The sequence below is a fragment of the Arthrobacter sp. Hb9-2 genome (genome assembly GCF_059091165.1).
Genome location: NZ_JBNHGJ010000025.1, coordinates 1 through 56,881 on the forward strand (window position 1 = coordinate 1; position 56,881 = coordinate 56,881).

Sequence of the window (56,881 nt, forward strand, 5' to 3'; positions counted from 1 at the left end):
GCAGCAGCGGCAAAGGGCCAGGCGCCCCCGCCCCCGCCGCCGGTGCAGTCTTTTATGCCGCCCGTCGGATCGCCGTCGGCCTTTGGCCTGCGCCATCCCTTTGACGGAAGCGTGCCGATCACGTCCGGGTTCGGGTGGCGAGCCACCCCGCCAGGCACCATCGACTTCTACGGGCAGGGCGGCTACATGCACACGGGGCTGGACTTCGGAGCAGCCTGCGGCACACCTGTCTACGCTGCCGCGGCAGGGGAAGTCTTTAGCTCCGGCTGGAACTCTGCGGACGGAGGCGGCTGGCGCGTCAAGATCTCGCACGGCCTGATGCAGGGCAACACCCTTAACACCATCTACTATCACAACGCGAGCATTGTAGTGTCGAACGGCCAGCGCGTCTCGCAGGGCCAGCTGATCGCTTACTCCGGCAACACCGGCAACTCCACCGGCTGCCACGCCCACTTCGAAACCTGGCTCAATGGCAAGCCGATGGACCCGATGGGCCTGCTGTAGGGGCGCTTAGCGCTGCCGTACACTGGTATGACTCCACGCCGGCTGGCCTGGAGGACATCCGATCTTGAACTGAGGAGCTTTCCCTTGCCTAAAGAAAGTGGCCGTAAAGTGGTGGCCACCAACCGGAAGGCCCGGCACGACTACCACGTGCTGGATACCTACGAGGCTGGAATCGCGCTCATGGGCACCGAAGTTAAGTCCCTGCGCGAGGGCCACGCCTCCATGGTGGATGGATTCTGCACCTTCTACAACGACGAGCTGTGGATGGAAGCCATCCACATCCCCGAGTACAACCAGGGCAGCTGGACCAACCACGCGGCCCGGCGCCGCCGCAAGCTGCTGCTGCATCGCGAGGAACTGATCAAGATTTCGCACAAGGTGCGGGAATCAGGCTTCACTATTGTTCCGCTGCAGCTGTACTTCGTTGACGGCCGGGCCAAGGTTGAAATCGGCGTGGCCCGCGGTAAGCGCGAGTACGATAAGCGCCAAACCCTCCGCGAACAGCAGGACAACCGTGAAGCGCAGCGGGAAATGCGGGAGCGCAACCGCCGCCGCTAGGCTGGAATGAATTCCCTGAATGATGCGTTATGATGGGTAGTCCGGTGGGCTTGCCTGCCGGTTTTGATAAAAAAATATGGGGATGATCGGTTTCGACGATGTTAGTCGCGACAGGTGAAGCGGGCCGAGGATGCAGAATTATCTCGTAAACGCTTTCTGCAAACCAATAAGTGCCGAATCTAAGCGCACTGACTTCGCTCTTGCTGCTTAACCAGTAAGACAGTCCGTCAGCCCGAGGTTGCTATCGCCCCGGATCCTGGCGTCATTTAGATAGCCACTGCTGTTCACCTCTGTCATCGGGGTGAACGGGACTCTTAGATGACTGGGCCCGGATCAGCCAGCTGTTTGCAGCATGGCTGGGGCCGAGAAAATCCGACGCAAACTGCGCCCGGAGAAGCCCTGACAACACGACATCGGACGGGGGTTCAATTCCCCCCATCTCCACATTTGTGATGATGTGGAACTTCCTTGAGGGAAGGTTCACATCATCGGGATAGCACCCCGGTCCTCGGACCGGGGTGTTTTTCTTTGCCCCGGCCATCAGGGAGCCGCCCCGGGCCACGAAGCAGCCTGGCAACGAAGCAGCCGGGCCCCGTCCACCGACTGACCATGCCCTTGGGCTTTCGTTCACCCACGGCGTAGCGCAGCGGGGACTAGCGACCCGCCCCCGGTCGTTGTCTCCGTTAGGAGCCCGTACCGCCCTCGCCGCCGGGATCCGGTTACGCCAGGAGGTGCCCCATGAACCAGGGGAGCGAGCCAGTTTCACAGGCGTCCGACGCCGACGCCCTGGACTCGTATTCACAGACAGTGATGCGCGTGGCCGCCACGGTCACGCCGCATGTTGCCGCTTTGGAAATGTCCTCGGCGCGCCGCAACGGACGCGTCCGTGTCGGGGCAGGTTCGGCTGTGCTCTTCACCGAGGACGGCTACCTCCTGACGAACGCCCACGTCGTGGCTGGCACCCAACGGGGGCACGCAGTGTTAGCCGACGGCAACCGGATGGAGCTGGAACTTGTGGGGGCGGATCCGCTGTCCGACCTTGCCGTGGTCCACGGCAGGCCGCCGCGGGTGGCGCCGGCGCAGTTCGGTGCCGCGGAGTCCTTGCGCGTGGGCCAACTGGTGGTCGCCGTCGGGAACCCCCTGGGCCTGGCCGGCTCGGTAACGGCGGGTGTGGTCAGCGGCCTGGGACGAGCCATTCCGGTCTGGTCGGGAGGCAACCGGCGGGTCATCGAGGACGTGATCCAGACGGACGCCGCCCTCAACCCGGGCAATTCCGGCGGAGCGCTGGCGGATACACACAGCCGGATCGTCGGCATCAATACCGCCGTGGCAGGTGCCGGACTCGGCCTGGCGATCCCCATCAACGCCACCACCCAGCGGATCATCTCCGCCCTGCTGGCGGACGGACGGGTACGGCGGGCCTACCTCGGCCTGGTCAGCACGCCCACCCGGCTCAGCCCCAGCGCCGTTATTAGAACCGGCCAGCGGGACGCGCTGCGCGTGGTGGAAGTACTGGCCGGCTCTCCGGCAGACAAGGCCGGCCTGGCAGCGGGGGACATCCTCCTCGCCGCGGGCGGCCGTCCCGTCAGTGACGCCGAAAGCCTCCAGCGCCTGCTCTTCTCGGACGCCATCGGCGAACCTCTCCAGCTCGCGGTGCTGCGGGACGGTACGGAGATCCATCTCACGGCGGTCCCCGAGGAGATGGTCGGCAACGGAAAGTAGGCGGGAGGCGGCACATGCCGCCCTTACCCCAAAAGCAGGAGGAGGCTCAGCCCTGCCCCGGCACATCTGCGATGCCCACGAAACGCGTGCCGACGCCGTCGAACTCGCTGCGGACGTATCCCTCGCGCAAACGCGGAACGTCCTGCGGACTGTGATGGCCGCACACCACGTAGGTAAAGTCAGGCCACCACTTCTTGGGGCGCGCTGCTTCCTCGTACCCGCAGACGGCGCACTCGAGGTGGACCCAAACAGGCCGCTTTCCGGTGCGGTTGGCGCGGGACTGGACCAGCCAGGGCGGCGGGTTGTCCAGGATTTCACCCAGTTCAGCTTCGGTCATCCATTTTGGAAGGCCGTGGCGCTGGGCCATTTCCATCGGTACATCAAGGGCAATGGCCGCGTCGCGTCTGCTAATCATCACCATCCACGATACGCGAGCGGGCCAAATCGCCTGCAGCAGCGCTAGGAAGCGAGGGCAATCCCGGCCGCAGCAGCCGCAAAGCCGAGCACAAGGTTCGCCGCCACGTTCAACATGGCGGAGCCGAAGCGAGCCTCGGTCAACAACCGCACTGTTGCCGTTGTCCATGAACTGAAGGTGGTGAGCCCCCCGGCCAGCCCTGTTGCCAGTGCGGTCTGCCATTCCGGGGCGAGCTCCAGCTTTATGGTCATGGCGTGGGAGACGCCAATGATGAAGCACCCCGCCACGTTCACCAGCAAGGTGGCCCAGGGCCAGTGCAGCCGCGCCTTGTGCCACGGGACGTGCGCGGAATTCCCGGGGGAGCGGGCCGTACGGATGGACGCGTGATGCGCGAACCAGCTGTCCACACCGAAACGAAGAAGCGCTCCGGCGACGCCGAACAGGCCCACCAGGGCAGCAGCCATCACGCCCTGCGGCCCGGGCCGGCGTCATGGCGTACGGCCACCACCTTGCCGAACCGCCAACCCAGACCCGCCGCCGCCAGCCCCAGCAGCACTGACAACGCCAGGTAGGCTGCCCACGCCATGTGTTCGCCGGCGCGGGCCAACTGGTCCACAGAAAACACCAGGGCGGAGAAGGTGGTGAAGGACCCCAGCAAACCCGGCCCCAGCCCGGCCCGCAACCAGAAGGCCGTCTGCGGACGGGCTATCCAGACCGTGGTCAACGCTGCCAGGACGAAGCTGCCGCCAACGTTGATCACCAGCGTGGCCCAAGGGACCGCACCGGGAAGATCGGGAAAAGCCAGCCCAAGTCCATACCGCAGTTCAGTGCCGATGAGGCCTCCGGCGGCGACAGCGATCCAGGCGCGGCCCGCCGGCATGCCGGCAGGGTTCATTCAGCTGTCTCCCAGCAGGCAGCCCGGGTGGGGACGGTCGCTGTGCACCCACAGGGCGGACGTGATTTCGTCGGCCAGGTCGTAGTCCCTGGTCCTGCCCGAGTTCCTGATCCGCACCACCAGGGCGCCGCCGAACGGCTTGCGGCCCACAACCTCCACCTCGGCGTCGAGGTCTATCTCCTCGGCGGAAAGATAACGGAGCAAATCCGGGTTCTCATCGCTGATCCGGGTGATCCTGCCGGTGTGCCCCTGGTCCAGCGCACCCATCAGGTGGGCGCGCGGCATCAGCACTTTCCCGTCGGCAGTGGGAATGGGGTCACCGTGCGGATCCCGCTGCGGGTTCCCGAGTTTGGCCGCAACCCGCTCAATGAAGGTGTCCGAGACGGCGTGCTCCAGCAGCTCGGCTTCGTCATGGACCTCGTCCCAGCTGTAGCCCAGCTGCTGGACAAGGTAAGTCTCGATCAGGCGGTGGCGCCGCACCATGGAAAGGGCCAGCCGGACGCCGGCGTCCGTCAGCGTGATGGCGCTGTAGGGCTTATGGTCAACGAGGCCTTGGTCCTTCAGCTTGCGGACCATTTCCGAGACCGAGGAGTTGGCGACGCCAAGGCGCTGCGCAAGCTGGGAGGACGTGATGGCCTTGTCCTGCCATTCCGTGAAGGAGTAGATGACCTTGACGTAATCCTCAATGGAGGAGGAGGGCGCGCTGGTCTTCACAGCTCCAAGCCTACCCGTTGCCTGTTCTCCGTCATGCCTTGAAGGCCCGCCAGGTAAGCGTCAGGTACGGCAGTTCGAGCTCCTCTTCCAGGCTGTGGCCCAGGTGGTCGTGGAGGTACCAGTCCAGGTTGGCCAACACCTTGGCGCGGGTGCTTTCGCCGGCGCGCAGATAGTAGCTTCTGGACTTTGTGAGCTCCACCAGGTCCGTGGTGCTGACGCGGTCCTGCCAGTGGGTGACGTGGCCCTCAAGCCCCCGGAACTCTGGTCCCACGAGCGGCCGGAAGTCCGGCTTGTACACATCCCCTGCGTGCATGATCCGGGAGAGCCGGTGGACCCAGGGGACAGAGGTGTCCAACTGGTTCCAGATCAGGCCCAGCGTCCCGTGCGGGCGGAGGACGCGTGCCAGTTCGGTACTTGCGGCCAGGGCGTCGCACCAGTGCCATGCCTGGGCAACGCTTACGACGTCGAAAGCTGCGTCGGGCAGGCCCGTTGCCTCCGCGGTGGCGTGGATTGCCGTGGCAGCGGGATAGTGCGCCCGTAACTGCTCGAGCATGTCGGCAGAGGGGTCCACGGCCGTGACGGCCAGGGCCATGTCCAGCAGCAGTTCGGTGAACTTGCCGGTGCCGGCACCGGCATCGAGCGCCTCGCGGGCACCCGGGGGCACCAGCCAGCGGGCTGATTCTTCCGGGTAGCCCGGACGGACCTGCTGGTAGTCCCGGCCGCCGTCCTGGAAGCTTTGGCCGAGCTCCCGCCGCCGTCCGTGATCAAGCCTGGGGCCACCCCGTACCACGCGTGGCCTCCTTCGTCCGATGCCCTTGGGTATCCTTCGAATTTACCGCACCCGACGTTGAGGCAAGATCAATAAGCAGAGTCAGTGCCGGCAGCGGACGGCAACAGTGTTCAGTCGTCGATGCAGGGGGCGGCCCCGGCGGTCCCCGGAGTGTTCGGTGCCCAGTGCGGATACGTGCGCGCGTCGTTGGCGGGAACCCAGCGCCCCGCGTCGACGACGTAGTCCCACCCCAGGCCGTTTCGGCGCAGCGAGTCGATGCCGGCAAGGAGCCGTTCTGCATCCTCTAGGCGTGAGCCGACGCCGAAGCTGGCCCGGAGGGAACCGGAAGGAAGCCCGAGCCGCTTCAGCAGCGGGTGCGCGCAAAAGCGGCCGTCCCGCAGGCCTACGCCATGTTCCGCGGACAGGTAGGCGGCCACGAGACCGGCGTCGTAGCCTTCCACGGAGAAGTTGACCACGCCGATGGTGTCCGTATCCGGGTTGGTGTCCTTGAAGATCTGGTGCACGGTCACGCCGTCAATGTTCTGCAGGCCTTCCACCAGGAAGGAGCGGATGGCCGATTCGTGGGCGTGCCACTGTTCCTGGTCCAGGCCGGCGATCACCTGTGTGGCGCGGGCCAGCGTTGCTGCGCCAAGGACGTTGGGCGAGCCGCCCTCATGGCGGGCAGGGCCGGTGGCCCAGCTGACGCCGTCGAGCCTGGCTTCCTTGACGGCGCCGCCGCCTGCGAGGTGGGGCGTTCCGGCGTCCAGCCAGTCGGCGCGGCCCACCAGCACACCGGTACCGAACGGTGCGTAGAGCTTGTGGCCGGAGAAGGCGAGGTAGTCGACGCCGTCCGCGGCGATGTTTACGCGGCGGTGCGGCGCAAGCTGGGCCGCGTCAACCACAATCCGTGCGCCGTATTCGTGGGCGAGCGCGGCGAGGGCCCGAATGGGAAGAATTTCACCGGTGACGTTGGAGGCGCCGGTGACGGCGAGCAGGCTCACGCCGCCCTGCTCCAGCTCAGCGCGGACGGACTCGATGGTCCCGGCGATGGTGTCAGCGGCAACGATGCTCCGGTGGGGGACACCCTGCCACGGCAGCAGGTTCGCGTGGTGTTCGATGTCCAGGTACAGGACGTCGCCGTCCGGACGTCCGTCCGTCGCGGGCAGGCAACCGGCAAGCAGGTTGAGGGAATCGGTGGTGTTGCGGGTGAAAATCACCGAGTCGTCAGGGCGGCCGCCCACGAAGTCCCGAACAATGCTGCGTGCGTTCTCGTAAACGGACGTGCTGATCTGGGACGCGTAGCCGGCGCCGCGGTGGACGCTCGCGTAGAAGGGCAGGATCTCGTTGAGGTAGGCCGAGACTACGGAGAGGGCGGGAGCCGAGGCACCATAGTCGAGGTTTGCATAGCGGACGTGCCCGCCGGAGATGAGGGGCGCCTGGATTTCCGCACCTGTGACGGCAGCAAGGGGACGGCCGGCGACAGCGCGGCGGGCATCAAAGAGGGCAGCGGCTTCAGCCTGGATGGGCTGGGCGGCGGCGTTGGGGGAGACGGTGGCAGTTGTCACAGAGACCTCACTTCGAAAAGGACTCCCTGCTCCGGGAATCCGCGCTTGCCGCATCCGTTCCGGACCGGCCTGGTCGTCACCCGGGGCACCCCACCGCGGTTGGAGGGTTGCCGGCCAGCAAACCGGGGTTTCGCGCTGGCACTCGTGACCTGGTTAAGAGCGTAGGACATGGGGCAGGAAGGTTTGAAGCCGGCTCAAATGTTAAGCGCTTTGTTACGCCTGCCGAAAAGTGCTGCTTTGGCCGAAGAAACGACGGCGGGCGCCTCCTTTGGGAGCCGCCCGCCGCTGATTGTTCGGTGAAGGTGCCTAGAGGAGATCGTCCAGGTCAGGGTTCAACCTGCGGAGTACCTCGGAGTGCAGGATGGAGTTCGTGGCCAGCGCGTTGCCGCCAAACGGCCCGTCCTCCCCTTCCAGCGAGGTAAACCGGCCACCCGCTTCGACCACAATCGGCACGAGTGCCGCCATGTCGTAAAGGTTGAGTTCGGGTTCGCAAGCGATGTCCACCGCGCCCTCGGCCACCAGGCAGTAGGACCAGAAATCGCCGAAGGCCCGGGTCCGCCACACGTCCTCGGTGAGGCCCAGGAAGTTGTCCAGATTGCCACGCTCCTTCCACCCGCCCAGGCTGGAGTAGGACAACGAAGCGTCCGAAAGGTTGGCGACATTCGAGACGCGGAGCCGGGTGGCAGCAGCCAGCGACCGTCCCATGTAAGCGCCCATGCCCTTGGCCGCCCACCAGCGCTTGCCCAGGGCGGGAGCACTCACCACTCCAACAACGGGCTCGCCTTCATCCACCAGGGCGATCAGGGTGGCCCAGACGGGGACGCCGCGGACGAAGTTCTTGGTGCCGTCAATGGGGTCGATGATCCAGCGGCGGGACCCGTGGCCGGTGCTGCCGAACTCTTCACCGAGCACTGCATCACGCGGACGGGAGCGGGACAACTGGCCGCGGATGGCTTCTTCTGCCGCCTTGTCCGCGTCGGTGACCGGCGTCAGGTCAGGCTTGGTCTCCACCTGGAGGTCCTGGGCCTTGAAGCGGCTCATGGTCTGGTCATCCACGGAGTCTGCCAGGACGTGCGCCAGGCGCAGGTCATCGTTATAGCTTGAAGCGGGTTGGATCATGGTTCCAAACTACCGTCTGCGCGCGGTTCTGCTGGGAGATCGGCACCGTCAGTTGACGCTGCCCAGTTCCTTCGCCTCCTGCGCCTCCAGCCGCGGGTCGGTGCCCAGGAGGCGCCGCAGGGATGCCAGCCGGGCTTCTCCGGTGGCGCCGGCATGCCCGCCGCCCACCCAGGCGTCCAGCCCGCAGTTCACTGCCGTGGCGGTGTGTTTGCAGCCGCGTTCGCAGTCCTCGATGCCGGGGGAGAGGTCCGGGAAGGAGCGCAGGATCCGGTCCGGGTCCACGTGCGCCAGGCCGAAGGAACGGATGCCCGGGGTGTCGATGATCCAGCTGCCGGCGGGTGCGTCCGCCAGCCTCAGGGCCAGCGCCGACGACGACGTGTGGCGGCCCCGACCCGTCACCGCATTAACCCCGCCGGTGGCACGCTCCGCACCGGTCAGCGCGTTCACCATGGTCGACTTGCCAACGCCTGAATGCCCCAGCATGACTGTCACTTTTCCATCCAGATAGCCGCGGAGTTCCGCGACAGCCCCGCTGTCTAGGCGTGCGGACAGTCCGTCGTCCGAGCGGGCATCGATCCCAGATGCGGTGGAATCGGCCGTCCGGCTGATGATCACGGGGAAGTCGAGGTGGGTGTAATTGGACAACAGCTCCGCTGGATCCTTGACATCCGCCTTGGTGACCAACAGGATCGGCTCAATCCCGGCGTCGTACGCCGCCACCAGGGCGCGGTCGATGAAGCCCGTGCGGGGCTCGGGGTTGGCAGCCGCCACCACAACTACGAGCTGGTCCGCGTTGGCCACGACGGCGCGTTCCACGGGATCGGTGTCGTCCGCGCTGCGGCGCAGGAGGGTCTTGCGGTCCTGGATCTTGACCAACCGGGCCAGGGTGTCCGGTTCGCCGGAGACATCGCCTACGAGGGATACGAAATCACCCGCCACCACCGGGTTGCGGCGCAGCTCCCGCGCCCTCGCTGCAATGACTACGCGTTCGTTGCCGGAGTCCTCACCCACCACAGCCGTATACCTGCCGCGGTCAACGGTGATAATGCGTCCCGTGACGGCGTCGTCATGGCTGGGCCGGTCTTTGGTGCGAGGGCGCGAGCCCTTCTTGCTGGGGCGGATTCGGACATCCGATTCATCCCAGGAATCAGTGCTCCGCGCCACCGGTTGAACCTTCCGTGCCGGTGTTGGACGAGCCTGCCTGGGCAAGCATGCTTGCCCACAACCGGGGAAAGTCCGGCATAGTTTTGGCAGTCGTGGCGATGTCCTCCACCTGCACGCCCTCCACCGCCAGGCCCAGGATGGCTCCGGCAGTGGCCATGCGGTGGTCGGCGTAACTGTGGACGACGCCGGCGTGCAGCTTGGCGGGCCGGATCACCAGGCCGTCGCTGGTTTCCTCGGCATCTCCGCCAAGGCGGTTGATCTCGGTGACCAGTGCAGCCAGCCTGTCGGTTTCGTGCCCGCGCAGGTGGGCAATACCGCTGAGCCGGGAGGGGCCGCTGGCCAGGGCACATAACGCGGCGACCGTCGGCGCCAACTCACTTGTGTCCGCGAAATCCCCGCCCTTGATCTCCGCTCCGCCGGTTACGGTCAGGACGCCGTCGCGCAGGGTAACCTCTGCGCCCATCTCGGCAAGAATGCTCCGCCAGAGATCTCCCACCTGCTGTGTCTGTTCGGGCCAGCCGGGAATCCGCACCGTACCGCCGGAAGCCAGGGCCGCGGCAAGGAACGGGCCGGCGTTGGACAGGTCCTGCTCAATCCGCTGGTCGAAGGCTTGGATGGGCCCAGGGGCAACAAGCCAGTGGTTGGGAACCGAATCGTCAACAACAACCCCGGCCCCCCGCAGGACAGCGACGGTCATATTGATGTGGTCCAGGCTTGGTACAGGTTTACCTACATGCTCAAGGTGCAGGCCCTCGGTGAACCGTGCCCCCACGAGGAGAAGGGCAGAAACGAACTGTGAGGAGGCGCTGGCATCGATGACCAGGTGTCCGCCGCGAACTTCTCCGGTGCCCTCCACTGCAAACGGCAGCGACGACGGTGTGCCGCCGCCTTCCGCGGAAACGGCCACTCCCAGGGCCTTGAGCGCTTCGATGATGGTTCCCATGGGCCGCTTCCGGGCATGCGGGTCGCCGTCGAACAAGCTGGCACCGTTGCGCAGCGCCGCCAGCGGCGGAACGAACCGCATCACCGTCCCGGCAAGGCCGCAGTCGATCCTCGTGGAGGCCGATGCGGCATCGGCCGGCAGCGGCACCACCTCCAGATCCGGCCCGAACGCCCCGTCCCCCGGCACCTCGGTGATGGTGGCGCCCAACTGCCGGAGCGCGTCAACCATCAGTGCGGAATCCCTGGAGTGCAGCGGTGCGCGCAGGCGCGACGGGCCGTTGGCCAGGGCGGCAAGGACGAGGTACCGGTTGGTCAGCGACTTTGAACCGGGCACCGTGATGGTGGCATCCACCGGGCGGGAGGCGAAGGGTGCGGGCCAGTGGGGGAGGGACGTTCCGGAGTTGTCCTGGGCAGTGGAGGGCGCGGCGGTCATGTCCTGCTTATGCCCCCGTGGCCTGTTCAACGGCGCGGCGGACCACCTTATCGGCCTTGGAGAGCTTCTGGTTGGTGGTCTTCCTGGCATCCGCGGCAAGGTGGGCGGCACCCTTCCGCGCGTCGGCAGCAAGGTGCTCTGCGCGCCACACCAGTCCCGGTTTGCCTGCCGTGTCAACAGAAGCAAGCAGGGCCCCGCCGCTCAACGAAAGATTCTTGAGCAGCTGGTTGCGTCGGTTTCCGCGGCCTTCCTTGCTGCTGATGTCCGCGCTGCGCCACTCGACAAAGGTGTTGAGAAGGGAGATGACCGTAAGCACAGTGGCTGAAAGCCGGGAAAACTTCCCGAGCCCAAAGAGGACGCCCGCGCCCACCTGCGTGCCACCTATAACCCGTGCCAGCGTCTTCTCGTCAGTACGGAACGGCAGCGCCGCCGTTGCCTTGCTCAGCAGGGGTGACAACTGTTGGGCGGTGTCATCGGCGTTCTTGAGCTTATCCATTCCGGCAAGAACAAAACTGGAAGCCAGCATGGGCCGTGCGAGTGTGCGGACAAAGGACATGGATTTCCTCCTGGATGGACGAACCGCGTCGGGTGCGGCGAAGTCGGTTCTAGTCTTGCACTTTTGGGGAATATTTGCCCAAGGCCTGGGGTTATGGATGCTGGGTCCGCGAGAGCCGGGCCCGAACCACAAAGCACCGGACAACAGAGCGGAGTTGGTCCTTGAGGCGGGTGTTGGACGGAATTGAAGCGGCAGGCCCGGTGGCAATGGACTCGTTGGAGGGTGAACCCCCCGAGTACGGCCCGCCGCGTGCGCGGAGCCTGACAGTAGACTTGAAGGCAATGAGCACCTTGGATCCGGCCGTTTCGGCCATGTATGAGGCTTCCCAAAGTGAAGCCAAGAGCAGCGCTGACGTACGGCCCGAGCCGGCGGAGGCGACGGCACAATCCGTGCAGCCCAACGCGGGAACCACCGAAGAGGTGGTTGAACTTTCCACGGAGTCCGCGGAAGAGCGCCGCGTCCGCTTTGAGCGTGACGCGATGCAGTATGTCGACCAGCTGTACTCGGCCGCGATGCGGATGGCCCGGAACCCTGCTGACGCGGAGGACCTCGTCCAGGAGGCCTACACCAAGGCCTTTTCCGCGTTTCACCAGTACAAGCCCGGCACAAACCTCAAGGCCTGGCTCTACCGGATCCTGACGAACACCTATATCAATCTGTACCGCAAACGGCAGCGCGAGCCGCTCCAGTCCAACTCGGACACCATCGAGGACTGGCAGTTGGCGCGGGCTGAGTCACACACCTCCAGCGGGCTCCGCTCCGCTGAGGCAGAGGCGCTGGATCACCTGCCCGATTCGGACGTCAAGCGCGCGCTCCAGGACATCCCCGAAGAGTTCCGCCTCGCGGTCTACTTCGCGGACGTGGAGGGCTTCGCGTACAAGGAAATTTCAGACATCATGAACACGCCCATTGGCACGGTGATGTCCCGGCTCCACCGCGGCCGGAGAATGTTGCGGGACATGCTCGGGGAGTACGCCGCCGAGCGGGGATTCAAAACGGCCGCAGGTCCAAAGGACGCGGCGGAAAGCACACAACAGGAGAACAGGAAATGAGCGACTGCCAGGGATTGGGCGACTGCGACGACACCCGGATGCAACGCATCTATGAGTATCTGGACGGAGCCTTGACCCGTGAGGACATCACGGAAATAAAGACCCACCTTGATGACTGCCCCGAATGCACGGAGCAATACGACCTTGAGTGCGTCATCCGCAACATGGTCAAGCGTTCCTGCACTGAGGCTGCTCCCGAGAACCTCAAGAACGCCATCCTGGACCGGATCCATTCGATCCGCCCGGTGGACGCCTAGCCCAGGTCAGCTGTCCAGCAGCCGGGCAGGGCGACGATCCCGTCCATAAGTACAAAGGACCCCGGAAGCCGAATGGCTTCCGGGGTCCTTTGCTGTGAACCGTAGTACCTGGCATTGTGCCTAGGTGTTGGGGCGCTTCCCGTGGTTCGCGCCGCCACGCTTACGGTCACGACGCTTGCGTGCACGCTTGCTCATAGCTGGCCTCCTTACTGTTGGTACTCAAAAGAGCTGCCCTCAAGTCTCCCACATGATTTGGCGCCCCGCGAACCGGCAACCACCTCGTGACCTGCGGTTCGATGTGCGGCCCTGGCGCGGAGCTACTTTTCGAGGAGGGAATTCCGGACGGCTATGCGCGCCTGTTCCAGCACCGTCCTGAGCGTTTCCAGGACCACTGGGTTGAGTGGCTCCTTGCCGGCCTGAAGGCGAAGCTCGGTGCGGAGGTCATCACGGAACGCCTGGAGCATCATCTCAGCGTCCTTCAGGGAACGCCTGCTTTCGGGGGCGGGCCTGCCACTGGAGGCCGTGAAATCGACCGAACCGGCGGCGGCACGGGCGGCCTCCGCCGTCGCTGCAAGGTCAGCCCGCAGCCCGCGCATATTGCTCCGGATGTCCTCGCGGAGGTTGTCTGCCAGCCGCCGTACGGAAGCGGAAATCTCTTTTTCAACTGCTGCCAGTTCTTCGCGGCGCAGGTTCAGCTCCGCCAGTCCGGCAGGCGTGATGCGGTAGTTGGTGCGACGCCCGGCCGATTCCGTGGCTACCAACCCCTCCTCCTCGAGTTTGCCCAACCGCGGGTAGATGGTGCCCGCACTGGGGGAGTAGGTGCCGCCGAACCGTTCCTTGAGCGCCTTGATGAGCTCGTAGCCATGCTTCGGGCCGGACTCCAGCAGGGACAACAGGTAGAGGCGCAGGGCACCGTGGGCAAAGACGGCCGGCATCAGGGCCGTTCTTCCGCGTTCCCGGACGGTCCGCTGTGGAAGATGGATGTTGTGCCTGACACGGAATTGGTCCTGACGAGCATGAGCTTGGCATCCGGACCGGCGATCGTTTCCACTTTGCCGCCGGGCACGTGGTACTTCTGCTGGTCAATAACGACCGTTCCACTTGCCGATTTGGCCACGATATCCACTCCGACGTCGTGCGGAATCCGGATGGTGAGGTCTCCCGATACTGAATTTGCCCCGAAATCCTGGGTGTAACCCAGCAGGTCGAAACTCATGCCGCCGCTTACAGTGTTTGCCCGGATATGGCTGAAGTTGCCGGACGCCGTCACCTCGCCGGAGACGGTCTTGGCTGTGAGGACGCCGCTGTGATCGCGGGCGCTAACCTCGCCACTGACCGTGTTGACGTGCAGTTCACCGTCCGTGCCGTCGGACATCACAGAGCCGGAAACGGTGTTCAGGCGCGTGCGGCCCGCCATCCCTGAAACGAGGCCGTCACCGCTGACGGTGCCTGCCTCAACCTCAACCGTCGGCGGAACGGCAATGCTGATGACTGCGTAATTCTCACTGTTGTGGCTGACCGTTCCCATGAGGTTCTTGAACCAGCCCTGCGGCCCGTGCAGCTGGTGACGGACCTCAAGCCGGCCGTCCTCCAGCGACACCGCCACGGGGTCACCCTGGACTTCGGAAATCTCTATCCGGGTGACTGGCTCCTGATGCGCGACGACGTCGAAGCGGCCCCGCACCATGCCCAGCTTTAGGGACGTCACAGAGTCGACGTCGATGGTCTGGGCGCTCGTGACATCCCAGTTTTGCTCAGCCATTGGTCCTCCAAGACGATATATCGCGTGATGCAACCAACCTACTGCCGGGGTAGGCAGAGGTCAAGATATATCGCGAATTCGCCTACTCCGGGACGGCCATCCCCAGCCACTGGAACCAGCCACGGTGCAGTACCAACCAGGCCATGAGCCCGTATCCGGCCTGCCCAGGCGTGCCGCCGTTGGCGGCCAGGTCCTGGCGCCACTGTTCGTGATTCAGGAGGGGAGAAAAAGTATCAACATAAAGATGCTTGCGGCGCGTGGTGACGTCAGCGAAAGCCGTGTTCAGCTCGTCGAGCCGGCGGTTCTGGGCGGGGTCCAGGGTGGGTGGCGGTCCCACCACAAAGACCCCCAAGCGGTTCTGCGACGCCGAGTCCAGGATGTTGGCCAGGTTGAGCCGACTGCGGGCGGTTGAAAGTCCGAACTCAATATCCCGGCCGGACAGGCCTATCACCAGGCGGTTCTCGGCCTTGTCGCTGAACCGCCGGCCGGCCTCGTCCATCCAGCGCGCGGCCAGCCCTTCCGTTCCTTCCTGCGGACAGGGGAGGGCATAGCTTTCCAGGAGCATGCCATCCTGGGGAGTGCGGGCCAAGACGCGGCCCAGCCAGCCGAGCGCCCGGGGATCACCGAGTCCGGCCAGCAGTTCATCTCCTACAGCTGCGATACGCAGCTTCCTGTCTTCCACACGTTCCTCTTAACTTCGGTGCTGGCTGCCCGTCGCCACCCGGACCACTTAAGGGGATCGGGCCGGCGCTGTCCATCCCATTAAACAGAACTGCCCGGCCGGAGTCTGGTATTTCGACGTCCGGCCGGGCAGCCTTACTGGTTACTTCCGCGCGAATGCCTGCTTCAGCAGGGCATCCTGCTCCGCGGCGTGGCGCTTCATGGAGCCCGCAGCCGTGGAGGCAGAGGCCGGACGCGACACCAGGCGGATCCTGCGATCCAGGGCATCGGGCAGGTTCAGGCCAATGAACGGCCACGGTCCCTGGTTGGCGGGCTCGTCCTGCGCCCAGACAACCTCGGCATTCGGGTACTTGGCCAGCTCGGCCGCGATCTCCGCGTGTGGCAGCGGGTAAAGCTGCTCCACCCGGACAATCGCCGTCGTCTTGTCATCGGTCTTCTGCCTGGTGGACAGGAGATCGTAGTAGAGACGGCCAGAGACCAGCAGAACGCGTTCGACGGCGTCTGCGGCCAGCTGCTCATGCTCACCGATGACAGGCCGGAACCCGCCGTTGGTGAAGTCCTCCACGGACGACGCTGCGGCCTTGAGGCGCAGCAGCTGCTTCGGCGTGAAGATGATCAACGGCTTCCGCGGCCGGCTGTACGCCTGGCGGCGCAGCAGGTGGAAGTGCGAGGCCGCCGTCGTGGGGTTGGCCACGATCATGTTTTCTTCGGCGCACATCTGCAGGAACCGCTCAATCCTTGCGGAAGAGTGGTCCGGGCCCTGGCCCTCGTAGCCGTGCGGAAGCATCAGCACCAGCGAGGAGCGCTGGCCCCACTTCTGCTCGGCGGAGGAGATGAACTCGTCGATGATGGTCTGCGCACCGTTGACGAAGTCGCCGAACTGGGCTTCCCACAGGACGAGGGCATCGGGGCGTTCCACCGAGTAGCCGTACTCGAAGCCCATGGCCGCGTATTCGGAGAGCAGCGAATCGTAGATCCACAGCTTCGCCTGGTCATCGGAGAGGTTGCCCAGCGGCAGCCATTCCTTGCCGTTGGCGCGATCGTGGAAGACGGCGTGGCGCTGTACGAACGTGCCGCGGCGTGAGTCCTGGCCCGCCAGGCGAACCGGCACGCCTTCCATGATGAGGGAGCCAAAGGCTGCGATCTCGCCAAAGCCCCAGTCGATGCCGCCTTCGCGGGACATCTGTTCGCGCTTCTCCAGCAGCTGCTTCAGCTTCGCGTGGATGGTGAAGCCCTCCGGAGCCTCCAGGTGCGCCTTGCCGATCCGGGCCAGGGTTTCCGCGGAGATGGCAGTCAACACGGGGGAGCTCATGCTGGAGTCGGACTGCTGGGCGATGGGCCGCTCAATGTCCGACACGGCTGCCGAATCCGCGGTGATGATCGGAATCGGGGAAGTCTGCGCTGCGTGGGTCTCGGCGAAGACCCGCTCCAGCCGTTCCTGGTAGTCGCGGAGCAGCTGCTCGGCTTCTTCCTCGGTAATGTCACCACGTCCGATGAGCGATTCGGTGTAGAGCTTGCGGACTGAACGCTTGGCTTCGATCAGGTTGTACATCAGCGGCTGGGTCATCGAGGGGTCGTCGCCCTCGTTGTGCCCGCGCCGGCGGTAGCAGACCATGTCGATTACAACGTCCTTGTGGAACCGCTGGCGGAACTCGTAGGCGAGCTGGCCAATGCGGACCACAGCCTCCGGATCGTCGCCGTTCACGTGGAATACCGGTGCCTGGATCATCTTGGCGACGTCGGTGGAGTACGTGGAGGACCGGGACGATGAGGGGGCAGTAGTAAAGCCCACCTGGTTGTTGACCACGATGTGGATGGTTCCACCGGTGCGGTAGCCGCGGAGCTGGGACAGGTTGAGTGTTTCGGCAACAACGCCCTGGCCTGCGAACGCGGCGTCGCCGTGGACAACGATGGGCAGGACCGGGAACGACTCACCCTGGTCCAGGCGGTCCTGCTTGGCGCGGACGATGCCCTCGAGGACCGGATCGACTGCTTCCAGGTGGGACGGGTTGGCGGCCAGGTAAACCTTGGTCTCCTTGCCGTTGTCCGAGGTGAAGGTCCCCTCAGTGCCGAGGTGGTACTTGACGTCGCCGGAGCCCTGGACGGAGCGGGGATCCTGGGTGCCCTCGAATTCGCGGAAAACCTGTGCGTAGGTCTTGCCGGCGATGTTGGTGAGCACGTTCAGGCGGCCGCGGTGGGCCATGCCAATGGCTACTTCGTCCAGGCCGTCATCGGCAGCGTCGGACATGATGGCGTCAAGCAGCGGAATCAGGGACTCGCCGCCTTCGAGGGAGAACCGCTTCTGGCCTACGAACTTTGTCTGCAGGAAGGTTTCAAACGCCTCCGCTGCGTTCAGCTTGGAGACGATGCGCAGCTGCTCTTCACGGCTGGGCTTTGAGTATGGGTGCTCCAGCTGGTCCTGGAACCACTTGCGCTCGGCAGGCTCCTGGATGTGCATGTACTCGATGCCCGTGGTGCGGCAGTAGGCGTCACGCAGGACGCCCAGGATGTCGCGGAACTTGAGCATGGGCTTGCCGCCAAAGCCGCCGGTGGGCCATTCGCGGTCCAGGTCCCAGAGCGTCAGGCCGTACGTGAGGACGTCAAGGTCCGGGTGCTTGCGCTGGACGTATTCGAGGGGATCGGTGTCCGCCATCAGGTGTCCGCGGACGCGGTAGGAGTGGATCAGCTGCTGGATCCGGGCAACCTTGTTGATTTCGTCTGCCGGGTCCACCTGCTTGTCGGCGCTCCAGCGCACGGGCTCGTACGGAATGCGCAGGGACTCGAAGATCTCGTCGTAGAAGTTCTGTGCGCCGAGCAGGAGCTGGTGGACCAGCTTCAGGAACTCGCCGCTGCCGGCGCCCTGGATCACGCGGTGATCGTAGGTGGAGGTCAGCGTGAGGACCTTGCTGATGGCGTTCTGGGCGATGATCTTCTCGCTGGCACCCTGGAACTCGGCGGGGTAGTCGAGTGCGCCGACGCCGATGATGGCTGCCTGGCCCTTGGAAAGGCGCGGCACGGAGTGCACAGTGCCGATGCCGCCCGGGTTGGTCAGGGAGACCGTGGTGCCCTGGTGGTCCTCAGCGGTCAGCTTGCCGTTGCGGGCGCGCTTGATGAGGTCCTCGTAGGTGTGCCAGAACTCGGAGAAGTTGAGGGTCTCGGCCTTCTTGATATTCGGCACCATCAGCAGGCGGGTTCCGTCGGGCTTCGGCATGTCGATGGCGATGCCGAAATTGACGTGTGCCGGCTGGACGGCGACGGGCTTGCCGTCCACTTCGTCGTAGTACACGTTCATGGAAGGGAACTGGGAGAGCGCGCGGATGACCGCGTAGCCGATGAGGTGCGTGAAGGAGACCTTGCCGCCGCGCGCACGTGCGAGGTTGGAGTTGATGACAACGCGGTTGTCGATCAGCAGCTTGGCGGGGATGGCGCGGACGCTGGTGGCGGTGGGTACCTGGAGGCTGGTCACCATGTTGGTGGCAATGGCCTTTGCCGGTCCGCGAAGGACGGAAACAACGTCTTCTTCCGGAGCCGTGGGTGCCTTGACGTTCTTGGGCAGCTGCGCCGGGATGGGCTGCGAGCCCGTGCCGGACTCGGTCTTCTTCGAACCGTCGCGGGCCACGGTGGCAGGAGCCTTCTTGACCCGTGCCGGCGCAGGAGCAGCGGGTGCCGCAGAGGCAGGCTGTGCCGACGGGGCGGGAGGAGCTGCTGCCGGCTGCGCTGCCGGTGCCGCAGGAGCTGCATTCACGACCGGCATTTCCCTCGTTGCAGGGTGGGCAGCGGCATGCCCCGAATTTCCGTTGGAAGAAGAACTGCCGGCCGAGCCGAAGGATTCAAACAGCGGCCACCACTTGGCGTCGACAGCGTTCTTGTCCTTTTGGTACTGCTCGTACAGTTCGTCAACGAGCCACTCGTTTCCGCCAAATTCCTCTGGTAGACGGTGGCTAGGCTGCTCTGGCACTTGAAATACGCCTCTTCCATGAGTTTGATTTCTCTCCGGCCCACGGTGCTTCAGCACTACGTTTTAACCGGTCTCTGCGTCCTCTGAACCCAGACCATTGCCAGTCTAGTAAGCATCCTGTGGTAACTGCCAATAAGGGTGACCCAAATCATGAAGTGACGTGAAAAGGCCGAAATATGGCGGCCTGGAGCGAAGGGAAATGAGGGTTTTGCAGCGTGTGCGGGTCCGTCCGGGAGCCCGTGGCGGGAGTCGCGGCGGGGCAGTCCGGCTCCTGTAGACTGAAATTCTTATGGACAGTAAATCTAGGTGCCGGCCTGGGGGCTGTCAGCGGAGCGTAAACAGCGCCGCCCAGTCCACCCGCAGAGCCGGCAAACCCCGAACACGCGCCCATCACCATTCGCTGGCACAGCCGGCAGCAGCTGCAAAGGAAACTGCGTCGGCGTCGGCCGACCATCCTCCGCCGGACCGATGTTCCAGGCACTGCTTCCCGCCTTCAACGCCCTGCCTTGCAGCCACTGCTGCCCGGGCGGGATGCTGAATGGAATGGCTTCTCCTGGCAGCAGGTTTGCTGCTGATCGCCGGCACGGGCTTTTTTGTCGCCGTCGAGTTTTCACTTATTGCCCTTGACCAGGCCACCGTCCAAAGGGCCATCGACGACGGCGACGCCGGCGCCGTTCCATTGCTTGCGTGCCTGAAGTCCCTCTCAACCCAGCTCTCCAGCTGCCAGCTCGGCATCACGTTGACCACCTTGCTGACCGGTTACGTGATGGAGCCGTCAGTGGGCCGGCTTCTGGAAGGCCCGCTGGCCGCCGTCGGACTTCCCGACGTAGCCGTGGCCTCCATCTCGCTGGTCCTGGCGATGGTGATCGCCACGCTGCTGTCGATGCTCCTTGGCGAACTGGTTCCCAAGAACATGGCCATCGCCCTTTCCTTCCCCGTGGGCCGCGCGCTGGCACGGCCACAGCTGATGTTCACCGCCGTGTTCAAACCCGCCATCGTGGTGCTTAACGGCTTTTCCAACAAGGTCCTGAATGTTTTCGGGCTCGAGGCGAAGGAAGAGATTTCCGGCGCCAGGACACCTGCCGAACTCTCGTCGCTGGTGCGGCGATCGGCGGAGATGGGAACGCTCGACGCCGGCACGGCCAACTTCGTGGCACGCACCTTGAACTTTTCGACGCGGACGGCTGCCGACGTTATGACGCCGCGCATCCGGGTGGAAACCATCGAGGCGGACCAGCCGGTCTCTGACATCGTTGCTGCCGCACGCCGTACCGGATACTCACGTTTCCCGATCATCGGTGAGTCGGCGGACGACATCAGGGGGCTGGTCCACGTCAAGAAGGCGGTGGCCGTTCCCTGGGACCGCCGGCAAAACCTGGAAGCCGGGGCCATCATGACTGACGTTCTGCGGGTTCCGGAGACCATCCACCTTGACGCCCTGCTGGCGGAACTCCGTGAGGGCAACCTGCAGCTCGCGGTTGTCCTGGACGAATATGGCGGAACCGCCGGCATCGCCACCCTCGAGGACCTCGTGGAGGAAATTGTGGGCGAAGTGTCTGACGAACATGACAAGGTACGTCCCGGGCTGCTGCAGAGCGCGTCGGGCGACTGGTACTTCCCCGGACTGCTCCGCCCGGATGAACTGTCCGAACAGATTTCCGGCCTGACCGTTCCCGATGAGGCGGCCTACGAAACAGTGGGCGGCTACGTGATGAGCAAGCTGGGCCGGATCGCCGTGGTGGGCGACACCGTCCCCGTTGGCGGCGGAACCCTGAGTGTCACCAGGATGGACGGCCGGCGGATCGACCGGATCTGTTTCCGGCCGGCTGCACCCGAACCTGAGTCCGGGAACAACGACGACGGGACTGAACGATGAGCGACTGGGCCGGAATACTGTGGCTGGTTGTGCTCCTGTTCGGCAACGCGTTTTTTGTTGCCGCCGAGTTTGCGGTGATGTCAGCGCGGCGCAGCCAGATCGAACCGCTGGCCGAGGCCGGCTCCAAGCCGGCGCAAACCACGCTCCGGGCCATGGAGAATGTTTCGCTGATGCTCGCGTGCGCCCAGCTGGGCATCACGGTTTGTTCCCTCCTGATCCTGCTGGTGGCAGAACCGGCCATCCACCATCTGCTGGCTGTGCCACTGGAGATGTTGGGCCTGCCGATGGAAGTTGCCGATGTGGCTGCCTTCGCCGTGGCGCTGATGCTGGTGACGTTCCTGCACGTAACCTTCGGCGAGATGGTGCCGAAGAACATCTCGGTGAGCGTGGCCGACAAGGCAGCGCTCTTGCTCGCCCCGCCGCTGATGTTTGTTGCCCGGCTGGTCCATCCCGTCATCTCCGTTCTTAACTGGTCCGCGAACCACATCCTCAAGATGCTCCGCATTGAGCCCAAGGATGAGGTGAACTCCTCCTTCACCCTCGAAGAGGTGCAGTCGATCGTGCAGGAGTCCACGCGCCACGGCCTGGTGGACGACGATGCCGGGCTCATCACCGGCGCGCTCGAATTTTCAGAGTACACGGCGGCGGACATCATGGTTCCGCTGGAGAAGCTGGTCATGCTGAAGGCAGCCACCACCCCGGTGGAGTTTGAGAAGGCTGTGAGCCGCACCGGCTTCTCACGTTTCCCCATGTTTGACGATGACGAACTGTTGTACGGCTACCTCCATGTGAAGGACGTCCTGTCCATTCCGGAGGCCGCCTACGAGCACCCCATCGCCGAGAGCCGGATCAGGTCCCTCGCGAACCTGGCCCTGGACGACGAGATTGAAAAGGCGATGTCGGTGATGCAGCGCACCGGTTCGCACCTGGCACGGGTCATGGGCCCCGACGGCAATACAAAGGGCGTCCTGTTCCTGGAAGACGTGATCGAGCAGCTCGTGGGAGAGATCCGCGACGCTACCCAGGCCACGGGCGTCCGCAGGTTGGGTCAACCAAACGGCGCCTGACATTCCGGGTGCCCAGCGGACGTCCTGGGCACCTGGACCGGCTTATACCTAAATAGGAATCATTCCTATTTAGGTATAAGCTGGAGTGGTTCTTTCCGTTCCCCCTGAACTGAGGTTTCCGTGCGCCGTTTCGCCGCTGCCCGAACGTCTTTAGCCGCCCTTGCCGGGCTGGGCCTGATGCTCACCGCCTGCAGCCCGCAGCCCGAGGTGCCGTCCGAAGATGGGGCCGCTATTAATGTGGTGGCATCCACCAACGTCTACGGGGACATCGCCACAACAATTGGCGGAGATGAAGTCAGCGTCACCGCCATCATCAACAAGACGAGCCAGGACCCGCATTCTTACGAAGCCACCGCCCAGGACCGGTTGGCCGTTTCCAAGGCGGACCTCGTGATCGAAAATGGCGGTGGATACGACGAGTTTCTCCATACCTTGGCGGAGGACAGCAACCTTGACGCAGGCAAGGTGCTGAACGCCGTCGAACTCTCCGGCCTGGCGCACCCCGAGGAAGAGGCCTCTGTAGGGGCCACACCCGCGGAATCGCCGGCGGGGGACGACCACGCCCACGATCACGGCGGGTTGAACGAGCATGTCTGGTACAACTTCGCAGCCATGGGACAGCTGGCCGATAGCGTTGCCGCCAAACTCGGCGAGCTGGAGCCTGCCTCGGCCGCAACCTTCGAATCCAACGCTGCCGCCTTCAAGTCCGGGCTGGAGGAACTGGCCGGAAAACTCGAAGGGCTGAAGGCTGGAACTGCCGGCGCCCAGGTGGCTGTCACTGAGCCCGTGCCCGTATACCTGCTCGAAGCTGCAGGCCTGGAGAACGCCACGCCTGATGACTACACTGCTGCGATTGAGGAAGGCTCCGACGTTCCGCCGGCCGTCCTCAAAGCCGCAACGGACCTGGTGTCCTCCAAGTCAGTGCGGTTCCTTGCCTACAACGGGCAGACCGGAGGTCCACAAACTGAGGCGCTGAAGAAGGCGGCCGAAGCGGCAGGCGTTCCGGTGGTCGATTTCAGTGAAACTCTGCCGGAGGGCAAGACCTACCTGCAGTGGATGACGGACAATGTGAACAACGTCAGCAAAGTTCTGGAGAAGAATAGTTGAAACCCGTGGTCAGCCTCACCGGGGCGTCCCTCGCATTCGGAAAGCGGACGCTCTGGGAGGATCTGGACCTGGACATCAGGCCCGGCGAGTTTTTTGCCGTGCTCGGCCCCAACGGCAGCGGCAAAACAAGCTTCCTCAAGGTCCTGTTGGGTCTCCAGGACCTGCACCGGGGCAAGGCCACCCTTGGCGGGCATCCCGTTGAGCGCGGCAGCAGCCTGATTGGCTACATCCCCCAGCAAAAGTCTTTCGCCCGCGATACGCCCATGCGTGCCCGCGACCTGGTGGGCCTGGGGGTTGACGGACACCGCTGGGGCCTCCGCCTGTCCGCCGCCAAGGCGAACCGCAGGATTGATGAACTCCTTGAACTCGTGGGGGCATCGGAGTACGCCAAGGTTCCGGTGGGCCAGCTCTCCGGCGGCGAGCAGCAGCGGCTCCGTGTTGCCCAGGCACTCGCCACCGACCCCCAGGTCCTGCTCTGCGACGAACCACTGCTCTCCCTTGACCTGCACCACCAGCAGGCAGTCAGCGCACTAATCAACAAACAATGCCACGAGCAGAACAGCGCCGTGGTGTTTGTCACCCACGAGATCAACCCCGTCATCGACTACGTGGACCGGGTGCTCTACCTGGCCGGCGGGCGCTTCAAGGTGGGCACTCCGGAGGAAGTTATGACCACGGATGTCCTCTCCGACCTTTACGGCAGCCACGTTGAGGTAATCCACGCCAACGGGCGCATCGTGGTGGTGGGCCTGCCGGATGCCACCACGCATCATCACGCAGAAGCCCATGCCCTTGCCGGGGAGGTGGCCTGATGGACGCCGACAGTATCATTGGTGCGATCTTCAGCTTCGAGAACTACGGCGAATTGTTGGTCCTGGTCCAGAACTCGATTTGGGCAGGAGCCGTCCTGGGCCTGCTCGGCGGGCTGGTGGGAACGTTCGTTATGAAGCGCGACCTGGCGTTCGCCGTGCACGGAATTTCCGAACTGTCCTTCGCCGGCGCCGCCTTTGCCCTGCTGATTGGGGCTGACATCGTTTTTGGTTCCCTGATCGGTTCTGTAGCCGCAGCCCTGCTGCTGGGCCTCATGGGGGTCAGGGCCAGGGACAAGAACTCGATCATCGGCGTGATCATGCCCTTTGGGCTGGGCCTCGGGATCCTGTTCCTCTCCCTGTATGAGGGCCGTGCGGCGAACAAGTTCGGTTTGCTCACTGGGCAGATCGTGTCAGTCGATACCGTGCAGCTTCAGGCCCTGGCCGGAACCGCGGTGGTGGTGATGGTGGTCCTCGCGGCCATCTGGCGGCCACTGAACTTTGCCAGCGTTGATCCGGAACTGGCCGAGGCCCGGGGCGTTCCCGTCCGGACGCTCGCCATCGTTTTTATGGTCCTGCTGGGAATCAGCGTGGCTCTTTCCATCCAGGTGGTGGGAGCCCTGCTCGTGCTCGCACTCCTGATCACACCGGCGGCCGCCGCCCTGCGGGTGACTTCCTCGCCTGTGGCTGTGGTGGTGCTCAGCGTGGCATTCGCCATGACGGCGACCGTCGGCGGAATTCTGCTGGCCCTTGGCGGACGCATCCCCATCAGCCCCTACGTCACCACGTTGTCGTTCCTGATCTATGTGGTATGCCGCGTGATCGGATCCGTCCGGTCCTCCCGGGGCATCAACGGCAGGGTACTGCAGGCGCACTGATCCTGCTGGGGTACTTACCCTTTATGCGCGCGCGGCCAGCAGCAGGGACGGCTCCCGACGCCGGGCCCTCCTAAAGCTTGCCGGCGGCCCTGAGTGCCGAGCAGTCCGGGCACAATCCGAAGATCTCGACCGTGTGCGCGACCTCCGTGTACCCGTGTTCGCTGGCCGTGCGGGCTGCCCACGTTTCCACGGCCGGCGCTTCCACCTCGACGGCCTTGCCGCAGTTCCGGCACAGGAGGTGGTGGTGGTGGCCGGTGACGGCACAGCGGCGGTATACCGCTTCGCCTTCGCCATTGCGCAGCACGTCCACCAGCCCCTCGTCGGCAAGGGACTGGAGGATCCGGTAGGCCGTGGCGAGGGACACCGATACGCCCTGGTTCTGCAGGATTCGGTAGAGCTCCTGCGTGCTGACAAAATCGTCAAGCTCATCAAGGGCGGCGCTGACTGCCAGCCTCTGCTTGGTGACGCGCTGTTCCTTGCCTGCTGCAGGACCGGACGCTCCTGCAGAACCGGCAACCGTCCGTGTGGTGCCGCCCGAAGCCGGGGCAGAAGCGGCCTTGGTGGAATCAGCCTTGGTGCCGAACGGCATGGATGAACTCGCTTCCCTCAGGATGGTGGCAAAGACCAAGATTACCAGCCGGAGCTTCGTGGACAGGGGTTCGTGCCGGACCCTAGGCTGGCGCTATGAAGCTGACCAAATACACCCATGCCTGTGTCCGGCTCGAGAAGGACGGCCGGATCATCGTGCTGGATCCGGGGACATTTTCGGAATCGGCTGAGGCCCTGGCAGGTGCCGAAGCAGTGCTGGTCACGCACGAACATGGCGACCATATCGATGTTCCCGCAGTGGTGGCTGCCTTGAAGGGCAGCACGGACCTGGCGGTTTTTGCCCCTGCGGGCGTTGCCGACAACTTGCGCAAGGAAGCTCCAGGAGCCGCGGCCCGTATTAATACCGTCGATCCCGGGTCATCCTTCGAAGTGGCGGGCTTCGAGGTCCGCAGCTTTGGCGGACAGCACGCCTTGATCCACCCGCAGATCCCCGTCGTGGCCAACGTCGGCTACCTTTTGGACGGCAACGTGTACCACCCGGGCGATTCCTTTGTTATTCCATACGGCATCAGCGTGCAAACACTCCTCGTTCCCCTTCATGCGCCATGGAGCAAGGCCGCCGAGGTGGTGGACTTCGTGATCGGCGTCCGCGCACCCCGCGCCTTCCAGATCCATGACGGACTGCTTAATGACGCTGGCCTGAAAATTGTGGAGGGCCACGTCAAGAGGCTCGGAGCCAAGTACGGCACGGAGTATCAGCACTTGGCGGTACGGGAGTCCGTGGAGGTCTAAAGCCCGGCGCCGTCCCAGCTTCCGGTGTCGAAAAACCGCCGGATCACCGCTTCATACGGCGCAGGGTCCAAGCCGTGCGAAGCCAACCAATCCGGGTGGTAGTAGTTGCCTGCGTAGCGTTCGCCGCCGTCGCACATCAGCGAGACGATGCTGCCCTTCCGGCCCTCCGCGATCATTCCGGCAATGAGCTGCCAGACGCCCCAGAGGTTCGTGCCGGTTGAGGGGCCGGCGTGGAGTCCGGCGAGCGTGTGCAGGTGACGCATGGCGGCGATCGACGCAGCGTCCGGAACCTGGATCATGTGGTCGATGACCGATGGCACGAAGCTGGGTTCCATCCTTGGCCGGCCGATGCCCTCGATCCGGGATGGCAGCCCGGTGGCCGGGCCGGAGGTGTTACCGCGCCAGCCCGGGTAGAAGGCTGAGTTCTCCGGGTCCACCACCAGAAGCCGCGTGGGATGGCTGTGGTAACGGAGGTACCTCCCAATCGTTGCGCTGGTGCCGCCCGTCCCTGCGCCCACCACAATCCAGTCCGGAATGGGATGTTCCTCCAGTTCGAGCTGGCCGAAGATGGACTCCGCAATGTTGTTGTTTCCGCGCCAGTCCGTTGCCCGCTCGGCGTAGGTGAACTGGTCCATGTAGTGCCCGCCGCAGGTGGCGGCGACTTCCTCCGCCGTCGCATAAACCTCGGAGGCATGGTCCACCAGGAGGCAGGCACCGCCGAACTGCTCAATCAGGGCAATTTTTTCGGCGCTGGTAGTGCGTGCCATGACGGCGATGAACGGCAGCCCCAGGAGCTGGGCAAAATAGGCTTCGGAGACCGCGGTGCTGCCGCTGGAGGCCTCAACAATGGTGGTGTCCTCCCTGATCCAGCCGTTGACCAGCCCGAACAGGAACAGGGAGCGCGCAAGCCGGTGTTTAAGGGAGCCGGTACGGTGTGTGGACTCATCCTTCAAATAGAGCTGTACACCCCAGTGCTCCGGGAGGGGCACCGAGTAGAGGTGGGTATCGGCGGAGCGGTTGTTTTCTGCCGTGATTTTCCGGATGGCTTCGTCGGCCCAGTCCCGGCCCGCAGTGCGCTCGATCTTCACCGCACCAGCCTACCCGCGGCCGCCGGAGCTGCCGTTAGAGTGGGAGCGTTGGCTGCCCACCGGAAGGAGCACGATGAATCCGCTCATGGATGTTTCGGCGCTGGAAAAGCGCCTGGCTGCCGGCCGGCGTACGGTGCTGCTGGATGTGCGCTGGGCGCTGGGGGACCCGCACGGCCACGACCACTACCTGCAGGGGCACTTGCCGGGCGCCGTCTTTGTTGACCTGGCCGGCGAGCTTGCAGACCCTGCAGCTCCCGAGCGGGGCAGGCACCCGCTGCCATCTCCGGGCGCCTTACAGGATGCGGCGAGGCGCTGGGGCATCACCAGGGGCGATGTTGTGGTGGCCTACGATGACAGCGCCAACATGGCGGCCGCACGGGCGTGGTGGATGCTGCGGAACGCCGGCGTTCGGGAGGTTTACCTGCTCGACGGCGGCTTGGCAGCGTGGCGTGCGGCAAACTTGCCCATCGAACAGGGCGAGGTCAGGGCCAGTCCCGGTGACGTCACCCTGGCAGACGGACAGATGCCCGTGCTGGTCGCAGCCGACGTGACCGGCTGGCTGGAGGCCGGGCTCCTTGCGCCTGGTCCCGCTTCGGAGAGAATCCTTCTCGACGCGAGGGCCGGAGAACGCTACCGCGGCGAGATTGAGCCCGTTGACCCCCGCGCAGGCCATATCCCCGGTGCTGTCAGCGCTCCGACCACCGGGAACGTGGACGGCGCCGGCCGGTTCCTGCCTCCCGCCGAGTTGCGCCGGCGCTTCGAATCGCTGGGCATAACCGATGACAGCCGGGTGGGTGTCTACTGCGGGTCCGGGGTCACGGCAGCCCATCAGGTGGCAGCCCTCGAACTCGCCGGATTCCATGCTGCCCTCTATCCCGGATCCTTTTCGGAGTGGTCCAGCAATGCCAACCTGCCTGTGGTGACGGGACCGGAACCCGAAGGCGCCGGCGGGCCGGTTGAGTGGAAACATGGCGAGGCTGAAGGGTAGCGTCGCACTATGACTCCTGGACGTCCCGTGCCGCCACCCCTCGCCAATCCTGTCACCCCCAAACCTGCCGCTCCTGCACCAGCTGGCTCTGGCGTCATTGCCTCTGACGACGGCGTCCTGGCCGCCGCTTACGGCGCGACGTCTCCGGACAGCGGGCTGGTGCCGCTGACCCTTGCCCGGCGCGCTCCCGGGGCGGACGACGTCGAAATCGCCATTGAGTTTTGCGGGTTGTGCCATTCCGATGTCCACGCGGTGCGCGGCGAGTGGGGTGGCCAGAGCTGGCCGCTCGTGCCCGGCCACGAAATCGTGGGTACTGTCAGCCGGGTCGGGTCAACCGTCACCGACTTCGCGCCCGGGGACCGCGTGGGCGTGGGCTGCATGGTGGATTCCTGCCGCGAGTGCGACAGCTGCCTGGACGGGCTGGAACAGTACTGCGAGAACGGGATGACCGCCACGTACGGTGCATTGGACCGGCGGAAGGGCGGTTCCCTGACGCAGGGCGGCTATTCCTCCTCGGTGGTGGTGGACCGCCGCTACGTCCTTCGGGTGCCCGGATCCCTGGACCCCGCCGCCGTCGCACCGTTGCTGTGCGCAGGGGTCACGACGTTTTCGCCCCTGCGGCATTTCGACGTCGAAGAAGGCGATGTGGTGGGTGTGGTGGGGCTGGGCGGACTCGGCCACATGGCCGTCAAGCTCGCCAAAGCCATGGGAGCAAAGGTGGTGGTGTTCACCACGTCCGAGTCCAAGGTTCCGGCAGCTCTGGAACTGGGCGCCGACGAGGTAGTCCTGTCCCGCGATGACGCAGCGATGGACGCCGCCAACCGCACCATCGACCTGATCATCGACACTGTCGCAGCCCCGCACGACCTGAACCCGCTGTTCCGCACCCTGCGCGTGAACGGTGCGCTCTTCCAGCTCGGCCTTCCGTCCGAACCGATGCCGCCGGTCAACCCGCGGGCGCTGATTCGGCGCCGGATAGCATACACAGGCTCCTTGATCGGAGGCATTGCCGAAACACAGGAGATGCTGGATTTCTGCGCGGAGCACGGCGTTGTTGCCGACATTGAACTGGTCCGGGCTGAACAGCTGAACGACGCCTACGACCGGATGGTGGCCGGAGACGTGAAATACCGGTTTGTGCTGGACACCAGTACCCTGCAGGCACCCGCCAAGGAGGCAGACGCATGAGCACCCTTTTCACCAGGATCCTGAACGGCGAAATTCCCGGCCGCTTTGTCTGGCGGGAAGACGACGTGGCCGCGTTCCTCACCACGGGACCGCTGGCCGACGGACACACCCTGGTGGTTCCCACGGAGGAAGTGGACCGCTGGACCGATGCTTCCCCGGAGACCCTGGCGAGGGTCATGGAAGTGGCCCGGCGGATTGGAGCCGTCCAGGTGGAGACCTTCGGCGCGGCGCGGGCGGGGCTGATCGTGGCAGGTTACGAGATCAACCACCTCCATGTGCACGTGTGGCCTTCGAGGAGCATGGCTGACTTCAACTTCGCCTCTGCAGACCAGAATCCGGATCCGAAGGTCCTGGATGCCAACGCCGAGAAACTCCGGGAAGGCCTCCGGGCCGCCGGATACGGCGCGTTCGTCCCGGCCTGACGGTTCCGGCTGGCCGTTCCCGGCCTTCTGTTCCCGGCCCAGGCATACTGCCTAGGCCGGGGCCAGCGCCTTGTTGAGCACGGCACGGATCCGCTTTTCGGATACCGAATAGGCCGTCCCGAGTTCGACGGCGAAGAGGCTCACCCGGAGCTCTTCGATCATCCAGCGGACCTGGGCCAGTTCGCCCCCGGCCCGCCGTCCCGGCAGCAGGGCGGAAGCGGCGTCGTCGTAGTCGTCCTCGAGCCGCTGCACTACCGCCATGCTGAGGGCATCGCGCTGGACGTTGCCCGGGAGGCGCTCGAGCCGCTTTTCAATGGCGGCAAGGTACCTGGGGAGCTGGCTGAGCTGGGCATAGCCGGTGCGTGCCACAAACCCCGGGTACACCAAGTGCTCCAGTTGGCTCTTGACGTCATTGAGCGCGCTGATGAGCGCGAGGCTGGTAGTGCCCTTGAGCTGCTTTTCAATCCGCCGGGTACTGGCAAGGATGCGCTCCACCACGGCGGTCACGCTGAACACGGTATCGATCAGCTCGGCCCGGACCACTTCATAGAGCACGTCGAAGGACTGCCGGTCCCACGGCAATTCGGCCGGGGTGAGTTTGTCGATGGCTGCCAGCGCGCAGTCGGCAATCAGGGCTGCGACCGAGCCGTGCGGGTTCTGGCTGAATGTCAGCTTCTCGGTGTTGCTCAGATGCTCCAGCACGTACCGGTCGGGAGCGGGAACGCGCAGCGCCAGCAGCCTGATCACACCGCCACGCATGGCGTCCTGCTGCTCCTCCGGGGTCTGGAAAACCCGGAGTGCCACCGACTTGCCCTGGTCAACCAACGCCGGATAGCCGGTGACAGTGTGGCCTTTAACCATGCTGCTGACCTGGCGTTGGATGGTGCCAAAGCTCCACTCGGTCAGGCCTTCCTGTTCCCGGAAGCCGGCGGAGCCGGAGCCAGCCGGGACGGAGGCGGGCGCCTGCACCCGGGGATTCCCGCCGTCGTCGGACGCGCCGCCCGTACGCGCTGCCTTGCTGCGCGGAGCGGTAGAGGCAGGCGTGGCACCGAGAGATTCGGCAATGGCCCGCCGGGTGGCGGGGGCCAGCTGTTCCTGCAGGGCCGCGAGGTCCTTGCCCTCGTCCAAGACCTTGCCCTTGCTGTCCACTACCTTGAAGGTCACGCGAAGGTGCGGGGGCACCGCGTCCCAGTTCCACGAACCGGGCGGGATGATGCTTCCGCGGATACGGCGGAGCGCAAGTTCAAGGGACGGTTCAAGTTCATCGGAGGCGGGGTCGAAATCGGACTCCAGCACCGCCACTGCCTGGCGGGCTACGTCCGGGGCAGGAACAAAGTTCTTGCGGATCTGCTTCGGCAGGGACTTGATCAGCGCCGTCACCAGTTCCACGCGCTGGCCGGGGATCAGCCAGCGGAAGGCCTTGTCGTCCAGCTGATTCAGGAAAAGGACCGGTACCTCGGCAGTGACGCCGTCGTTCGGGTTGGGCGGCGAGCCGGGGGCGACCGGGTGGAACTCGTAGGTCAGCGGGAGTTCAAAGCCCTTGTGCAGCCAGGTCTTCGGGTAGGCGGATTCGTCGAGCTCGTCGGCGTCATTGTTGAGGAGGAGCGACTTGTCATAGTCCAGGAGGTCCGGGTTCTGGTGCCGGGCGTCCTTCCACCATTTATCAAAGTGGCGTTCGGAGACGACGTTCGTCCCCACCCGGGCATCGTAGAACTCAAACAGCGTCTCGTCGTCCACCATGAGGTCCCGGCGCCGCATCCTGGCTTCGAGTTCCTCAACCTCCTGTAGGAGGGCACGGTTCCGGTGGAAGAACTTGTGGTGGGTTTTCCAGTCGCCCTCCACCAGGGCATGCCTGATGAAAAGTTCCCGGGCGACCACCGGGTCCACCCTGCCGTAGTTAATCCTGCGCTGGGCGATGATGGGCACGCCGTACAGAGTGACCTTTTCGTAGGCCATGACCGAGCCCTGGCGCGTGGACCAGTGGGGTTCGCTGTAGCTGCGCTTGACGAGGTCCGGGGCCACCTGCTCTGCCCAGGCGGGATCAAATTTCGCTGCAACCCTGGCCCAGAGCCGGCTCGTTTCCACCAGCTCCGCCGCCATCACGAAGGTGGGCGACTTCTTGAACAATGCGGAACCGGGGAAGATTGCGAAGCGGCTGCCCCTGGCCCCGGCGTACTCACGCTTGCGCTCATCCAGGATGCCGATGTGGCTCAAGAGCCCGGACAGGAGACTGATGTGGATGCCGTCATGGTTGCCTACCGGATCGGCCAGGCGCTTATTGTCCAGGCTAATGCCCAGGGGCCGGGCAAGCTGGCGCAGCTGGGCAAACAGATCCTGCCACTCGCGCACCCGGAGGTAGTTGATGAATTCGGCCCGGCACAGGCGGCGGAAGGCTGACGACGACAGTTCCTGCTGCTTCTCCTGGATGTAGTTCCAGAGGTTCAGGAAACCGGTGAAGTCCGAGTTCTCGTCCTTGAACCGGTTGTGCTTTTCCGCCGCGAGTTGCTGCTTGTCCGTAGGGCGCTCACGGGGGTCCTGGATGGTGAGGGCTGCTGCCAGGATCATGACTTCACGGACACAACCGCGTTTGCCCGCTTCCACAATCATCCGGCCCAGCCGGGGATCCACCGGGAGCTGGGCGAGCTTTTGCCCGACGGCGGTGAGCCCGCCGCCGCTTTTCGCACCGCCCGTGCCGTTCTGGGGCTGCGCGGCAGCCAAGGCGCCAAGCTCACGGAGCAGCGTGACGCCGTCGTTGATTGCCCTCGTTTCGGGGGGTTCAACGAAGGGGAAGTTTTCGACGTCCTTCGGTCCACGTGCCACTCCCATTGCTGTCATCTGGAGGATGACGGCGGCCAGGTTCGTGCGCAGGATTTCGGGATCGGTGAAGCGGGGCCGGGACTCGAAGTCCTCCTCCGAGTAGAGGCGGATGGCGATGCCGTCAGACACGCGGCCACACCGGCCGGAACGCTGGTTGGCCGATGCCTGCGAGACGCGCTCGATGGGGAGCCGCTGGACCTTGGTGCGGTGTGAGTACCGGGAGATGCGCGCTGTGCCCGTGTCGATCACGTATTTGATGCCCGGCACTGTCAGCGATGTCTCTGCCACGTTGGTGGCGAGCACGATCCGGCGTTTGTTGCCCGGATGAAAAACCTTGTGCTGTTCCTGCAGGCTGAGACGAGCGAACAGGGGGAGGATTTCGGTACCGGCCAGCCTTCTATTGGACTGGATCCGGGACTGGAGGGCATCAGCGGCATCGCGGATTTCGCGCTCGCCGGAAAAGAATACGAGGATGTCGCCAGGTGCTTCCGCAGCCAGTTCATCCACCGCGTCACAAACGGCGTCGAGCGGGTCGCGGTCTTCCTCGAGCTCGTCGTCGGACGCGTTCTCTTCATCTGTTCCGGCAAGTGGCTGCGACAGCGGCCGGTACCGGATTTCCACCGGGTACGTCCGCCCGGAGACCTCGATGATGGGGGCGGGGACGTCCGGAGTGCCGAAATGGTTGGCGAACCGTTCCGGATCGATGGTGGCGGAGGTGATAATCACCTTCAGGTCTGGCCGCTGCGGCAGGATCCGCTTGAGGTAGCCAAGGATGAAGTCGATGTTGAGGCTGCGCTCATGGGCCTCATCGATAATGATTGCGTTGTACTTGCGCAGCAGCTTGTCGCGCTGGATTTCCGCCAGCAGGATGCCATCGGTCATCAGTTTGACCTTGGTGTTCCGGCTGACTTCGCCGGTGAAGCGGACCTGGAAGCCGACCTCCTGGCCGATGTCCACGCCCAGTTCCTCGGCGATGCGCTCCGCAACAGTGCGGGCTGCAAGCCGGCGCGGTTGGGTGTGGCCGATCAGGCCGTTTTCACCCAGGCCAAGCTCAAGGCACATCTTGGGAATCTGGGTGGTCTTACCGGAGCCGGTCTCGCCGGCGATGATGGTGACCTGGTTAGCTGCGATGGCGGCCATCAGGTCTTCGCGGCGCTCGGAGACTGGGAGCTCGGCAGGATACGAAATGTGAAGTGTCATGGCTGCTGACAGTCTACTGCGGGAGCCCGGGCTTCCCGCTTTCGACTGGTTGCAGCCCTACCTGTTGTTTGGGTGATTGGGCCTAGAAAATGCGGAGCGTGTAGTTGGTGCTGGGAAGGTCCAGGGCGGACCATGCTTCATGCGATTCGACGGGAGGCGTGTGCCCCCGCCCGTCACGCAGGAGGGCCGACACAGTGGCGGCGAATACGAGGAGCAGCAGGACGATGAGGGCGGTTGTGAGGATTTCCATGCCTCCATGCTTCTCCTACCTGCTACCAAGAAAAAGTGGCAGAAATGCCCAAAAAGCTATAATTCCTGCCACAATGGAAGCATGCTGAAAACAGTAGCCGTCATCGTGGTTCCCAACTTCTCGATGTTCGAATTTGGCACTGCCTGCGAAGTGTTTGGCATCGACAGGTCCGGGCGGGGGAGCGGTGTCCCGGCTTTTGACTTCCGTGTCTGCACGCCGGTCCCGGGGGATGTCCCCCTCAAGTCCGGCCTGTCCATGAATGTGGGCCTGGGGCTGGAAGCCACTGCCGACGCGGACCTGGTGATCATGGCTCCGTACGGCCGGGACGATGACCTGCCGGTGTCCGTCCTTGAGGCGCTTCGGGCGGCGGACGAAAGGGGAGCGTGGGTCATGTCCATCTGCTCAGGAGCTTTCGCCTTGGCCCGTGCGGGCCTCCTGGACGGCCGCCGCTGCACCACACACTGGCACTATTCAGGTCAACTGGCTGCCGAATACCCCCGCGTGCACGTGGACGAGAATGTCCTGTACGTCCAGGACGGCAACATCATCTCCTCCGCCGGTACGGCCGCCGGGATCGATGCCTGCCTGCACCTGGTGCGCGTGGAACTGGGCGCACACGTGGCCGCCGCGATAGCCCGCGACATGGTGGTTCCCCCGCACCGGGACGGCGGCCAGGCACAGTTTATCGACCGGCCCATGCCCACCTGTGGCTCGGCGCCGATGGAGGAACTCCTCCGCTGGATGGTGGAGCACCTGGACCGAGAACACACCGTGGGCGAACTGGCGGCCCGGGTGCACATGTCCGCGAGGACTTTCGCCCGGAAGTTCCGGTCGGAAACCGGTGCAACGCCGGCGGCCTGGCTTAATTCCCAACGGGTGCTCCGCGCCCAGGAACTTCTCGAGTCGACCGACCTGAACATCGATGAGATCGCGCGCGAGTCCGGATTTGGGCATCCGGTGCTGCTGAGGCACCATTTTGCAAAAGTCCTGGACACCAGCCCGCAGTCCTACCGGCGGGCCTTCCGCGGACAGCTGGCAGAAGTTGGTTAGCTCCGGGCTTCAAGTATCCCGGCGCTGTGCCGCGCGTGACTCCTCCGCGGCTGCCCGCGTGCTGTCCACCAGCACCCGCCAGGGACCGGTGACGGCCTGCTCAGGCAGGGCTGCCCGGTGCTGCCCTGCACGTATGGAGTAGATGAAACGGTCCGGCTGGGCTCCTGAGTATTCCGCCGCGGCGGCTCGTGGTGTTCTGGGCACGGCGTCCCAAGGGCATGCTTCGACGATGGGCTGCCATTGATTCCTGGCCTTCTCGGACTCGGCGTTTACCGTCCAAACCCGAGTCATCGCCGCGATCCCGCCGGTGCGCTGCACACTGATCTTCATAGCCTGGTTCCTGGCTGGTTCGAGCCTGGTGGCCCGAAGTACGGCAGCCAGGCGACCCGTTAAAGCTTGACCTTCACAGTTTCCCACGCGTTCCGCACGGCGTCATGCTCTTTTGAATCAGAACCGAAAAGCTCCGCAGCGGTAGCGGCAGTGGCGCGCGCGAATACAGTGAAGGTCGCGCCGGTGGGCAAATCACCGCTGGTGAGCGTCTCGTACCAAATGCGCCCGGGGGAGTCCCAGGCGTTCCCGCCCAGCTTTTCCGCCACCAGGTAGAAAGCCCGGTTGGGGATGCCTGAGTTGATGTGGACACCGCCATTGTCGGCGCTGGTTCTCACGTAAGAGTCCATGGAATCCGGCTGGGGATCCTTGCCCAGCACGTCGTCGTCGTACGCGGTTCCCGGGGCCTTCATGGAACGCAGGGCGCGCCCCTCCACCTGAGGCGTGAAGAGGCCCTCGCCTATGAGCCAGCTGGCCTCTGCCGCTGATTGGTTCTTCACGTACTGCTCCACAAGGGCACCGAAAACATCCGACATTGACTCATTGATGGCTCCGGCCTGGTTCCGGTACACCAGCGCGGCCGAGTACTGGGTAACCCCGTGGGCAAGCTCGTGCCCGATGACGCTGATGGACCTGGTGAACCGCTCGAAGACCTCCCCATCGCCGTCGCCAAAGACCATCTGCGTCCCGTCCCAAAACGCGTTGTCGTAGAGTTTTCCGAAGTGCACCGTGGCGTTCAAGGGCAGCCCGCGGCCGTCGATCGAGTTCCTTCCGAAGACGTCGGCGTAGAGGCGATGCGTGTGGCCCAGCCCGTCGTAGGCCTCATCCGTTGCAGGATCCCCCGTGGCGGACTCGCCCTCCTTTCGCACGAGTTTGCCCGGAAGGACTTCTGAACCGCCGGCGTCGAAAACCGAGCGGTTCGATGGTCCTGGCTTGGCCTGACGCACTCCCGCCGGGACATCGGGGGCTGCCTGCGTGCGGGCCGCGTGGACCGAGCGGACATGTCCCAAGGCTTCTTTGGCGGCCCTTGCTGCCGCAGAAAACTCCGGAGCGTCCTGCCTGGCCAGCCGCCTCAACAGGTAGGGCGGAATGATGGAACAGAACGGAACGTGCATGGCGTACCCCCTCAACTTGGTGAATTCAGACTACGAGGGGGCACTGACAAAGCGGCGCAGGCGCACGTCGTCCTTCGGTAAAACGAACAATGTCAGACCCCCTCGCCATGATGGGGGTATGGATACGAACGCGGCAGTGGCACAGGCGGAGGCGGCCGTTGTGGCTGCTGTCGCGGCGTTTGTTGCGGTGCTCGCTGGCGGCGATACAGCTGTCTCCGGTGCCGCTGATCCTGCCTTCGCAGTTGAGTCTGATGATCCGTTGCAGCGGGTTGCTGATGGGGCTTTGGATGTCCTGGCCGGGGTGGCCCGGTCGGAAGCGAAGCTGGCGGCGGTGAAGGCGCAGGCGGTGGCGGTGTTTGCAGGGGCCACGAAAGCGTTGAACGCTCCGGTTTCGTCGCCGTATGAGGTGGCGGCGCAGGAGCGGAGTTTGGTGGCTGAGGTGGGGTGTGTGCTGGCGATCGGTGACCGGGCCGCCGGTGCCCTGATCGCCGATTCCCATGCCCTGACCAGCTCCTTGCCCCGGACCCTGGCTGCTTTGCAGGCCGGGACGGTTTCCTGGGCGCACGCCCGGACCATGGTGGACCAGGCCGCGAGCCTTGACCCTGCCGGGGCGGCGGCGTTGGAGGCGCATTTCCTGGACCGGGACACGCCGAAACCGGGAGCAGCCGCCATGGTCGGGGAGATGCCGGCGTACCGGTTCAAAGCCAAGGCCCGGGCCTGGCGGGAACGCCATCACCCGGAGAGCCTGGAGCAGCGGCACGCTCGGAGTGTGGCGGACCGGCGGGTCGAGTACTGGCTTGATGGTGACGGGATGGGCTGGGTCGCCGCGTGTCTGCACGCGGACCAGGCGTCCGCCATCTGGGACCGGCTGACGGCGGCAGCGCGGGGCTTGCAGGGCCCTGCCGAGTCCCGGACCCTCACCCAGCTCTGGGCGGATGTCGCTGCGGGCTGGCTTCTGGGCACTACCACCGAGATCCCCGCACCCCGGGCGCAGGTGCTGGTCACCGTTCCCGTGTTCTCCCTGCTGGGTCTGACCGATGAACCGGCGGTGCTCGACGGGCACGGCCCGATCCCCGCCTCGATGGCACAGAACCTGGTCGCCAACGGGGCGGACTCGTTCTACCGGGTACTGATCGATCCGCGGGACGGGGCACCGTTGGAGATCGGCCGGACCAGCTACCGGCTGACCAAAGCGATGCGGAACTGGCTGCGGCTGCGGGACGGTAAATGCCCGTTTCCCGGCTGCAGCAACAACTCCCTGGACAACGAAGCCGACCACCTCCTCGCCTGGCACCAAGGCGGCACCACCGGAATATCGAACCTGGGCCAGCCCTGCCCAAAGCACCACAAACTCCGCCACACCAGCGGCTGGAAACCAACACCAGCCACCACAACCGAACCACCCGGCTGGACCTCACCCACCGGCAGGCACTACAAAAGCGAACACCAAGACTGGGAACCACCACACTGGCCGGAGTCTGTCTTGTCAGCGAAGGTCATGGTGCCTGATGACCTCTCTGGTGACGGGCGGCCGTCCGCCCAACTCGCCCAACGCAGGCCTCCACCCGAGGACCTGCCTGCTGAAGACCTGTTCTGGCACGAGGAGCTGCCACAAGACACCTTTGCCGACTGGTTCCTGCGCGGATACAGGCTGCCGAAGGACCCTCTCCCGGAAGACGTCTGGTGGGCGATGGCATGCGAAGCGAGTGCGGGCGTGAGGTGACGAAGGGTGGGCGATGAAGCGGCCCTCACTGATGGCATCGCGTGCTGGCGGCGTCCGCACTTGTTTTGATGCGGCGAGCCTGAGGGTCGAGGCGACCATGATCACCGGGAACCGCAGCACGGGAAAGGAACCTTCTCGGGCAAAGAGAAGCACCCCGGTCGGTGGACCGGGGTGCTTCTGGTGATGGTGCCCTCGATAGGATTCGAACCTACGACCTTCTGCTCCGGAGGCAGACGCTCTATCCCCTGAGCTACGAGGGCAATCCGGGGAATCCCGCCGTTGCTGACGGGACGTCCTAGAGCTTAGCAGTAAGGTGGCCTGCAAGGGAAAATCGCCACTCCAACGCTCACCTGAACGCTAGTAAACGCCTAAATCAGTAGCCCGAGAACGAGTCCACGTGCACGCGCCTGGCCCCGGCTTCCTTTGCCGCCCGGCGCAGCGAAGCGACACTCGCTGGTGAGCCCGAGATGAAAACCTCGCGCTCGGCGATGTCGGGAATCGCCGCACTGAGAGCTTCGCCGTCCACCCTGGCAGCATCGGCCGGGAAAACACTTATATGCGACGGCGGCTGGGAACCGTCGGCAATCCTGGCCACCACACGAACGCCTGCATCCTTCAGTTCTTCCGCATAGGCAATCTCGTCAGCACTTCTGGCCAGCAGCAGGAGCACCGCATCGCGATCCTCTAAGCCTCCGGAAGAGATGTGTGAAAGGAAAGGCGTGATCCCGATTCCTGCAGCAATCAGCAGGACCGGCTTGCGGGGGTCGCGGGGGAGGATGAAGTCCCCTCCAACGGCAGTGGCTGTCAGTTCGTCGCCAGGCTTCAGCGAAAGAAGGGCCTTCTTGGCCGCAGACACGGGCTCAGCAGTCCGCACGCCGAACTTAACCAGGCGGTCAGCCGGGGCGCCCGTCAAACTGAACACCCGGCGTCGTCCTTTTCCGTCCGACTTCGCATGCGGAAGGTCCAGCTCCATGTATTGCCCCGGCACAAAGCGGACAGGCCGGGAGGGCTCGAAGGAAAATTCCGTAGTGCTGGGCGTCAGTGGCCTGGTTCCGCTGAATTTCAGCTTCACGCCGCCCCGCTGGCCCACCATAAAGGCGAGAAGATTGCCAAGCAGCAGCGCGGTCTCGGGAGAGTTCGCGAGGAAACCAAAGTTGTACGGGACCGCAAACACCACGCCGACCACAGCCGCGAGTGCCAGTTGCTGCCACCTGCGCGGCGGCAGTGTCAGCGGCTCGGTGAGCATAAATCCTACAAAGAACAGCAACGGCCGCTGCGCCAATGACTGCCACAACGCCATCCCAACGGACATGCCCGACTGGAGGAGTTCCGCCGTGATGATGGCGCAGGCGACGATGAGGAAGACCGAGGCCATCAGGAACTTGCGCGTCCGGTACAGGACCAGGAGAACGCCGGGCACCAGCAGCCACAGCATGGCAGGGGTAGCTGCCCACCACGTCGCAATGTTGAGCCCGGTGAGCCCAACCACGAAGGCTCCCGCAGCGGCGGGGTTGAAGACGTGGCGGCCGCGCCACGCGAGCGCATACTTTGATGCCGACGCCAGGACGCAGGCCAACGCCACGCCCGCCAGATCCATCGGCGCGAAGGAAGGCCAGAACAGGAAGTACAACAGCAGTCCGGTGATGAGCGAGGACTCTGAGTGGGGCCGCACGTGGAAAATTGCTGCCAATGCCCTGTTTGAGGCATAGGTCAGGCCAAGGCACAGCACCAGGTGCGCCAGCATCTCAGGAATGCCAAATGTCAGCCAGCCCAGGGCGTCGAGCAAGAGGCTGTAAGCGGCCAGGCCTGCAAGGACCAGGAGGATGAGCCGGTACATCGTGAACCGGCCAAGCACGGTGTCCAGCCGTGCAGCCACGGAGGGGGCGGGCCTGGCTTTCGGCGTTTCCACAGGGCTCATGTGAACAGTCTCCCTTCAAACTCCGCGGAGTGGGCCGCGCTCCCGTCGGAGAATACGGTCAGCCAGGAGAAATCGAACTCTTGCTCCAACCGGGCGCCCGGCGCGAAGAAAAGCGCGGTGGCCAGGGCATCCGCCAGCATGGCGCTGTCTGCGAGGACCCAGGTGGCGACGGCGGTCCTCACCGGCTGCCCCGTTGTTCCGTCCAGCACATGGTGCAGGCCGTCGCCCCAGGCCCGCCGGTTTGACGCCGAGGCACAAAGCGCCCGCCCGGCGAGGGGAACGATTCCGATTGCCTGAGCCGGATTGTAAGGATGCTCCAAAGCCACCTGGGTGGATCGGGGGCCCCTTGCAAGCAGGTCGCCGCTGCCGTCAATGACGAAGGAATCAATCCCTTCAGCGCCCAGTTCATCGGCCAACAGATCCACCAGCAGGCCCTTGCCTGCCGCCCCGATATCCAGAACCACCGGTGAAGTGGTGGTGATGGTGGTTCCCGACCACTCGAGGACCCGGTCCCAGCGGGGCGCCGGCAACGGGGATCCTGAGGGCTTGAGGGAGTATCCGGCGTCGTACCCCAGCCGCTCCAGGGAGGCGCCGATCAGCGGGGTCATGGCCCCGTCGGTCAGTCCGTAAAGCGTCCTGTACAGCGGGCCAAGCCTCTCGGCCTCCTCCGGAAACCCATACCGCCCGGGCTCCCGTGCCATGAAGCTGACGCGGGAATCGGATCGGAAACGGGACCAGTCGGCGTCGAACTTCTCCACCCGGCCAAGGAGCCGTTTCCGCATTGGCTCGTCAAGCGGAAGAGGCGTGGAGATTTCCCAATGCGTGCCGATTCCCTCGAACGCAAAGTCCTCCCAGTCCGCGCCCGGCACCTTCTACTGCGCCTCCGATTTAATCTGTTCCACGGCCTGGTTGAATCCACCGCTGGTCAGCGAGGAACCGGCAACCTTCGAGACGTTGAGCTCGTCGATGTTCTTGCCCACCACCTGATCGGCGATCCCGCCGGCGAACTCACCCTGGAACTTGCGGGTGTTGGGATTCGAGGGATGCTGGGTGATGTCCACAGCGGTAACCGTGCCCCCGGCAAGGGTGAGTTCGACCCCAACTGTCTCGGTGCCGTTCGGGGAGACGTAGTTTCCGTCGGCGCTGTACGTGCCGTCTTTGTACGTGGAGCCGCTGGTGCCCGGAGATGAGGCTCCTGCCGACGGCGTGGCGGCGGAAGTTTCCGAAGCGTTGCCCGCGGGGGCGGGGGGCGTGCTCTCAGTGGCGGACGGCGCGCAACCGGCCACCGTTCCGGCGAGGGAAAGGCCGGCGATTCCAGCGAAAACACTCTTGCGGACTGACGGTCTCATAGGAAGGCTCTCATTTCGGCTAAGTGTTTGGGACGGTGCTTACGGTGGTGTCAACGATGAACCCAGCGTATTGGTTCAACTTGTAGCTGCCTTGTGGATTTCCTGTGGAACAGCTGTGGCGCCGGAAAAAGTCCCAATTCTTTTGCTGTCACTGGCCCCCGGTAGGCTAGAGGGGTGACTCCCGAAGAACTCTCCCTCGCCATATCCGCCTGCCTGAAAGACGCCGTCGACGCCGGTGAGATTGCCCTTTCGTCATCAGCAGTGCCAGACGAGGTACGAGTGGAGCGGCCAAAGAACCGGGACCACGGCGACTGGGCCACCAACATCGCCCTTCAGCTTGCCAAGCAGGCCGGCACCAACCCCCGCGAATTCGCCACCGTGCTGAGCGCGCGGCTGAAGTCTATCGACGGCGTCTCCGCCGTGGACATCGCGGGGCCCGGGTTCCTGAACATTACCGTGGACGCGGCAACGGCCGGCGCCCTGGCCAAGGTGATCGTCGAAGCCGGACAGCAGTACGGGACCAACAACGCGCTCGCCGGCCACACAGTCAATATGGAATTCGTCTCGGCCAACCCCACCGGACCCCTTCACATTGGGCACACCCGGTGGGCCGCCCTGGGCGATTCCATCGCCCGCGTGCTGCGCGCCTCCGGTGCCGACGTCACCGCTGAGTACTACATCAACGACGCCGGCTCGCAGATGAATGTCTTCGCCAACTCGGTGTACTCCCGGCTGCACGGCCTGCCCGTTCCTGACGGCGGCTACCCGGGACAGTACATCGCAGACCTGGGCCACGAGGTCCTCACCGAGCACCCTGACATCCGCGAACTGACCGAAGTTGCTGCCCTTCCGGTCATCCGCGCAGCCGCCTACAAGGCGCAGATGAAGGACATCAAGGCCACCCTCGCGGACTTTGGTGTTGAGTTCGACGTGTTCTTTTCAGAACAGGAACTGCACGACGCCGGCGCGATTGAGAGTGCCGTTGCCCGCCTTCGCGAGCAGGGCCACGTGTTCGACGACGGCGGTGCGGTCTGGCTGCGCACCACCGACTTTGGCGACGACAAGGACCGGGTGATGATCCGCGCCAACGGCGAGCCCACCTACTTCGCTGCGGATGCCGCCTACTATCTCTCAAAGAAGGACCGCGGCTTCACGGAAAAGATCTACCTGCTCGGCGCGGACCACCACGGCTACATCAACCGGCTCAAGGCCATCGCCGCCTGTGCGGGGGATGACCCCGAGGTGAACATCGAGGTGCTGATTGGCCAGCTGGTATCAGTGAACGGCGCCAAGCTGTCCAAGCGCGCAGGCAACATTATCGAGCTGAAGGACCTGATCGATTGGCTCGGCAAGGATGCAGTCCGCTACTCCCTCGCCCGGTTCCCGGCAGATTCCCCCCTGACCCTTGACCCGGAGCTGCTGAAGAAGCACAGCAACGAGAACCCGGTGTTCTACGTGCAGTACGCCCACGCCCGGTCCCGCGGTGCGGCCCGAAATGCCGTCGACGCCGGCGTGGAGCGCCGCGTAAACGGCAAAGACAGCTTCGACGCCTCGCTCCTGGACCACGCCACGGAGAACGAACTTCTCTCGTACCTGGGCAGCTACCCGTCGATCGTTGCGAAGGCCGCGGAACTGCGGGAACCCCACCGGGTGGCGCGGCACCTCGAAACCATCGCCGGCGCCTACCACCGCTGGTACGACGCCTGCCGCATCGCACCCATGGGTGACGAGGCGGTGACCGATGTCAACCGCACCCGCCTCTGGCTCAACGACGCCACGAGCCAGGTGCTGGCCAACGGCCTTGACCTGCTCGGCGTTTCCGCGCCGGAACGGATGTGATTGGCATGAACGACGCGCACAAGAGCGCAGCCTCTCCGCTCGCCCCCGAATGGCTCTCGGTCCCGGAGGACCTGAACACACTGATCCCCTCAATGTGGGCAAAGGACGTTACCCGGACCGGCGCGGGCCAGGTGACCATCGACGGCATTCCGGTCGCCGAGCTGAAGGAACAGTTCGGCACGCCCCTGTTCGTGATGAGCGAGGCGGACTTCCGCTCCCGTGCGCGGGGGTTCAAGGATGCGTTCGACGACGCGTTCGCGGACATCTGCGGGGGAGTGGACGTCTACTACGCCGGTAAATCATTCCTCTGCACGGCAGTGGCAACCTGGGTGGCTGAGGAAGGCCTCCGGCTCGACACCTGCTCCGGCGGCGAACTCGCCGTAGCTGCCCGGGCGGGCATTGCCGGCGCCCACCTGGGCCTGCACGGCAACAACAAGTCGGACGCCGAAATCCGCCGTGCCCTCGACATGCAGGTGGGCCGCATCGTGGTGGACAGCCTCGACGAGCTGGACCGCGTTGCCAAAATTGCCTCCGGACGGGGCGAAACCGCAAAGGTCATGCTCCGGCTGACGCCGGGCGTCCACGCGCACACCCACGAATTCATCGCCACTGCGCACGAGGACCAGAAGTTCGGGCTCTCCATGGCCGGGGACACCACGGATGAAGCAGGCCTTTCAGCTGCTGAAGAGGCAGTTGCCGCTGCCACGGCCTACCACAGCATCGAGCTGCTCGGGCTGCACTGCCACATTGGCTCGCAGATCTTCGAACCGGACGGCTTCGCGCTGGCCGCGGAGAAGCTCCTGACCTTCCTTGACGCCATGCAGCGCAAATACTCCATCGTCCTTCCGGAGCTGGACCTCGGCGGGGGCTACGGCATTGCCTACACCCCTGTGGACACCCCGCGCCCGCCGGCCGAGATCGCCCAGGCGATGGCCGCCGTCGTCCGCTCCACCTGCGCAAAGCTCGGCATCGACTCGCCCCGCATCTCCATCGAGCCGGGGCGCGCCATCGTAGGCAGCACCACCTTCACGCTGTACGAGGTGGGGACGCTCAAGACCGTTCGTGTCGACGTGCCGGCCTCGGCCGAAGCCGGTGACGCCGGTGACAACGTTACGTATCCGCGCCGCTATGTGTCGGTGGACGGCGGCATGAGCGACAACGCCCGCCCGGTGCTCTACGACGCGGATTATTCGGCTGTCGTAGCTTCCCGGACGTCTGCCGCCGCACCGCAGCTGTCCCGCGTGGTGGGCAAACATTGCGAGAGCGGCGACATAGTTGTTAGAGATGTATATCTGCCCGAGGACGTGGCAGCCGGTGATCTGCTTGCTGTACCGGGGACCGGCGCCTACTGCTGGGCCCTGTCAAGCAACTACAACTATCTGGCCCGGCCGGGCGTTGTCGCGGTGCGCGATGGATCTGCCCGGCTGATTGTCCGCGGGGAAACCGAAGAAGATCTGCTGAACCGCGACATGGGAGTCTGAATGACTGAATTGCGAACCCTGAAAGTGGCCCTGCTGGGCTGTGGCAACGTTGGGGCCCAGGTTGCGCGGATTCTCATTGAGGACGCCGACACCCTTGCCGCGCGGACGGGCGCGAAGCTGGAGCTGAGCGGCATCGCCGTGCGCAACGTCCACACGAAGCGCGATGTGGACCTTCCGCAGGAACTTTTCACCACCGACGCCGACACCCTCGTCAAGGACGCGGACCTCGTGATCGAGCTGATGGGCGGCATTGAACCTGCCCGCACACTGATCCTGTCCGCCCTTCGCAATGGCGCCTGCGTTGTCACTGGGAACAAGGCGCTCCTGGCACAGGACGGCCCTATCCTTCATGAAGAGGCTGACAAGGCGGGCGTGCAGCTCTCCTATGAGGCCGCGGTCGCCGGAGCCATCCCCATCCTGCGCCCCATCCGCGACAGCCTCGCGGGTGACCGCATCACCCGCGTCCTGGGCATTGTCAACGGCACCACCAATTTCATCCTTGACCAAATGGACACCACCGGTGCCCAGTTTGCCGACGCCCTCGCCGAAGCACAGCGCCTCGGTTACGCGGAGGCCGATCCCACCGCCGACGTCGAAGGCCACGATGCTGCCGCGAAGGCCGCCATCCTCGCCTCGCTGTCGTTCCACACCCGGTTCGCCCTGGAGAACGTCCACTGCGAAGGGATCAGCTCCGTCACCGCGGCGGACATTGCTGCCGCCAAGGACGCCGGTTTTGTCATCAAGCTGCTGGCCATTGCGGAAAAGCTTCCCGCTACAGGCACGGAAACAGACGGCGGCGGCGGAGTCTCCGTCCGCGTGCACCCCACGCTGCTTCCCCGCGAGCACCCGCTGGCTGCCGTTCATGGCGCCTTCAACGCCGTATTCATCGAAGCGGAGAATGCAGGCGAGCTGATGTTCTACGGCCAGGGAGCCGGCGGTACCCCCACCGCCTCCGCCGTCCTGGGTGATCTGGTGTCCGCCGCGCGCAGCCTGGTCCTCGGCGGCCCCGGCCGAACGGAAACCACCACCGGACACGTTCCGGCGCTGCCGATCGACGCTGCCGTCACCAGTTACTACATCGGGCTGGACGTCGCTGACCAGCCCGGCGTCCTGGCCAGGATCGCCCAGCTCTTTGCCGAGCACGGCGTCTCCATCGAAATCATGCGGCAGACCATCCACCGCGACGCTGAGTCCAACGTGGAGTCCGCCGAACTGCGGATTGTCACCCACCGCGCGTCAGAGGCTGCCCTTGCAGCCACCGTCGAGGCCGTGAAGGGCCTGGACGTCATCAATTCAGTTACATCCGTTCTGCGGGTAGAAGGAGTCTAAGTGGCTCACCAATGGCGCGGCGTTATCCGCGAATACGCTGACCGTCTGCCCGTGACGGAATCCACCAGGGTGATCACCCTGGGCGAGGGCGGCACCCCGCTGGTGCACGCGCAGAAGCTCTCGGAGCTTACCGGCTCCAAGGTGTACCTCAAGGTGGAGGGCATGAACCCCACCGGCTCGTTCAAGGACCGCGGCATGACCATGGCCATGACGGCCGCCGTCGCATCCGGAGCCCAAGCCGTGGTGTGCGCCTCCACCGGCAACACGTCCGCTTCTGCCGCTGCATACGCCACGGCCGCAGGCCTGAAGTGTGCGGTGCTGGTGCCCGAGGGCAAGATCTCCATGGGCAAGCTCAGCCAGGCCATCGCCCACGGTGCAACCCTGCTCCAGGTGGACGGCAACTTCGACAACTGCCTGGATATTGCACGGAAGTTGGGGGAGTCCTACCCGGTCTTCCTGGTCAATTCAGTCAACCCTGCCCGTATCCAGGGACAGAAGACCGGTGCGTTCGAGATCGTTGACGCACTGGGCGACGCTCCGGACATCCACGTCCTGCCGGTTGGCAACGCCGGAAACATCACGGCCTACTGGAAGGGCTACAAGGAGTACTCCGCTCCGTTCGAGTCCGCAACGGCCGGCACGCTTCCCGCTGTGTCCACCAAAACGCCTGCCATGTGGGGTTTTCAGGCAGCGGGGGCAGCACCCTTCGTTGCGGGCCACCCCATCACCGAGCCTGACACCATCGCCACGGCCATTCGGATCGGCAACCCTGCATCCTGGGACGGCGCCATTGGCGCCCGCGACGAATCCGGCGGACTCATCGACGCCGTCACCGACGAGGAAATCCTCAACGCGCACCGCTGGCTGTCCTCGCGCGAAGGTGTCTTTGTTGAACCCGGTTCCGCCGCCGGTGTGGCTGGCCTGCTGAAGAAGCATGCCGCAGGCGAGGTTCCTTCCGGGAAGACGATCGTCATCACCGTCACCGGCCACGGCCTCAAGGACCCCCAGTGGGCCCTGCGTACCGAGGACGGCAGCGACGTGCAGCCGGTCAAGGTTTCCAATGACGTGGTTACCGTTGCTGCTGAACTGGGACTGGAAGAAAAATAACCTTGGACACCACCTCGCAGACCGCCGTCGGACTGCAGCTTATTGAGCCCGGACAACGGGTCACCGTCCGGGTTCCCGGCACCACAGCCAACCTTGGTCCCGGTTACGACAGCCTGGGCCTGGCTCTGGCGCTGCATGACACGCTGACGGTGGAGAGCCTTGAATCCGAGGAGCTCCTGTTCGATCTCCGCGGCGAAGGCGCGGACACCCTTCCTCGGGACGCCAGCCACCTGGTCATCCGCGCCATGGAAGCGGCTTTCGAACGGCTGGGCTTCCGGCACGGCGGCCTGAAGGTGACGGCGGACAACGTCAATCCCCACGGACGAGGGCTGGGCTCGTCCGCATCGGCCGTGGTGGCAGCCGTTTCCGCGGCGAACGCGCTGGTGCCTGAGGCAAGCCGCCGCGGGAAGGACTGGATCCTTCAGCTCACCAGCGAGCTGGAAGGGCACCCTGACAACGTGGCACCGGCCATTTTCGGCGGTCTGGCGCTCTCCTGGCAGGACAGTGACCAGTACAGCAGCACCAGTGCGACGGTGTCCGAAACGGTGGTTCCGGTGGTGGCCGTTCCCGATTTCGAGCTGTCGACGGAAGCCGCGCGGGCGTTGCTGCCGGCCTCGGTGGGGCACCACGCCGCTGCAATGAATGCCGGACGGGCGGCCCTCTTGATCCATGCATTGACCAGCAAGCCCCAATTCCTGCTGGCCGGTACCGAGGACTACCTCCACCAGAGCTACCGTGCAGAGGCCATGCGTCCAAGCGCTGCATTGATTTCAGCGCTTCGTACGGCCGGGCATGCAGCAGTGGTGTCCGGCGCCGGGCCCACCGTGCTGGTTCTGGCAGACGGACAAACTGAAGCGGCCGCCGTCGTTGGTTTTATCGAGGAGTTCACTGCAGCAAACACGCCGGACATCGGGTGGCGTGTTCTGAAGCTGGCAGTGGACGTTGAAGGTGCTAAGGTGGAGTTGCACCGGCGGTAATTCCGCCTATCTGATCTGCTATTGCACTTAGTTGCCGCTTGGTCTCTTACTGCGCAATGTATTCCGGTGCCACCTGCTTGGTCTGTCGCAGGAATCTGCAGCACTCAAACTGCCCCTGAAGCGTCAGTCCGGCGTTCCACCATCGCGGAGCGCAAGGTGAATTAGTATCCGGCCCTGCTGGCCGATATCCAACCGGCAAGGCCGAACAATCCGGCTGCAGATCTGAACTGCAGCCCAGATCAAATCATCGCGTCCAGCTCCCAGTCTGGACGCCGTCGAGGGGGAAGGATCCTTCGTGACCGAAACCACTGAGCTGTCGCCAGCTGTGGAACTATCATCTTCTGCTGCCGAATCACCGGCCGCACCCGCCAAGAGCAGCGGCCTTGCCGGCCTCAAGCTCGCCCAGCTGCAGGCTCTTGCCAGCCAGCTCGGCATTTCTGGCGGTTCCCGGATGCGCAAGGGGGACCTGGTATCAGCCATTTCCGCCCACCGTGCCGGTACACCCATGACCAAGGCTCCGGCCAAGGCAGCTGAAAAGGCCGTTGGGAACGTGTCCGCGCCGGCAGTTGTTCCGGCGGTGTCCGCTCCGACTGCTGACGCAACCGAAGCTCCCGCAGAAGGAACGCGGGCCCGTGGCCGTGGCCGCAGCCGCCGTGCCGTCAGCGACGGAGTGGTAGCACCCGCAGCCGCCGAGCAGGCTGCTGCGGAAACCAGCACCGCCGCTCCGGTTGAGGCTCCGGCCGCCGCCGAGGCTCCCGAAGCGGCCGAAGGCGCAGCTGAGCGTCGCCAGCCGCGTACCCGTAACCGCCGCCGCGGTGAGGCAGCCGCAACCGCGCCGCAGGGCGCAGAAGGTGTGGAGGCCCCGGCAGAACAGGCCGACGGCGAGCAGCGCGCCGCAGCGCAAGCCGCTGCAGAACCGCAGACGGAAGAACGCACCGAGCGTACGGATGCTGAAGCCGGCGAAGCCGCGCAGCGCACCGACCGCCGCGAAGGGGGACGCACCCGCGGCCGTGATAACGCAGCACGCGAGAACGCCGACAGCGGCCGTGACAACGCAGGTAGCCGCGAGGCCGGCCAGCGTGAAGGCACCCGCCGCGATGACAACCGCGACAGCGACGACGCCGATGGCGGCAGCCGCCGCAACCGGCGCAACCGCCGCGACCGCAACGACCGGAATGACCGGAATGACCGCTCAGGCGGCCAGGACCGTGACAGCAGCTCACGCAACGACCGCTTCCGCGACCGCAATGACCGCCGTCGCGGACGCGCCCAGGGACCGGACGTCGACGACGTCGAGGTAACTGAGGACGACGTCCTGCTGCCCGTTGCCGGCATCCTGGACGTCCTGGAGAACTACGCGTTCATCCGCACCTCCGGCTACCTCCCCGGCCCGAACGATGTTTATGTCTCCCTCGCCCAGGTCAAGAAGTACAACCTCCGCAAGGGCGACGCAGTGGTTGGCGCCATCCGCGCTCCGCGTGACGGCGAAGACCGCAGCCAGCAGTCGGCCCGCCAGAAGTTCAACGCCTTGGTCCGCGTCACCTCCGTCAACGGCAAGACCTCCGAGGAACTCAAGGACCGTGTTGAGTTTGCGAAGCTGGTGCCGCTGTACCCGTCGGAGCGCTTGCGCCTCGAGACAGACCCCAAGAAGATCGGCCCCCGCGTCATCGACCTGGTTGCCCCGATCGGCAAGGGCCAGCGCGGCCTGATCGTCTCCCCGCCGAAGGCCGGCAAGACGCTCATCCTGCAGTCCATCGCCAACGCGATCACCACCAACAACCCTGAGGTCCACCTCATGATGGTGCTGGTTGACGAACGCCCCGAAGAAGTGACGGACATGCAGCGCACGGTCAAGGGTGAGGTCATCGCCTCCACCTTCGACCGTCCCGCCGACGACCACACCACCGTGGCCGAGCTCTCCATCGAACGCGCCAAGCGCCTCGTGGAAATGGGCATGGACGTGGTGGTCCTGCTGGACTCCATGACCCGCCTGGGCCGCGCCTACAACCTGGCAGCGCCGGCCTCCGGCCGCATCCTGTCCGGTGGTGTGGATTCCGCAGCACTGTACCCGCCCAAGCGCTTCTTCGGTGCAGCCCGCAACATCGAAAACGGCGGCTCGCTCACCATCCTGGCCACCGCCCTCGTGGAGACCGGTTCCAAGATGGACGAAGTCATCTTCGAAGAGTTCAAGGGCACCGGCAACATGGAGCTACGCCTGTCCCGCCAGCTGGCAGACAAGCGCATCTTCCCGGCCGTGGACGTCAACGCGTCCGGCACCCGCCGGGAGGAGAACCTGCTCTCGCCCGAGGAAGTCAAGATCATGTGGAAGTTGCGCCGCGTCCTCTCCGGACTCGAGACCCAGCAAAGCCTTGAACTCCTGACCAACAAGATCCGGGAAACCCAGAGCAACGTCGAGTTCCTCATGCAGGTTCAAAAGACGACGCTTGGTGCGAAGTCGGACAACGACAAGTAGCTGAGTTCGGGGCGGGGTGTCGGAAGGTTCGTGCGGCTGGGTGCCGCGCGGATGTTCCGCCCCCGCCCCTTCGCGTGGCGGCTCAGTCCTGACGGACGTGAGCCGCCACGCTCCGGCAGGCCCGATGCCACTCCCGGGCGGAAAATCCGCGCGGCTTGCGTCGTTGCGTCACCGTCCTGCTTCTCGCCCAGCTTGTGGCATTACTAGACTTGTACAAGTCGAAAGAGGTTTATAGATGTTTGAGTCCGTACAGGGCCTGCTTGATGAGCATGATGCTATCCAGGCGCAGCTGGGGGATCCTGCTGTTTATGCTGATCAGAGGCTCGCCCGGAAGCTTGGGCGACGTTCGGCTCAGCTCAATGGCATTGTTGAGGCCTATCACAAGTGGGAAGGCATCCGCGATGACTTGGCCGCTGCCAAGGAGATGGCTGACGAGGATCCTGAATTTGCGGCTGAGGTGCCTGAACTGGAAGAGGCGCTCGAGGTTGCTGCGGCGAAACTGCGCCGCCTGCTCATTCCCCGCGATCCTGACGACGCCCGCAACGTGATCCTTGAGGTCAAGGGCGGCGAAGGCGGTGACGAGGCTGCCCTGTTCGCTGCCGACCTCCTGCGGATGTACACCCGCTATGCGGAGTCGCGCGGCTGGAAGACCGAAATTATTTCTGCCACGGAATCAGACCTTGGCGGCTACAAGGACGTGCAGGTTGCCGTGAAGGGCAGTTCCAACGATCCGGCTGAGGGCGTTTTCGCGCGGCTCAAGTTTGAAGGCGGCGTCCACCGGGTGCAGCGCGTTCCTGTGACGGAGTCCCAGGGCCGCATCCATACGTCTGCTGCCGGCGTGCTGGTCCTGCCCGAAGTGGATGAGCCTGAAGAGCTTGAGATCAACCAGAACGACCTCAAGATCGACGTCTACCGTTCGTCCGGTCCCGGCGGCCAGTCCGTGAATACAACTGATTCTGCCGTGCGCATCACCCACCTTCCCACCGGCATCGTGGTGGCCATGCAGAACGAGAAATCGCAGCTGCAGAACCGCGAAGCAGGCATGCGCGTGCTCCGGGCACGCATCCTGGCGCACCAGCAGGAGCAGATCGACGCCGAAAACTCCGCCCAGCGGAAGTCGCAGATCCGCACCATGGACCGCTCCGAGCGCATCCGCACCTACAACTACCCCGAAAACCGGATCGCGGACCACCGCACCGGCTACAAGGCATACAACCTGGACCAGGTGATGAACGGTGATCTGGAGCCGGTTATCCAGTCCGCAATCGAGATGGACGAACAGGCCCGCCTGGACGCCATCGGCGACTAGCCGTTCCGCCGTATGACACTCGGGCCAGGCCAGTCGCTCGCGGATGCCGTCAGCGCGGCAACGGACATCCTGCGTGATGCCGGCGTACCCAGTCCGCGGGTGGACGCCGAGCTGCTCGCCGACCATCTGCTGAACGTTGGGCTGGGCCGACTGCGGGCCTTGATGCTGGGGGACGCTCCTGCCCCGGAGGGCTATGCGGCCCTGGTCGCAGAGCGGGCCAGCCGGATTCCGCTGCAGCACATCACCGGAGTGGCGCATTTCCGGTACCTGGAGCTGGCCGTGGGCCCCGGCGTTTTCGTGCCCCGCCCCGAGACCGAATCCGTGGCGCAGCTGGTGATCGACCACGTCAAGGACATGCCGCACCCGCGGATCGTTGACCTCGGGACCGGTTCGGGCGCCATCGCGGGCTCCATCGCCCACGAAGTGCCAGGCGCCGAGGTGCATGCCGTCGAGTTCAGTCCGTTCGCGCACGCCTGGGCGGCAAAAAACCTGGCCCCGTTGGGCGTCCATCTCATCCTCGGGGACCTGCGCGACGCGCTGCCGGAACTCAACGGGACCTTCGACGTCGTGGTTTCCAACCCGCCCTACATCCCGGCAGAGGCCGTTCCCATTGAGCCGGAAGTCGCCCTGCATGATCCCCCCGAAGCGCTGTACGGCGGGGGAGCGGACGGCATGGAACTTCCGACGGCGGCAGCAGCCTCGGCTGCCCGCCTGCTTCGGCCCGGAGGCTACTTCGTGATGGAACATGCAGAAGTCCAGGCAGGCTGGATCTCGGCCATGCTGGCAAGGACCGGGAACTGGACCACTATCAGGACGCATCTGGACCTCAACGGCAAGGAGCGCGCCACCAGCGCCCTGCTCGCGGATCCGGACCCAGGGAATGAAAGAATAGGCGAGTGACCACAACCTATAACTGCACCAGCGACGACGAGCGCGCCCAGGGCCTTGAACACGCCCAACGGGCCATCAGCGAAAAGAAGTGCGTGGTATTTCCCACGGATACCGTCTACGGCATTGCCGCCGACGCCTTCTCGCCGCAGGCCGTCACCATGCTGCTGGTGTCAAAGGGACGCAGCCGCACTATGCCGCCGCCCGTGCTGATTCCCCGCGTCAACGCCCTCGACGGACTCGCCACCGACGTATCTGCAGACGCACGAAAGCTTGCCGAGGCGTTCTGGCCGGGTGGCCTGACCCTCATCCTGCACGCCCAGCCGTCCCTGGACTGGGACCTTGGCGAGACCAAGGGCACGGTGGCGCTGCGGATGCCCGACGACGAAATCGCCCAGGAACTACTTACACTCACCGGCCCGCTGGCTGTTTCATCCGCCAACCGTACCGGCCATGCTCCTGGACAGACAGCGGCCGCCGCACGCGAGCAGCTGGCGGACTCCGTGGAGGTCTACCTCGAAGGCGGCTTCCGGCCGCTCGAAGGTGAGGCAGCAGTACCTTCCACCATCGTTGACGCCACCGGCCCCCGCCTGCGCGTGGTCCGTAACGGCGCAGTGAGCCTCGACCAGCTCCGCGAACATGTGCCGGGTGTCCTGGGACTCGGCGAGATTCCCATGGCGGACGAGGAACCGGTGGAAGCAGCACCGGTGGAAGCAGCCCCAGTGGCAGATGCACCGGTTGAATCAGCACCGGTTGAAGCAGCCCCGGTGGCAGAGGCACCCTCGGGTTCATCGGTGGTAAAGCCCGAAGCCCCGGGAGCAGCTGAAGTCCCCGCCGCCCCGGCACCAGACCGGGACTCCCGGCCTTGATGACGCTGGACCGCCAGCGGATTCCCGTCCTGGAGGTTGACGCCACACCGCTGCGGGTTCCTGAACTCGTGGAGGAACTCAACCAATTCGTTCAGGAAGGGTCAACGCGGACGATCCTGGGCCACAACCTGCACAGCGTCACGCTGACCCTTTCGGATGAGGGCTTCAGCAAGTTATACCAGCGGAGCGATGTGGTCTTGCTGGACGGTGCCCCCGTGCTCTGGTTGTGGGGGAGGACCGGCAAGGCCGAAGGCCCGGTGATGGACTACCGGCTGGGCTCCACCGACTGGCTGCCCGCCCTGGACCAGGTGCAGGGACTCGAGCGGATCGCGGTGCTGGGTGCCGGAGCCGAGGCTAACGCCGGAGCCGTCCGGAAACTCCAATCCATCGTTCCTGGTGCCCGTGTCTCAGGCTTCCCGGGCGAGGGCTGGAATGGGGAGCTCGAAGACAAGGCAGTGGCATGGCTTCACCTGCAGCAGCCGCAGCTGGTTCTCCTTGGGCTGGGCATGCCGCTGCAGGAAAAGGTCCTGGAGCGGCGCCTGGGCGACATGCCGCCGGCCATCTACTGCGCGGTGGGTGGAGCTATCGAGCAGTTGGCCGGCTTCCAGAAGCTCGCACCGCGTTGGCTGGGCCGAATGGGACTTGAGTGGGCCTGGCGCCTGCTGCTTCATCCACGGCGCGTTGCCTACCGGGTGCTCGGCGAGCCCTGGGTCCTGCTGTGGCTCCTGGCAGGCCGCGGGTTGAAGCGGCAGATGCTCAAGCGCCAAAGGTAGAAGCGCCGGAACAGGGAGCTGCACCCTAGAACTTCTGGTCCTCCAGCGGCGCGAAGCCTTTGCCACGGAGGCCGGTGGTGAAGGACCTGGCCCAGCCCAGGAATCCAGGAAGGTCCCGACGCTGTGCGAAATAGCCCAGGTAGCCGCCGACGTCGGCCACGAAGGACCGGACGCGGAAATAGCGGCGGATCAGGTAGCCGCGGTTCCGGTAGTAGTAGTACCTCTTGAAGGCGGACTCCGGAACAATGACGTGCCAGCGGGCCCCGAATACGTGCTGCGTCTCGGTAAATGCGTGTGGATGCGTGATTGCGGTTGTGGTCACCGTGCCGAAGCGGACGCCTGCCTTGCGGAGTCGGATGGTGAAATCCACCTCATCGCCGCGAATGAACAGGCGCATGTCCGGCAGGCCCACCTTGAAGAAGACGTCAGAACGGATCAGGGCGCCGTTGAAAAAGTGTCCGTCGTTCGGAAGGAAGCCGATCTTCTCCACCTCGGCACGGCTGTGCGTGACCTTGCCGTCCAGGCGGAAGAAGAAGGAAAGCCGGTCCGGCTGGCCGGGCGCTGTCACCAAGGGAACCACCGCCTCCAGGTCGCGCGCCTCAGCCTCCCGGAGCAGCGTGGCGAGGCATTCGGGATCGGCCGGTTCGGCGTCGTCGTCCATCATCCAGATCCATTTGGCGCCGCTGGCGACCGCCTTGAGCGCCGCCAGGGAGAAGCCGCCCGCGCCGCCGAGGTTTGCTTCGGAACGGACGTAGTCAACGTTCGGGTGCTTCGCGGCCACGTCCAGCGCCGGCGTTTTGCCACTGTCAACCAGGCAGATCGTGTCCACCGGTGCCGTCTGGTTGTTGATCGAATCCAGCAGGACAGCAAGTTCTTTCGGCCGGTCGAATGTCACGGCGGCAACTGCTACGCGGGGGGTCATGGGGGTCCTTTCAGCATGGCTGACAGGGATTTCCCCGCTCGCAATGCGCCAGTGTGGCGCGAAGCCATGGTGCTGTTGGCGCTAGTATCTTTGACTAGAGTCCACTGTAATACAGCCCTGTAAGGCACCGCGTACAAGAAAAAACGCACTGCCTGCTGCGCGCTCGGCGACGGAGAAGTTTCATTTATCGAAGAACAGATTCCCGGCCAGTGAGCCCACCGACCACGGACCATCCACCAATACGGTTGTCCGGCTTAAGTAACACCTTTGAATCGGCCATCGCCCCATGATCATGTACCTGCTGATGGGGCTGACCGCTGCCGTGGTGTCCTATTTTGCCACCTGGGGTGCCCGGATCGTCGGCCACCGGCTGGAGCTGCACCTGCCCATCCGCAGCCGCGACATGCATTCCATTCCCGTGTCCCGGCTGGGCGGCGTGGCCATCTTCCTTGGAATCCTGGTGGCGCTCATCGTGGCCAGCCAGTCCTTCTTTGTTAAGGACATCTACCGGAACAACTTCTCGCCCTGGGGCGTGCTCGCCGGTGCAGCCGTCATCGTCCTGGTGGGCGTCGCGGATGACCTGCTGGACATCCGCTGGTGGGTGAAGCTGATTGGCCAAAGCGCCGCAGGCCTCACAGTGGCCATCTGGGGAGTCCAGATGACCATTGTCCCGTGGGTTCCTGAGCCCATCTACCTGGAAAACGAGACCCTCCGGGTAGTGCTGACCGCCGGTCTGATCGTGACCACCATGAATGCCTTCAACTTCATTGATGGCCTGGACGGGCTGGCGGCCGGAGTGGCGGTCATCGGCGGTACGGCCTTCTTCTTCACGGCGTATTGGGTCCACCGCAACGCGGTGCTGCTGGACTACTCGGATCTCGCCACCTTGATTACCGCTGTCCTGGTGGGCAGCTGCCTGGGCTTCCTGCCCCACAACTGGTTTCCGTCCAAGATCTTTATGGGTGACTCCGGGGCAATGCTGATCGGCCTGCTCATGGCCTCAGCCGGCGTGGTGTCCACAGGTCAAATCACCTCGGGCCTCTACGACCGGGCCAACGGTATCTCCACGGTGATACCCATCCTGCTTCCGTTCGCCGTCCTCTTCCTGCCGCTACTGGACCTTGGCCTAGCGGTGGTCCGGCGCACTGCCCGGGGCCGTTCGCCCTGGTCCGCAGACCGGGGCCACCTGCACCACAAGCTGCTGGACATCGGATACTCGCACCGCACCGCCGTCATCCTGATGTACCTCTGGACCGGCATCCTGTCCTTCGGGGGACTTGCCTTCGCGATCTTCCCCTGGCAAATCGTGCTGTCCGTGGACATCTTCGCCACGCT

The 56,881-nt window shown here is 64.8% G+C and carries 52 protein-coding genes, 1 tRNA gene, 1 other RNA gene and 1 riboswitch (1 of these 55 cut by a window edge); of the genes, 28 read left to right on the forward strand and 26 right to left on the reverse strand.

Going from position 1 to position 56,881, the window contains the following annotated elements; translation table 11 throughout:
• The 4 genes from AC5RV1_RS14240 to AC5RV1_RS14255 form a co-directional block, all read left to right on the forward strand.
• Positions 1-504, forward strand: a 504-nt coding sequence (locus tag AC5RV1_RS14240) for a M23 family metallopeptidase (protein WP_493994998.1), incomplete at its 5' end; no start/stop codon positions are given.
• Positions 505-588: 84 nt separating this feature from the next.
• Positions 589-1,062 carry an SsrA-binding protein SmpB gene (smpB, locus tag AC5RV1_RS14245; protein ID WP_163162401.1) on the forward strand — a complete coding sequence of 158 codons (474 nt, stop codon included), beginning with the start codon at positions 589-591 and terminating at the stop codon, positions 1,060-1,062.
• A 78-nt stretch (positions 1,063-1,140) separates the two neighbouring features.
• Positions 1,141-1,509: a transfer-messenger RNA gene (gene ssrA, locus AC5RV1_RS14250) on the forward strand.
• Positions 1,510-1,800: 291 nt separating this feature from the next.
• The gene (locus AC5RV1_RS14255; RefSeq protein WP_493994999.1) at positions 1,801-2,784 is read left to right on the forward strand and encodes a S1C family serine protease; all 984 of its coding nucleotides are present in this window, start codon (positions 1,801-1,803) and stop codon (positions 2,782-2,784) included.
• Positions 2,785-2,830: 46 nt separating this feature from the next.
• Here AC5RV1_RS14255 and AC5RV1_RS14260 read toward each other — a convergent pair whose 3' ends face one another.
• The 10 genes from AC5RV1_RS14260 to AC5RV1_RS14305 all read right to left on the reverse strand — a co-directional run bounded on the left by AC5RV1_RS14260 (position 2,831) and on the right by AC5RV1_RS14305 (position 11,356).
• Entirely contained in the window at positions 2,831-3,199 is a 369-nt protein-coding gene (locus tag AC5RV1_RS14260; protein WP_493995000.1) for a hypothetical protein, read from the reverse strand.
• 44 nt (positions 3,200-3,243) lie between these two features.
• A complete protein-coding gene (locus AC5RV1_RS14265) occupies positions 3,244-3,663 on the reverse strand; it encodes a fluoride efflux transporter FluC (protein WP_493946587.1) in 420 nt (139 codons plus the stop codon).
• On the reverse strand, positions 3,663-4,094 hold the full coding sequence (locus tag AC5RV1_RS14270) for a fluoride efflux transporter FluC (protein WP_493995001.1): 432 nt from the start codon (positions 4,092-4,094) through the stop codon (positions 3,663-3,665). Before AC5RV1_RS14270 ends, AC5RV1_RS14265 begins: the two co-directional genes overlap by 1 nt.
• On the reverse strand, positions 4,095-4,808 hold the full coding sequence (locus tag AC5RV1_RS14275; RefSeq protein WP_493946585.1) for a metal-dependent transcriptional regulator: 714 nt from the start codon (positions 4,806-4,808) through the stop codon (positions 4,095-4,097). It abuts the gene before it with no gap.
• 31 nt (positions 4,809-4,839) lie between these two features.
• A complete protein-coding gene (locus AC5RV1_RS14280; protein ID WP_493995002.1) occupies positions 4,840-5,598 on the reverse strand; it encodes a class I SAM-dependent methyltransferase in 759 nt (252 codons plus the stop codon).
• A 110-nt stretch (positions 5,599-5,708) separates the two neighbouring features.
• A complete protein-coding gene (locus tag AC5RV1_RS14285) occupies positions 5,709-7,142 on the reverse strand; it encodes an aminotransferase class V-fold PLP-dependent enzyme (protein ID WP_493995003.1) in 1,434 nt (477 codons plus the stop codon).
• Positions 7,143-7,178: 36 nt separating this feature from the next.
• A riboswitch (SAM riboswitch) is annotated at positions 7,179-7,292 on the reverse strand.
• 156 nt (positions 7,293-7,448) lie between these two features.
• Entirely contained in the window at positions 7,449-8,261 is an 813-nt protein-coding gene (gene hisN / locus AC5RV1_RS14290) for a histidinol-phosphatase (RefSeq protein ID WP_493946582.1), read from the reverse strand.
• Positions 8,262-8,309: 48 nt separating this feature from the next.
• The gene (gene rsgA / locus AC5RV1_RS14295; protein WP_493995004.1) at positions 8,310-9,425 is read right to left on the reverse strand and encodes a ribosome small subunit-dependent GTPase A; all 1,116 of its coding nucleotides are present in this window, start codon (positions 9,423-9,425) and stop codon (positions 8,310-8,312) included.
• Positions 9,409-10,800 carry a 3-phosphoshikimate 1-carboxyvinyltransferase gene (gene aroA, locus AC5RV1_RS14300; RefSeq protein ID WP_493995005.1) on the reverse strand — a complete coding sequence of 464 codons (1,392 nt, stop codon included), beginning with the start codon at positions 10,798-10,800 and terminating at the stop codon, positions 9,409-9,411. The genes rsgA and aroA overlap by 17 nt, the downstream gene beginning before the upstream one ends.
• 7 nt (positions 10,801-10,807) lie before the next feature.
• Entirely contained in the window at positions 10,808-11,356 is a 549-nt protein-coding gene (locus AC5RV1_RS14305) for a DoxX family protein (protein WP_493946579.1), read from the reverse strand.
• A gap of 206 nt (positions 11,357-11,562) precedes the next feature.
• Between AC5RV1_RS14305 and AC5RV1_RS14310 the strand changes: the two genes are divergently transcribed.
• Both AC5RV1_RS14310 and rsrA read left to right on the forward strand, forming a co-directional pair.
• Positions 11,563-12,408 carry a sigma-70 family RNA polymerase sigma factor gene (locus AC5RV1_RS14310; protein ID WP_493995038.1) on the forward strand — a complete coding sequence of 282 codons (846 nt, stop codon included), beginning with the start codon at positions 11,563-11,565 and terminating at the stop codon, positions 12,406-12,408.
• Complete coding sequence (gene rsrA / locus AC5RV1_RS14315) at positions 12,405-12,665, forward strand: mycothiol system anti-sigma-R factor (protein ID WP_163162425.1); 261 nt, start codon at positions 12,405-12,407, stop codon at positions 12,663-12,665. Before AC5RV1_RS14310 ends, rsrA begins: the two co-directional genes overlap by 4 nt.
• Before the next feature lie 120 nt (positions 12,666-12,785).
• Here the strand turns inward: rsrA and AC5RV1_RS14320 are convergent, their stop codons facing one another.
• The 5 genes from AC5RV1_RS14320 to AC5RV1_RS14340 all read right to left on the reverse strand — a co-directional run bounded on the left by AC5RV1_RS14320 (position 12,786) and on the right by AC5RV1_RS14340 (position 19,066).
• A complete protein-coding gene (locus AC5RV1_RS14320) occupies positions 12,786-12,860 on the reverse strand; it encodes a 50S ribosomal protein bL37 (RefSeq protein WP_369299106.1) in 75 nt (24 codons plus the stop codon).
• A gap of 122 nt (positions 12,861-12,982) precedes the next feature.
• A complete protein-coding gene (locus AC5RV1_RS14325; protein WP_493946577.1) occupies positions 12,983-13,600 on the reverse strand; it encodes a PadR family transcriptional regulator in 618 nt (205 codons plus the stop codon).
• Positions 13,600-14,427: a DUF4097 family beta strand repeat-containing protein gene (locus AC5RV1_RS14330; protein ID WP_493995006.1), complete on the reverse strand. Its 828-nt coding sequence runs from the start codon at positions 14,425-14,427 to the stop codon at positions 13,600-13,602. The genes AC5RV1_RS14325 and AC5RV1_RS14330 overlap by 1 nt, the downstream gene beginning before the upstream one ends.
• An 82-nt stretch (positions 14,428-14,509) precedes the next feature.
• Positions 14,510-15,109: a GDSL-type esterase/lipase family protein gene (locus tag AC5RV1_RS14335; protein WP_493946575.1), complete on the reverse strand. Its 600-nt coding sequence runs from the start codon at positions 15,107-15,109 to the stop codon at positions 14,510-14,512.
• Between the two features lie 141 nt (positions 15,110-15,250).
• Entirely contained in the window at positions 15,251-19,066 is a 3,816-nt protein-coding gene (locus tag AC5RV1_RS14340) for a multifunctional oxoglutarate decarboxylase/oxoglutarate dehydrogenase thiamine pyrophosphate-binding subunit/dihydrolipoyllysine-residue succinyltransferase subunit (RefSeq protein ID WP_493995007.1), read from the reverse strand.
• Positions 19,067-19,604: 538 nt separating this feature from the next.
• Here AC5RV1_RS14340 and AC5RV1_RS14345 point away from each other — a divergent pair.
• The 5 genes from AC5RV1_RS14345 (at position 19,605) to AC5RV1_RS14365 (ending at position 24,803) form a co-directional block, all read left to right on the forward strand.
• Positions 19,605-20,942, forward strand: coding sequence for a hemolysin family protein (locus tag AC5RV1_RS14345; protein ID WP_493946573.1), 1,338 nt, complete (start codon positions 19,605-19,607; stop codon positions 20,940-20,942).
• A complete protein-coding gene (locus AC5RV1_RS14350; RefSeq protein WP_493995008.1) occupies positions 20,939-22,009 on the forward strand; it encodes a hemolysin family protein in 1,071 nt (356 codons plus the stop codon). The genes AC5RV1_RS14345 and AC5RV1_RS14350 overlap by 4 nt, the downstream gene beginning before the upstream one ends.
• 120 nt (positions 22,010-22,129) lie before the next feature.
• Positions 22,130-23,116, forward strand: a complete 987-nt coding sequence (locus tag AC5RV1_RS14355; RefSeq protein ID WP_493995009.1) for a metal ABC transporter solute-binding protein, Zn/Mn family — start codon at positions 22,130-22,132, stop codon at positions 23,114-23,116.
• On the forward strand, positions 23,113-23,928 hold the full coding sequence (locus tag AC5RV1_RS14360; RefSeq protein WP_493995010.1) for a metal ABC transporter ATP-binding protein: 816 nt from the start codon (positions 23,113-23,115) through the stop codon (positions 23,926-23,928). Before AC5RV1_RS14355 ends, AC5RV1_RS14360 begins: the two co-directional genes overlap by 4 nt.
• Positions 23,928-24,803, forward strand: a complete 876-nt coding sequence (locus AC5RV1_RS14365; RefSeq protein WP_493995011.1) for a metal ABC transporter permease — start codon at positions 23,928-23,930, stop codon at positions 24,801-24,803. The genes AC5RV1_RS14360 and AC5RV1_RS14365 overlap by 1 nt, the downstream gene beginning before the upstream one ends.
• Before the next feature lie 70 nt (positions 24,804-24,873).
• On the opposite strand, the gene AC5RV1_RS14370 is transcribed toward AC5RV1_RS14365, so the two are convergent.
• Positions 24,874-25,392, reverse strand: coding sequence for a Fur family transcriptional regulator (locus AC5RV1_RS14370; RefSeq protein WP_493947174.1), 519 nt, complete (start codon positions 25,390-25,392; stop codon positions 24,874-24,876).
• A gap of 95 nt (positions 25,393-25,487) precedes the next feature.
• Between AC5RV1_RS14370 and AC5RV1_RS14375 the strand changes: the two genes are divergently transcribed.
• Complete coding sequence (locus AC5RV1_RS14375) at positions 25,488-26,144, forward strand: MBL fold metallo-hydrolase (RefSeq protein WP_493995012.1); 657 nt, start codon at positions 25,488-25,490, stop codon at positions 26,142-26,144.
• Here AC5RV1_RS14375 and AC5RV1_RS14380 read toward each other — a convergent pair.
• Entirely contained in the window at positions 26,141-27,232 is a 1,092-nt protein-coding gene (locus AC5RV1_RS14380) for a PLP-dependent cysteine synthase family protein (RefSeq protein WP_493946567.1), read from the reverse strand. The genes AC5RV1_RS14375 and AC5RV1_RS14380 overlap by 4 nt on opposite strands.
• A gap of 73 nt (positions 27,233-27,305) precedes the next feature.
• Here AC5RV1_RS14380 and AC5RV1_RS14385 point away from each other — a divergent pair, with 73 nt between their 5' ends.
• The 3 genes from AC5RV1_RS14385 to AC5RV1_RS14395 are packed head-to-tail and all read left to right on the forward strand — an operon-like array spanning position 27,306 to position 29,830.
• Positions 27,306-28,220, forward strand: a complete 915-nt coding sequence (locus AC5RV1_RS14385) for a sulfurtransferase (protein ID WP_493995013.1) — start codon at positions 27,306-27,308, stop codon at positions 28,218-28,220.
• Positions 28,221-28,229: 9 nt separating this feature from the next.
• Complete coding sequence (locus AC5RV1_RS14390; protein WP_493995014.1) at positions 28,230-29,408, forward strand: NAD(P)-dependent alcohol dehydrogenase; 1,179 nt, start codon at positions 28,230-28,232, stop codon at positions 29,406-29,408.
• Positions 29,405-29,830, forward strand: a complete 426-nt coding sequence (locus tag AC5RV1_RS14395; protein WP_493946564.1) for an HIT family protein — start codon at positions 29,405-29,407, stop codon at positions 29,828-29,830. The genes AC5RV1_RS14390 and AC5RV1_RS14395 overlap by 4 nt, the downstream gene beginning before the upstream one ends.
• A gap of 51 nt (positions 29,831-29,881) precedes the next feature.
• On the opposite strand, the gene hrpA is transcribed toward AC5RV1_RS14395, so the two are convergent.
• Positions 29,882-33,847: an ATP-dependent RNA helicase HrpA gene (gene hrpA, locus AC5RV1_RS14400; RefSeq protein ID WP_493995015.1), complete on the reverse strand. Its 3,966-nt coding sequence runs from the start codon at positions 33,845-33,847 to the stop codon at positions 29,882-29,884.
• Between the two features lie 82 nt (positions 33,848-33,929).
• Positions 33,930-34,097, reverse strand: a complete 168-nt coding sequence (locus tag AC5RV1_RS14405) for a hypothetical protein (RefSeq protein WP_205484217.1) — start codon at positions 34,095-34,097, stop codon at positions 33,930-33,932.
• An 81-nt stretch (positions 34,098-34,178) separates the two neighbouring features.
• Here AC5RV1_RS14405 and AC5RV1_RS14410 point away from each other — a divergent pair, with 81 nt between their 5' ends.
• On the forward strand, positions 34,179-35,147 hold the full coding sequence (locus AC5RV1_RS14410) for a GlxA family transcriptional regulator (protein WP_493995016.1): 969 nt from the start codon (positions 34,179-34,181) through the stop codon (positions 35,145-35,147).
• Positions 35,148-35,156: 9 nt separating this feature from the next.
• Here the strand turns inward: AC5RV1_RS14410 and AC5RV1_RS14415 are convergent, their stop codons facing one another.
• Positions 35,157-35,477 carry a protealysin inhibitor emfourin gene (locus AC5RV1_RS14415; protein WP_493995017.1) on the reverse strand — a complete coding sequence of 107 codons (321 nt, stop codon included), beginning with the start codon at positions 35,475-35,477 and terminating at the stop codon, positions 35,157-35,159.
• Positions 35,478-35,536: 59 nt separating this feature from the next.
• Entirely contained in the window at positions 35,537-36,589 is a 1,053-nt protein-coding gene (locus tag AC5RV1_RS14420; RefSeq protein ID WP_493995018.1) for a M4 family metallopeptidase, read from the reverse strand.
• A gap of 118 nt (positions 36,590-36,707) precedes the next feature.
• On the opposite strand from AC5RV1_RS14420, the gene AC5RV1_RS14425 reads away from it, so the two are divergent.
• Positions 36,708-38,312, forward strand: coding sequence for an HNH endonuclease signature motif containing protein (locus AC5RV1_RS14425; RefSeq protein WP_493995019.1), 1,605 nt, complete (start codon positions 36,708-36,710; stop codon positions 38,310-38,312).
• Between the two features lie 184 nt (positions 38,313-38,496).
• Here the strand turns inward: AC5RV1_RS14425 and AC5RV1_RS14430 are convergent.
• The 4 genes from AC5RV1_RS14430 to AC5RV1_RS14445 form a co-directional block, all read right to left on the reverse strand.
• Positions 38,497-38,572, reverse strand: a tRNA-Arg gene (locus AC5RV1_RS14430).
• A 113-nt stretch (positions 38,573-38,685) separates the two neighbouring features.
• Positions 38,686-40,230, reverse strand: coding sequence for a ferredoxin--NADP reductase (locus AC5RV1_RS14435; protein WP_493995020.1), 1,545 nt, complete (start codon positions 40,228-40,230; stop codon positions 38,686-38,688).
• Entirely contained in the window at positions 40,227-41,099 is an 873-nt protein-coding gene (locus tag AC5RV1_RS14440) for an FAD:protein FMN transferase (protein WP_493995021.1), read from the reverse strand. Before AC5RV1_RS14440 ends, AC5RV1_RS14435 begins: the two co-directional genes overlap by 4 nt.
• A gap of 3 nt (positions 41,100-41,102) precedes the next feature.
• The gene (locus AC5RV1_RS14445) at positions 41,103-41,579 is read right to left on the reverse strand and encodes an FMN-binding protein (protein ID WP_493946557.1); all 477 of its coding nucleotides are present in this window, start codon (positions 41,577-41,579) and stop codon (positions 41,103-41,105) included.
• A 174-nt stretch (positions 41,580-41,753) separates the two neighbouring features.
• Here AC5RV1_RS14445 and argS point away from each other — a divergent pair, with 174 nt between their 5' ends.
• The 10 genes from argS to AC5RV1_RS14495 all read left to right on the forward strand — a co-directional run bounded on the left by argS (position 41,754) and on the right by AC5RV1_RS14495 (position 54,624).
• On the forward strand, positions 41,754-43,418 hold the full coding sequence (argS, locus tag AC5RV1_RS14450; RefSeq protein WP_493946556.1) for an arginine--tRNA ligase: 1,665 nt from the start codon (positions 41,754-41,756) through the stop codon (positions 43,416-43,418).
• Positions 43,419-43,423: 5 nt separating this feature from the next.
• Entirely contained in the window at positions 43,424-44,899 is a 1,476-nt protein-coding gene (gene lysA, locus AC5RV1_RS14455) for a diaminopimelate decarboxylase (protein WP_493995022.1), read from the forward strand.
• Positions 44,900-46,228 (forward strand): homoserine dehydrogenase, encoded by a 1,329-nt coding sequence (locus AC5RV1_RS14460; RefSeq protein WP_493995023.1) that lies wholly within the window; start codon positions 44,900-44,902, stop codon positions 46,226-46,228.
• Complete coding sequence (gene thrC, locus AC5RV1_RS14465; RefSeq protein WP_493995024.1) at positions 46,229-47,335, forward strand: threonine synthase; 1,107 nt, start codon at positions 46,229-46,231, stop codon at positions 47,333-47,335.
• A gap of 2 nt (positions 47,336-47,337) precedes the next feature.
• Positions 47,338-48,312 carry a homoserine kinase gene (gene thrB, locus AC5RV1_RS14470; RefSeq protein ID WP_493995025.1) on the forward strand — a complete coding sequence of 325 codons (975 nt, stop codon included), beginning with the start codon at positions 47,338-47,340 and terminating at the stop codon, positions 48,310-48,312.
• A gap of 295 nt (positions 48,313-48,607) precedes the next feature.
• Positions 48,608-50,785, forward strand: coding sequence for a transcription termination factor Rho (rho, locus tag AC5RV1_RS14475; protein WP_493995026.1), 2,178 nt, complete (start codon positions 48,608-48,610; stop codon positions 50,783-50,785).
• A gap of 235 nt (positions 50,786-51,020) precedes the next feature.
• The gene (gene prfA, locus AC5RV1_RS14480) at positions 51,021-52,094 is read left to right on the forward strand and encodes a peptide chain release factor 1 (protein ID WP_493946550.1); all 1,074 of its coding nucleotides are present in this window, start codon (positions 51,021-51,023) and stop codon (positions 52,092-52,094) included.
• Between the two features lie 12 nt (positions 52,095-52,106).
• Positions 52,107-52,994 (forward strand): peptide chain release factor N(5)-glutamine methyltransferase, encoded by an 888-nt coding sequence (gene prmC, locus AC5RV1_RS14485; protein ID WP_493995027.1) that lies wholly within the window; start codon positions 52,107-52,109, stop codon positions 52,992-52,994.
• Complete coding sequence (locus AC5RV1_RS14490; protein WP_493995028.1) at positions 52,991-53,851, forward strand: L-threonylcarbamoyladenylate synthase; 861 nt, start codon at positions 52,991-52,993, stop codon at positions 53,849-53,851. The genes prmC and AC5RV1_RS14490 overlap by 4 nt, the downstream gene beginning before the upstream one ends.
• Entirely contained in the window at positions 53,851-54,624 is a 774-nt protein-coding gene (locus AC5RV1_RS14495) for a WecB/TagA/CpsF family glycosyltransferase (protein ID WP_493995029.1), read from the forward strand. Before AC5RV1_RS14490 ends, AC5RV1_RS14495 begins: the two co-directional genes overlap by 1 nt.
• A gap of 25 nt (positions 54,625-54,649) precedes the next feature.
• On the opposite strand, the gene AC5RV1_RS14500 is transcribed toward AC5RV1_RS14495, so the two are convergent.
• The gene (locus AC5RV1_RS14500) at positions 54,650-55,546 is read right to left on the reverse strand and encodes a glycosyltransferase (protein ID WP_493995030.1); all 897 of its coding nucleotides are present in this window, start codon (positions 55,544-55,546) and stop codon (positions 54,650-54,652) included.
• Positions 55,547-55,832: 286 nt separating this feature from the next.
• On the opposite strand from AC5RV1_RS14500, the gene AC5RV1_RS14505 reads away from it, so the two are divergent.
• On the forward strand, positions 55,833-56,881 hold the 5' portion of the coding sequence (locus AC5RV1_RS14505; RefSeq protein WP_493946545.1) for an MraY family glycosyltransferase. It continues 64 nt past the right edge of the window; only the first 1,049 of its 1,113 coding nucleotides appear in the window; it begins with the start codon at positions 55,833-55,835; its stop codon lies off the right edge, out of view.

Coding starts and splice junctions, on each gene's coding strand:
- AC5RV1_RS14325 (WP_493946577.1), bottom strand. CDS start 13,600: ATGCCGGCCGTCTTTGCCCACGGTGCCCTGCGCCTCTACCTGTTGTCC.
- AC5RV1_RS14445 (WP_493946557.1), bottom strand. CDS start 41,579: ATGAGACCGTCAGTCCGCAAGAGTGTTTTCGCTGGAATCGCCGGCCTT.
- AC5RV1_RS14370 (WP_493947174.1), bottom strand. CDS start 25,392: ATGCCGTTCGGCACCAAGGCTGATTCCACCAAGGCCGCTTCTGCCCCG.
- AC5RV1_RS14375 (WP_493995012.1), top strand. CDS start 25,488: ATGAAGCTGACCAAATACACCCATGCCTGTGTCCGGCTCGAGAAGGAC.
- prmC (WP_493995027.1), top strand. CDS start 52,107: ATGACACTCGGGCCAGGCCAGTCGCTCGCGGATGCCGTCAGCGCGGCA.
- lysA (WP_493995022.1), top strand. CDS start 43,424: ATGAACGACGCGCACAAGAGCGCAGCCTCTCCGCTCGCCCCCGAATGG.
- AC5RV1_RS14420 (WP_493995018.1), bottom strand. CDS start 36,589: ATGCACGTTCCGTTCTGTTCCATCATTCCGCCCTACCTGTTGAGGCGG.
- AC5RV1_RS14460 (WP_493995023.1), top strand. CDS start 44,900: ATGACTGAATTGCGAACCCTGAAAGTGGCCCTGCTGGGCTGTGGCAAC.
- AC5RV1_RS14345 (WP_493946573.1), top strand. CDS start 19,605: ATGGAATGGCTTCTCCTGGCAGCAGGTTTGCTGCTGATCGCCGGCACG.
- AC5RV1_RS14425 (WP_493995019.1), top strand. CDS start 36,708: ATGGATACGAACGCGGCAGTGGCACAGGCGGAGGCGGCCGTTGTGGCT.
- prfA (WP_493946550.1), top strand. CDS start 51,021: ATGTTTGAGTCCGTACAGGGCCTGCTTGATGAGCATGATGCTATCCAG.
- AC5RV1_RS14405 (WP_205484217.1), bottom strand. CDS start 34,097: ATGGAAATCCTCACAACCGCCCTCATCGTCCTGCTGCTCCTCGTATTC.
- hisN (WP_493946582.1), bottom strand. CDS start 8,261: ATGATCCAACCCGCTTCAAGCTATAACGATGACCTGCGCCTGGCGCAC.
- AC5RV1_RS14260 (WP_493995000.1), bottom strand. CDS start 3,199: ATGATTAGCAGACGCGACGCGGCCATTGCCCTTGATGTACCGATGGAA.
- AC5RV1_RS14265 (WP_493946587.1), bottom strand. CDS start 3,663: ATGGCTGCTGCCCTGGTGGGCCTGTTCGGCGTCGCCGGAGCGCTTCTT.
- AC5RV1_RS14270 (WP_493995001.1), bottom strand. CDS start 4,094: ATGAACCCTGCCGGCATGCCGGCGGGCCGCGCCTGGATCGCTGTCGCC.
- AC5RV1_RS14305 (WP_493946579.1), bottom strand. CDS start 11,356: ATGTCCTTTGTCCGCACACTCGCACGGCCCATGCTGGCTTCCAGTTTT.
- rsrA (WP_163162425.1), top strand. CDS start 12,405: ATGAGCGACTGCCAGGGATTGGGCGACTGCGACGACACCCGGATGCAA.
- AC5RV1_RS14435 (WP_493995020.1), bottom strand. CDS start 40,230: ATGAGCCCTGTGGAAACGCCGAAAGCCAGGCCCGCCCCCTCCGTGGCT.
- AC5RV1_RS14255 (WP_493994999.1), top strand. CDS start 1,801: ATGAACCAGGGGAGCGAGCCAGTTTCACAGGCGTCCGACGCCGACGCC.
- AC5RV1_RS14410 (WP_493995016.1), top strand. CDS start 34,179: ATGCTGAAAACAGTAGCCGTCATCGTGGTTCCCAACTTCTCGATGTTC.
- AC5RV1_RS14395 (WP_493946564.1), top strand. CDS start 29,405: ATGAGCACCCTTTTCACCAGGATCCTGAACGGCGAAATTCCCGGCCGC.
- AC5RV1_RS14365 (WP_493995011.1), top strand. CDS start 23,928: ATGGACGCCGACAGTATCATTGGTGCGATCTTCAGCTTCGAGAACTAC.
- AC5RV1_RS14390 (WP_493995014.1), top strand. CDS start 28,230: ATGACTCCTGGACGTCCCGTGCCGCCACCCCTCGCCAATCCTGTCACC.
- AC5RV1_RS14415 (WP_493995017.1), bottom strand. CDS start 35,477: ATGAAGATCAGTGTGCAGCGCACCGGCGGGATCGCGGCGATGACTCGG.
- AC5RV1_RS14495 (WP_493995029.1), top strand. CDS start 53,851: ATGACGCTGGACCGCCAGCGGATTCCCGTCCTGGAGGTTGACGCCACA.
- AC5RV1_RS14385 (WP_493995013.1), top strand. CDS start 27,306: ATGAATCCGCTCATGGATGTTTCGGCGCTGGAAAAGCGCCTGGCTGCC.
- aroA (WP_493995005.1), bottom strand. CDS start 10,800: ATGACCGCCGCGCCCTCCACTGCCCAGGACAACTCCGGAACGTCCCTC.
- hrpA (WP_493995015.1), bottom strand. CDS start 33,847: ATGACACTTCACATTTCGTATCCTGCCGAGCTCCCAGTCTCCGAGCGC.
- AC5RV1_RS14310 (WP_493995038.1), top strand. CDS start 11,563: ATGGACTCGTTGGAGGGTGAACCCCCCGAGTACGGCCCGCCGCGTGCG.
- AC5RV1_RS14330 (WP_493995006.1), bottom strand. CDS start 14,427: ATGGCTGAGCAAAACTGGGATGTCACGAGCGCCCAGACCATCGACGTC.
- AC5RV1_RS14500 (WP_493995030.1), bottom strand. CDS start 55,546: ATGACCCCCCGCGTAGCAGTTGCCGCCGTGACATTCGACCGGCCGAAA.
- AC5RV1_RS14350 (WP_493995008.1), top strand. CDS start 20,939: ATGAGCGACTGGGCCGGAATACTGTGGCTGGTTGTGCTCCTGTTCGGC.